This window comes from Pseudomonas sp. ICMP 10191, assembly GCF_001467335.1.
GTDB lineage: Bacteria > Pseudomonadota > Gammaproteobacteria > Pseudomonadales > Pseudomonadaceae > Aquipseudomonas > Aquipseudomonas cerasi.
In genome coordinates this window covers 1-57671 of record NZ_LKGW01000115.1, presented here as the reverse complement: position 1 = coordinate 57671, position 57671 = coordinate 1, and the positions used below count along the sequence as shown (strand labels likewise).

52 protein-coding genes and 4 pseudogenes (1 of these 56 running past the window's edge) are annotated in these 57671 nt (G+C 60.5%); 26 read left to right on the top strand and 30 right to left on the bottom strand.

What is annotated here, in order from left to right:
• The 4 genes from AO388_RS16580 to AO388_RS16565 form a co-directional block, all read left to right on the top strand.
• On the top strand, positions 1-704 hold the 3' portion of the coding sequence (locus tag AO388_RS16580; RefSeq protein WP_003367197.1) for an ABC transporter ATP-binding protein. The gene continues 319 nt to the left of window position 1, outside the view; 704 of the gene's 1023 nt are visible here — the last part of the coding sequence; the start codon falls outside the window, past its left edge; its stop codon occupies positions 702-704.
• The gene (locus tag AO388_RS16575; protein ID WP_058416770.1) at positions 701-2128 is read left to right on the top strand and encodes a M20 family metallopeptidase; all 1428 of its coding nucleotides are present in this window, start codon (positions 701-703) and stop codon (positions 2126-2128) included. Before AO388_RS16580 ends, AO388_RS16575 begins: the two co-directional genes overlap by 4 nt.
• Positions 2125-3276: a M20 family metallopeptidase gene (locus tag AO388_RS16570; RefSeq protein ID WP_058416769.1), complete on the top strand. Its 1152-nt coding sequence runs from the start codon at positions 2125-2127 to the stop codon at positions 3274-3276. The genes AO388_RS16575 and AO388_RS16570 overlap by 4 nt, the downstream gene beginning before the upstream one ends.
• Before the next feature lie 122 nt (positions 3277-3398).
• On the top strand, positions 3399-4922 hold the full coding sequence (locus AO388_RS16565) for an amidase (protein ID WP_054081824.1): 1524 nt from the start codon (positions 3399-3401) through the stop codon (positions 4920-4922).
• Between the two features lie 62 nt (positions 4923-4984).
• On the opposite strand, the gene AO388_RS16560 is transcribed toward AO388_RS16565, so the two are convergent.
• From AO388_RS16560 to AO388_RS30350, 16 genes and pseudogenes are all read right to left on the bottom strand, one after another.
• Positions 4985-7360: a glucose/quinate/shikimate family membrane-bound PQQ-dependent dehydrogenase gene (locus AO388_RS16560; protein WP_058416768.1), complete on the bottom strand. Its 2376-nt coding sequence runs from the start codon at positions 7358-7360 to the stop codon at positions 4985-4987.
• Positions 7361-7567: 207 nt separating this feature from the next.
• On the bottom strand, positions 7568-8317 hold the full coding sequence (gene phnP / locus AO388_RS16555; RefSeq protein ID WP_058416767.1) for a phosphonate metabolism protein PhnP: 750 nt from the start codon (positions 8315-8317) through the stop codon (positions 7568-7570).
• Positions 8308-8874, bottom strand: a complete 567-nt coding sequence (gene phnN, locus AO388_RS16550; RefSeq protein WP_058416766.1) for a phosphonate metabolism protein/1,5-bisphosphokinase (PRPP-forming) PhnN — start codon at positions 8872-8874, stop codon at positions 8308-8310. The genes phnP and phnN overlap by 10 nt, the downstream gene beginning before the upstream one ends.
• The gene (locus AO388_RS16545) at positions 8874-10019 is read right to left on the bottom strand and encodes an alpha-D-ribose 1-methylphosphonate 5-triphosphate diphosphatase (protein ID WP_003432916.1); all 1146 of its coding nucleotides are present in this window, start codon (positions 10017-10019) and stop codon (positions 8874-8876) included. The genes phnN and AO388_RS16545 overlap by 1 nt, the downstream gene beginning before the upstream one ends.
• Complete coding sequence (phnL, locus tag AO388_RS16540) at positions 10013-10729, bottom strand: phosphonate C-P lyase system protein PhnL (protein ID WP_003367180.1); 717 nt, start codon at positions 10727-10729, stop codon at positions 10013-10015. Before phnL ends, AO388_RS16545 begins: the two co-directional genes overlap by 7 nt.
• 41 nt (positions 10730-10770) lie before the next feature.
• Positions 10771-11592, bottom strand: coding sequence for a phosphonate C-P lyase system protein PhnK (gene phnK / locus AO388_RS16535; RefSeq protein ID WP_058416765.1), 822 nt, complete (start codon positions 11590-11592; stop codon positions 10771-10773).
• A complete protein-coding gene (locus tag AO388_RS16530) occupies positions 11589-12461 on the bottom strand; it encodes an alpha-D-ribose 1-methylphosphonate 5-phosphate C-P-lyase PhnJ (protein ID WP_442963823.1) in 873 nt (290 codons plus the stop codon). Before AO388_RS16530 ends, phnK begins: the two co-directional genes overlap by 4 nt.
• An 11-nt stretch (positions 12462-12472) precedes the next feature.
• Positions 12473-13552 (bottom strand): carbon-phosphorus lyase complex subunit PhnI, encoded by a 1080-nt coding sequence (locus AO388_RS16525; RefSeq protein ID WP_058416763.1) that lies wholly within the window; start codon positions 13550-13552, stop codon positions 12473-12475.
• Entirely contained in the window at positions 13552-14148 is a 597-nt protein-coding gene (gene phnH, locus AO388_RS16520; protein ID WP_058416762.1) for a phosphonate C-P lyase system protein PhnH, read from the bottom strand. Before phnH ends, AO388_RS16525 begins: the two co-directional genes overlap by 1 nt.
• The gene (gene phnG / locus AO388_RS16515) at positions 14148-14612 is read right to left on the bottom strand and encodes a phosphonate C-P lyase system protein PhnG (RefSeq protein WP_003367168.1); all 465 of its coding nucleotides are present in this window, start codon (positions 14610-14612) and stop codon (positions 14148-14150) included. Before phnG ends, phnH begins: the two co-directional genes overlap by 1 nt.
• A gap of 14 nt (positions 14613-14626) precedes the next feature.
• Positions 14627-15376, bottom strand: coding sequence for a phosphonate metabolism transcriptional regulator PhnF (gene phnF, locus AO388_RS16510; RefSeq protein WP_032609385.1), 750 nt, complete (start codon positions 15374-15376; stop codon positions 14627-14629).
• Positions 15377-15412: 36 nt separating this feature from the next.
• Entirely contained in the window at positions 15413-16201 is a 789-nt protein-coding gene (phnE, locus tag AO388_RS16505; RefSeq protein WP_058416761.1) for a phosphonate ABC transporter, permease protein PhnE, read from the bottom strand.
• Between the two features lie 28 nt (positions 16202-16229).
• Positions 16230-17240 carry a phosphonate ABC transporter substrate-binding protein gene (gene phnD / locus AO388_RS16500; RefSeq protein ID WP_058416760.1) on the bottom strand — a complete coding sequence of 337 codons (1011 nt, stop codon included), beginning with the start codon at positions 17238-17240 and terminating at the stop codon, positions 16230-16232.
• A gap of 44 nt (positions 17241-17284) precedes the next feature.
• Positions 17285-18118, bottom strand: a complete 834-nt coding sequence (gene phnC, locus AO388_RS16495; RefSeq protein ID WP_044308342.1) for a phosphonate ABC transporter ATP-binding protein — start codon at positions 18116-18118, stop codon at positions 17285-17287.
• Between the two features lie 241 nt (positions 18119-18359).
• Positions 18360-19124 (bottom strand): methyl-accepting chemotaxis protein, encoded by a 765-nt coding sequence (locus AO388_RS30355; protein ID WP_371124460.1) that lies wholly within the window; start codon positions 19122-19124, stop codon positions 18360-18362.
• A 93-nt stretch (positions 19125-19217) separates the two neighbouring features.
• Positions 19218-20249, bottom strand: a pseudogene (locus tag AO388_RS30350) (HAMP domain-containing protein); the annotation flags it as partial.
• Between the two features lie 333 nt (positions 20250-20582).
• Here AO388_RS30350 and AO388_RS16485 point away from each other — a divergent pair.
• The 3 genes from AO388_RS16485 to AO388_RS16475 all read left to right on the top strand — a co-directional run bounded on the left by AO388_RS16485 (position 20583) and on the right by AO388_RS16475 (position 24022).
• Positions 20583-21410 carry an HDOD domain-containing protein gene (locus AO388_RS16485; protein ID WP_058416773.1) on the top strand — a complete coding sequence of 276 codons (828 nt, stop codon included), beginning with the start codon at positions 20583-20585 and terminating at the stop codon, positions 21408-21410.
• Between the two features lie 170 nt (positions 21411-21580).
• Entirely contained in the window at positions 21581-23557 is a 1977-nt protein-coding gene (locus AO388_RS16480; RefSeq protein WP_058416759.1) for a DNA topoisomerase III, read from the top strand.
• A 63-nt stretch (positions 23558-23620) separates the two neighbouring features.
• Positions 23621-24022 (top strand): RidA family protein, encoded by a 402-nt coding sequence (locus AO388_RS16475; protein WP_003367150.1) that lies wholly within the window; start codon positions 23621-23623, stop codon positions 24020-24022.
• Positions 24023-24028: 6 nt separating this feature from the next.
• Here the strand turns inward: AO388_RS16475 and AO388_RS16470 are convergent, their stop codons facing one another.
• On the bottom strand, positions 24029-24340 hold the full coding sequence (locus tag AO388_RS16470) for a DUF6482 family protein (RefSeq protein ID WP_032609388.1): 312 nt from the start codon (positions 24338-24340) through the stop codon (positions 24029-24031).
• Positions 24341-24545: 205 nt separating this feature from the next.
• On the opposite strand from AO388_RS16470, the gene AO388_RS16465 reads away from it, so the two are divergent.
• A complete protein-coding gene (locus AO388_RS16465) occupies positions 24546-24917 on the top strand; it encodes a PH domain-containing protein (protein ID WP_003367147.1) in 372 nt (123 codons plus the stop codon).
• A 45-nt stretch (positions 24918-24962) separates the two neighbouring features.
• On the opposite strand, the gene AO388_RS16460 is transcribed toward AO388_RS16465, so the two are convergent.
• From AO388_RS16460 to AO388_RS30340, 3 genes and pseudogenes are all read right to left on the bottom strand, one after another.
• Entirely contained in the window at positions 24963-26759 is a 1797-nt protein-coding gene (locus tag AO388_RS16460) for a methyl-accepting chemotaxis protein (RefSeq protein ID WP_054081831.1), read from the bottom strand.
• Between the two features lie 161 nt (positions 26760-26920).
• Entirely contained in the window at positions 26921-27646 is a 726-nt protein-coding gene (locus tag AO388_RS30345) for a methyl-accepting chemotaxis protein (protein WP_371857161.1), read from the bottom strand.
• A 132-nt stretch (positions 27647-27778) separates the two neighbouring features.
• Positions 27779-28534, bottom strand: a pseudogene (locus tag AO388_RS30340) (MCP four helix bundle domain-containing protein); the annotation flags it as partial.
• A 208-nt stretch (positions 28535-28742) separates the two neighbouring features.
• Between AO388_RS30340 and AO388_RS16450 the strand changes: the two are divergent.
• A complete protein-coding gene (locus AO388_RS16450) occupies positions 28743-29687 on the top strand; it encodes a DNA/RNA non-specific endonuclease (RefSeq protein WP_003432935.1) in 945 nt (314 codons plus the stop codon).
• A gap of 97 nt (positions 29688-29784) precedes the next feature.
• Here the strand turns inward: AO388_RS16450 and AO388_RS16445 are convergent, their stop codons facing one another.
• The 5 genes and pseudogenes from AO388_RS16445 to AO388_RS16430 form a co-directional block, all read right to left on the bottom strand.
• Positions 29785-30705 carry a substrate-binding domain-containing protein gene (locus tag AO388_RS16445; protein WP_058396782.1) on the bottom strand — a complete coding sequence of 307 codons (921 nt, stop codon included), beginning with the start codon at positions 30703-30705 and terminating at the stop codon, positions 29785-29787.
• A gap of 18 nt (positions 30706-30723) precedes the next feature.
• Positions 30724-31482: a methyl-accepting chemotaxis protein gene (locus AO388_RS30335; protein ID WP_371857160.1), complete on the bottom strand. Its 759-nt coding sequence runs from the start codon at positions 31480-31482 to the stop codon at positions 30724-30726.
• Between the two features lie 96 nt (positions 31483-31578).
• A pseudogene (locus AO388_RS30330) lies at positions 31579-31749 on the bottom strand (HAMP domain-containing protein); the annotation flags it as partial.
• Between the two features lie 1165 nt (positions 31750-32914).
• Entirely contained in the window at positions 32915-33751 is an 837-nt protein-coding gene (locus AO388_RS16435) for a DUF1206 domain-containing protein (RefSeq protein WP_058416757.1), read from the bottom strand.
• Positions 33752-33841: 90 nt separating this feature from the next.
• Positions 33842-34933, bottom strand: coding sequence for an SMP-30/gluconolactonase/LRE family protein (locus AO388_RS16430; protein WP_003367125.1), 1092 nt, complete (start codon positions 34931-34933; stop codon positions 33842-33844).
• Between the two features lie 195 nt (positions 34934-35128).
• On the opposite strand from AO388_RS16430, the gene AO388_RS16425 reads away from it, so the two are divergent.
• The 3 genes from AO388_RS16425 (at position 35129) to AO388_RS16415 (ending at position 37044) form a co-directional block, all read left to right on the top strand.
• Positions 35129-35500, top strand: coding sequence for a hypothetical protein (locus AO388_RS16425; RefSeq protein WP_003432947.1), 372 nt, complete (start codon positions 35129-35131; stop codon positions 35498-35500).
• A 2-nt stretch (positions 35501-35502) separates the two neighbouring features.
• Entirely contained in the window at positions 35503-35685 is a 183-nt protein-coding gene (locus AO388_RS16420) for a DUF1289 domain-containing protein (protein ID WP_003315517.1), read from the top strand.
• Between the two features lie 105 nt (positions 35686-35790).
• Entirely contained in the window at positions 35791-37044 is a 1254-nt protein-coding gene (locus AO388_RS16415; protein ID WP_054081836.1) for an MFS transporter, read from the top strand.
• A 6-nt stretch (positions 37045-37050) separates the two neighbouring features.
• Here AO388_RS16415 and AO388_RS16410 read toward each other — a convergent pair whose 3' ends face one another.
• Positions 37051-37800: a carbon-nitrogen hydrolase family protein gene (locus AO388_RS16410; protein WP_054081837.1), complete on the bottom strand. Its 750-nt coding sequence runs from the start codon at positions 37798-37800 to the stop codon at positions 37051-37053.
• Positions 37801-38039: 239 nt separating this feature from the next.
• Here AO388_RS16410 and AO388_RS16405 point away from each other — a divergent pair, with 239 nt between their 5' ends.
• The 11 genes and pseudogenes from AO388_RS16405 (at position 38040) to AO388_RS30320 (ending at position 50992) form a co-directional block, all read left to right on the top strand.
• Positions 38040-40151, top strand: coding sequence for a TonB-dependent siderophore receptor (locus AO388_RS16405; protein WP_058416756.1), 2112 nt, complete (start codon positions 38040-38042; stop codon positions 40149-40151).
• A gap of 53 nt (positions 40152-40204) precedes the next feature.
• Positions 40205-40933 (top strand): DUF4198 domain-containing protein, encoded by a 729-nt coding sequence (locus tag AO388_RS16400; protein WP_003367111.1) that lies wholly within the window; start codon positions 40205-40207, stop codon positions 40931-40933.
• 361 nt (positions 40934-41294) lie between these two features.
• Positions 41295-41750, top strand: a complete 456-nt coding sequence (locus AO388_RS16390) for a hypothetical protein (RefSeq protein WP_024663487.1) — start codon at positions 41295-41297, stop codon at positions 41748-41750.
• A gap of 300 nt (positions 41751-42050) precedes the next feature.
• Positions 42051-42917, top strand: coding sequence for a formyltetrahydrofolate deformylase (gene purU / locus AO388_RS16385; protein WP_003346974.1), 867 nt, complete (start codon positions 42051-42053; stop codon positions 42915-42917).
• Positions 42914-43816 (top strand): bifunctional methylenetetrahydrofolate dehydrogenase/methenyltetrahydrofolate cyclohydrolase FolD, encoded by a 903-nt coding sequence (gene folD, locus AO388_RS16380; protein ID WP_058396788.1) that lies wholly within the window; start codon positions 42914-42916, stop codon positions 43814-43816. Before purU ends, folD begins: the two co-directional genes overlap by 4 nt.
• Entirely contained in the window at positions 43798-45039 is a 1242-nt protein-coding gene (locus AO388_RS16375; protein ID WP_054081840.1) for an FAD-dependent oxidoreductase, read from the top strand. Before folD ends, AO388_RS16375 begins: the two co-directional genes overlap by 19 nt.
• Before the next feature lie 13 nt (positions 45040-45052).
• Positions 45053-45358, top strand: a complete 306-nt coding sequence (locus AO388_RS16370) for a sarcosine oxidase subunit delta (RefSeq protein WP_003367099.1) — start codon at positions 45053-45055, stop codon at positions 45356-45358.
• Positions 45355-48261 (top strand): 2Fe-2S iron-sulfur cluster-binding protein, encoded by a 2907-nt coding sequence (locus tag AO388_RS16365; RefSeq protein ID WP_058416755.1) that lies wholly within the window; start codon positions 45355-45357, stop codon positions 48259-48261. Before AO388_RS16370 ends, AO388_RS16365 begins: the two co-directional genes overlap by 4 nt.
• A gap of 3 nt (positions 48262-48264) precedes the next feature.
• Entirely contained in the window at positions 48265-48837 is a 573-nt protein-coding gene (locus AO388_RS16360; protein WP_058416754.1) for a sarcosine oxidase subunit gamma, read from the top strand.
• Between the two features lie 142 nt (positions 48838-48979).
• Positions 48980-50134 (top strand): annotated as a pseudogene (locus AO388_RS30325) (HAMP domain-containing protein); the annotation flags it as partial.
• 90 nt (positions 50135-50224) lie between these two features.
• Positions 50225-50992: a methyl-accepting chemotaxis protein gene (locus tag AO388_RS30320; protein WP_371857159.1), complete on the top strand. Its 768-nt coding sequence runs from the start codon at positions 50225-50227 to the stop codon at positions 50990-50992.
• Positions 50993-51096: 104 nt separating this feature from the next.
• Here the strand turns inward: AO388_RS30320 and AO388_RS16350 are convergent, their stop codons facing one another.
• Positions 51097-51987, bottom strand: a complete 891-nt coding sequence (locus tag AO388_RS16350; RefSeq protein WP_063613809.1) for a LysR family transcriptional regulator — start codon at positions 51985-51987, stop codon at positions 51097-51099.
• A gap of 108 nt (positions 51988-52095) precedes the next feature.
• Here AO388_RS16350 and AO388_RS16345 point away from each other — a divergent pair, with 108 nt between their 5' ends.
• The 3 genes from AO388_RS16345 (at position 52096) to AO388_RS16335 (ending at position 54026) form a co-directional block, all read left to right on the top strand.
• The gene (locus AO388_RS16345; RefSeq protein WP_058416751.1) at positions 52096-52971 is read left to right on the top strand and encodes an MBL fold metallo-hydrolase; all 876 of its coding nucleotides are present in this window, start codon (positions 52096-52098) and stop codon (positions 52969-52971) included.
• Positions 52972-53092: 121 nt separating this feature from the next.
• Positions 53093-53479 carry a hypothetical protein gene (locus AO388_RS16340; protein ID WP_058416750.1) on the top strand — a complete coding sequence of 129 codons (387 nt, stop codon included), beginning with the start codon at positions 53093-53095 and terminating at the stop codon, positions 53477-53479.
• A gap of 61 nt (positions 53480-53540) precedes the next feature.
• Positions 53541-54026: a GNAT family N-acetyltransferase gene (locus AO388_RS16335; RefSeq protein WP_003367094.1), complete on the top strand. Its 486-nt coding sequence runs from the start codon at positions 53541-53543 to the stop codon at positions 54024-54026.
• 71 nt (positions 54027-54097) lie between these two features.
• Here AO388_RS16335 and AO388_RS29930 read toward each other — a convergent pair whose 3' ends face one another.
• From AO388_RS29930 to AO388_RS16325, 3 genes are read right to left on the bottom strand one after another with little or no spacing between them, the layout of a single operon-like run.
• Complete coding sequence (locus tag AO388_RS29930; RefSeq protein WP_003315538.1) at positions 54098-54223, bottom strand: hypothetical protein; 126 nt, start codon at positions 54221-54223, stop codon at positions 54098-54100.
• 55 nt (positions 54224-54278) lie between these two features.
• On the bottom strand, positions 54279-55766 hold the full coding sequence (locus tag AO388_RS16330) for a chemotaxis protein CheW (protein WP_054081842.1): 1488 nt from the start codon (positions 55764-55766) through the stop codon (positions 54279-54281).
• Complete coding sequence (locus tag AO388_RS16325; RefSeq protein WP_442963822.1) at positions 55763-57583, bottom strand: methyl-accepting chemotaxis protein; 1821 nt, start codon at positions 57581-57583, stop codon at positions 55763-55765. The genes AO388_RS16330 and AO388_RS16325 overlap by 4 nt, the downstream gene beginning before the upstream one ends.
• Positions 57584-57671: the final 88 nt, after the last annotated feature.

The following is a 57671-nucleotide window of genomic DNA, read 5'->3' as shown; positions in this document are numbered from 1 at the left end:
TCTTTCAGGACCCCTACTCGTCACTCAACCCGCGCAAGACCCTGCGCGAGATCGTCACGCTGCCGCTGATCGTGCATGGCATCGGCACCCCGGCCGAACGTCGCCAGCGCGCCGAAGCGATGATGGACGTGGTCGGCTTGCCCAAGCGCGTGATCGACAGTTACCCGAGCCAGCTTTCCGGTGGCCAGCGCCAGCGTGTGGCGATTGCCCGGGCGCTGGTGATGCGCCCGGATGTATTGATCTGCGACGAGCCGACTTCGGCGCTGGACGTTTCAGTGCAGGCACAGATTCTCAATCTGTTGCAGGACCTCAAACAGGAATTCGGCCTGACTTACCTGCTGATCAGCCATAACCTGGCCGTCATCGAACATCTGGCCGACCGCGTGGCGGTCATGTACCTGGGGCGGATCGTCGAAGAGCGCAGCCGCGAATCATTGTTCGCCCGGCCTGGCCATCCCTACACCCAGGCGTTGCTGGACTCGGTGCTGACCCCGGACCCGCACTTGGGCATTCCCGATCTGGGTTTGCACGGGGCCTTTCCCAATCCCATGTCGCCGCCGTCCGGCTGCGCCTTTCATCCGCGCTGCCCGGCCTGCATGCCCCAGTGCAAGGAAAAAGCCCCGGCCATTGGCCGCATCGAAGGCGGAACCGTTCGCTGCCACCTGCACGACACCTCAAAACCTCTGGAGCAGATGCCCTCATGAGTAGCCGTTCGCACGCCATCGAAAACGTCACTGAACAGTTCGACAACGGCGCGTTTTTCGCCCTGCTCGGCAAAAGCGTCGCCTACCCGACCCAGAGCCAGGAGGCCGAAAGCCTGCCCGAGCTGTATCGTTATCTTCATGAGTTCATCACCCCGCATGTCGAGCGTCTGGGTTTCAGCGTTGCCGTGCATGACAACCCGGTCGCCGGACGCGGCCCGCTGATGATCGCCACGCGCATCGAAGCCCCTGAACTGCCAACGCTGCTCAGTTACGGCCACGGTGACGTGGTTCGCGGCTATGACGCGCAGTGGCAGACAGGCCTGTCGCCGTGGCAGGTGATCGAACGTGGCGAGCGCTGGTACGGACGTGGCACCGCCGACAACAAGGGCCAGCACCTGATCAACCTCACGGCACTGGAGCAGACCCTCAAGGCGCGCGACGGCAAGCTGGGTTTCAACGTCAAACTGCTTCTGGAAATGGGCGAGGAAGATGGCTCCCCCGGCCTGAGCGCGTTCTGCCAGGCGCACGCAGAAGAACTCGCCGCCGACATCTTCATCGCCTCCGATGGCCCGCGCCTCGCAGCGGCACGCCCTACCCTGTTTCTCGGCTCGCGCGGGGTGTTCAACTTCGAGCTGACGGTAAACCTGCGCGAAGGCGCGCACCATTCCGGCAATTGGGGCGGTCTGCTGGCCAACCCGGGGATCATTCTGGCCAATGCCATCGCCAGCATGGTCGATGAGCATGGCCGGGTGAAAGTCGCGGGGCTCATGCCCAAGGCCATCCCCGACGCGGTGAAGGCCGCATTGGCGGATATCGAGGTCGGCGGCGGCCCTGGCGATCCGGACATCGACGCCGACTGGGGCAACCCGGCACTGTCGCTCAGCGAAAAAGTCTTCGGCTGGAACACCCTCGACGTGCTCGCCTTCAAGACCGGCAACCCGGACGCCCCGGTACACGCCATTCCCGGCAAGGCTCACGCGTTGTGTCACATTCGCTTTGTGGTCGACAGCGATTACAACGCGTTCATCCCCGCGGTGCGCGCGCACTTGGATGCCCATGGCTTCGATCGTGTCGAGGTCAGACAGACGCGCATGGACGTGATGCACGCCACGCGCCTGTCACCGGACAGCCCGTGGGTCGGCTGGGCGCTGGATTCGCTGGCCGCCACCACGGGCAAGAAACCCGCGCTGCTGCCCAATCTGGGCGGTTCGCTGCCCAATGACGTATTCGCTGAAGTGCTGGGCCTGCCGACGGTCTGGGTGCCACACTCATACCCGGCGTGCTCGCAGCATGCACCTGACGAGCACTTGCTGGCTCCGGTGGTCAAGGAGAGCCTGCAAATCATGGCCGGACTGTTCTGGGACCTGGGCACGGACGGCGCACGACTGACCCGGGAGCAGCGGGCACAGGAGCTGAGTGAATGAATGAGGCACAACTGCACGCCACCGCGTGGCTGGCCGAGCAATATGAGGCGATGGAAGCGCTGCTGCAGCGCCTGGTCGATACCGATTCCAACAGTTACGACAAGGCCGGCGTCGACGCAGTCGGTGACCTGCTCTGCGCACAATTGCAGGCCGACGGGATCAGCGTCGAACGTATCCCGGTTGAGGGTTTCGGCGATGTGCTGCTGGCTGAATTGCCCGGTGGCCCCGGCAAACCAGTGTTGTTGCTGGGTCATCGCGACACGGTATTTCCCAAAGGCACCACGTCCGCTCGCGGTTATACCAAAGATGCTGAACTGGCTTATGGCCCTGGCGTGGCGGATATGAAAGGCGGACTGGTGCTCAACTGCTTTGCGCTGAAGGCCTTGAAGCGCGCAGGCCCGCTGCCGTTCCCGGTGCAGATTCTGTATACCGGCGACGAGGAAATCGGCTCCGCCAGCGCTCGCACTCACATCGAACACTACGCCCGCCAGGCGCGCGCGGTGCTCAACCCCGAACCGGGACGCGCCAGTGGCAATGTGGTCAGCGCGCGCAAAGGCGGTGCCACGCTGATTATCGAAGTCAGCGGCCGCGCGGCGCATTCCGGGGTCAATCACGCCGACGGTGCAAGCGCCATTCAGGCGCTGGCGCACAAGGTGATCAAGTTGCATGCGTTGACTGATTACGCAGCGGGCATCACAACCAATGTCGGGCTGATCTCCGGCGGTACCTCCAGCAACACGGTAGCGCCCAGCGCCACGGCGAAGCTCGATGTACGTTTTGTCGAGCTTCGGCAATGGGAGGAAATACTTGCAGCCGTGCAAGCGATCGTCGCCGAAGAGGAACTGCCCGGCACGTCAGCCAGACTGCTGGAAGCCACCACCTTCCTGCCGATGGAAGCCCGGCACAGCACTGAACTGCTGAGTATTTATCAAGGTCTTGCGCAGGAACTGGGGTTCAGCGTGGAAGGCGAATTCACCGGGGGCTGCGCCGACTCGGGTTTTACCGCCAGCCTGGGGATCCCGACCCTGTGCGGCCTCGGTCCGGTGGGCGGCAAGGTTCACACCGACCGCGAGTACCTGGAACTGAACACCCTGGTGCCCAGAGGCCAGGCGCTGGTCGGGACGATACTGGCGTTGGGGGATGTTTGAAGAGACTGCCCACGTGTGCCCAATCTGGAAAAAGAGGCGCGACGCAGATGTGTGACGCAGAGCGTCACGAAATGCATTCCCACGCGGAGCGTGCGGAACGATGACATTCGGGAGAACACTCCATGCAAAATTCGTCCGAGCTGCTCGGTAAATCCGCCACCGAACTGCGTGCGCTGATCGGCAACAAACAGCTCTCTCCGGTGGAATTGCTGGACGCCTGTATCGAGCGGATTGAAAGTCTGAACCCGAAGCTCAATGCCTTCGCCGCGACCTGTTTCGAGCGCGCCCGCGACGAGGCACTGCTGGCCGAACATGCCGTCCTGCAGGGCAAGCCACTGGGGCTGCTGCATGGCCTGCCAATCGGCATCAAGGACCTGGAAGAAACCGCCGGGGTACTCACCACCTACGGCTCGCAACTGTTTCGCGACAACATTCCCGCGCAGGATAACCTGTTCGTCGCACGCCTGCGTGCTGCCGGGGCAATCGTGGTCGGCAAGACCAATGTTCCGGAACTGGGCGCAGGCGCCAATACCCGCAATGTGGTGTGGGGCGCGACCGGTAACCCGTTCAATCCTGAACTGAATGCCGGCGGTTCCTCGGGTGGATCCGCCGCCGCACTGGCCGTCGACATGGTGCCGTTGTGCAGCGGCTCGGACACCGGCGGTTCGCTGCGCATTCCCGCCGCGCTGTGCGGTATCGTCGGCCTGCGTCCCTCACCAGGGCTGGTGCCGAGCGAACGCAAGAAGCTCGGCTGGACACCGATTTCAGTGGTAGGCCCGATGGGTCGCAATGTTGCCGATACCCTGCTGCAACTGCGCGCCAGCGCCGGGTTGGGGCAGTCCGACCCGTTGAGTTATGCCATCGCCGCCGACGAGTTCGCACCGCGCCCGATCGACCTCAGCCAGCTGCGCGTCGGCTACAGCGAAGACTTCGGCACGTGTGCTGTGGATGACAAAATCCGTGCCGTCTTTCGGGAAAAGATCAGCGCCCTGAAATCGCTGTTCAAGTCCTGCGAAGCCATCGACCTGAACCTGACCAGCGCCCATCGCACCTTCGACGTACTGCGCGCCGAAGCGTTCGTCGCCGGGCTGCAGGACGCTCACGACCGCGATCCTGATGCACTGGGGCCCAACACCCGCGCCAATTTCGACATGGGTGCCGCGATGTCACTGCAGGACTGCGTCAAGGCGCATGGCGAGCAAAGCCGGATCTTTCGCGGCTTCCAGAAACAATTCGAGCACTACGACCTGATCCTCGCGCCCACCACGCCAGTCTCGCCCTTCCCCTGGAGCGAGCTGTACCTGCGCGAAGTCAACGGCGTGCCTCTGGACAATTACTATCGCTGGCTGGCGCTGTGCTACACCATCACCCTGACCACCAACCCCGCGCTGTCCCTGCCCTGCGGCACCGACCACAACGGCATGCCGTTCGGGCTGCAGGTGATCGGCGGGTTCCGCGGCGACGCAAAACTGCTCGCCTGCGCCGAAGCGCTTGAACAGGCGACGGCGAATGACCCACGTTTGTCTCGCCCACGCCCGGACCTACAGAAACTGCTGGCCTCGGCGGTCGACCTGACTCACATCGTCACGCATCCGCCGGTTTACGGCGGATCGAGAACGGGCAAGCCGGAGATTGGTGCGATGTGAAAGCGGCGCAGCACGATAAACAAGGCTGAGGGGCAGCATCTGCCCCTCAGAGGTGACATGCGTTACTTGGGTAACGCGTAGGCAATCACGTAATCGCCACGATCCGGCGATTGGCGGGCGCCGCCGGCGGTGAGCAGGATGTACTGCTTGCCGGTTTTGGGCGACACGTAGGTCATCGGGCCGGACTGGCTGCCGACTGGCAGACGGGCCTTCCAGATTTCATTGCCGTTGCCGCTGTCGAAGGCACGCAGGTAGAAGTCCTGAGTACCGGCGAAGAACAGCAAGCCCGACTGGGTGGACAACGAAGCGCCCAGCGTCGGCATGCCAATCGGAATCGGCAGGCCCATGCGGATGCCCATCGGGCCTGTGTCTTTCACGGTGCCGACCGGAACCTGCCACATCAATTTTTTGGTTTTCAGGTCAATTGCCGACATGGTGCCGAACGGCGGTGCCTGGCAAGGGATGCCGACGGCAGACAGGAAACGCTGACGCATGGCCCCGAAAGGAGTGCCGGTCTGTGGCACGACGCCCATTTCGATACCGCTGGCACCGGCGGCGATCTTGTCGCGCGGGATCATGTAGTTGGCCAGGCCCAGGCGCATGTCATTGACGAACATGTAGCTGTTGGTCGGGTCAACCGAGACACTGCCCCAGTTCATGCCACCCAGCGAACCGGGGAACTGCAACGCCGGGTCGAGCCCCGGTGGCGTGTAGACACCCTCGTGACGCATGCCTTTGAAGGCGATCCGGCACATCAACTGGTCGAATGCCGTGGCGCCCCACATGTCCGACTCTTTCAAGGTCTGGTTGCCGATCGACGGCATGTCCACCGAGAACGGCTGGGTAGGCGAATAGCGTTCGCCCGGCACGTTACCTTGCGGCACAGCGCGTTCCTCGACCCGCGAGATCGGCACGCCGGTTTCGCGGTTGAGCAGGAAGATCTCGCCCTGCTTGGTGACTTGTGCCAGTGCCGGCTGGGCACCGCCCTTGCCGTCCGGGATGTCATACAGCAACGGCTGCGCCGGAATGTCGAAGTCCCACAGATCGTGGTGAGTCATCTGGAAGCTCCAGCGCACCTGACCGGTCTTGACGTCCACCGCCACGACTGACGAGGACCACTTGTCATCCTGCTCGGTACGCGTCCCGCCGAAGAAGTCGGGTGTTGCGTTACCGGTCGGCAGGTAGATCAGGCCAAGCTTGTCATCGTAGGACATGGCCGACCAGACGTTAGGCGTGCCACGGGTATAGGTTTCGCCTGCGGGCGGACGTTTGGTGGTATTCGGATTACCCGGATCCCACGCCCAGACCAACTCACCCGTGTGCACGTCGTAGGCGCGTACTACCCCCGGTGGCTCACCGGTAGAAAAGTTGTCGGCAACACGACCACCGACAACCACTACATTGCCCGCCACCAATGGCGTCGAGGTTTGCTGGTAGTAGCCCTCCTTGACTTCGCCCATGTCGGTTTTCAGATCAACCACGCCTTGACTGCCGAAGTCCTTGCAGGTCTCGCCCGTCTTGGCGTCGAGTGCGATCAGACGCGCGTCGCCAGTCGGCAGGAACACGCGCGCGACGCATGCGCCTGATGGTGCTGGTGCATTGGCTGTCGCTGCTTCGGCTACAGGTGCCGCGAAGTAGCCCAAGCCTCGGCAACGTTGCCAGTTGGGCGCACTGCCCTGAGGATCGAATTTCCAGCGCTGTGTGCCGGTATCTGCATCAAGTGCGAAGACCTTGCCGTAAGCGGTGCAGGTGTAAACCGTGTCGCCGATTTGAAGCGGGGTGTTCTGGTCCTCTGCGCCGGCCCCGGTACTTTGCGGGATGTCGCCGGTATGAAAGGTCCAGGCAACCTGCAGCTTGTCGACGTTGCTTTTGTTGATCTGATCCAAAGCGGCAAAGCGATTGCCTGCCGGGGTATTGCCCCAGTGCGCCCAGTTCTTCTGCTCGGAGCCCGGAGCCACCGGAATCACATCAGGCATGCTGGCGGCGCTGACCACATGGCTCGGGACGAACATGTAACCGATGGTCGCTACAACACCAATGGCCAACAGACCGGCCAGGCCATAGGCACCGCGGCCTGCCTGAGCACCCGAGGCGCGAACCAGTGTCGGATAGATCAGTGCCACCACCAGGCCGATAACGGCGAAGGTCAATACTCGGGAAACCAGCGGCCAGTAATGCAGGCCTGCATCCCAGACAGCCCAGATGGCGGTCAGTATCAGGGCAATGCCATACAGTAACGCACCTTTGGGCTTGCGGGCGACGATCAGTGCACCACTGACCAGCATCGCCAGGCCCATCAGCAGGAAGAACCAACTGCCGCCAAGCGCTACCAGATAGCCACCGCCACCTGCCAGCCCGAGTCCGATCAAGGCGATCAACCCACCCAGTCCAGGCAGCAGAAACCTGCCGGCTGCCCCTGTATTTTGCGCATTTGTCATTTTTCAAACCTGTCGGATTTTCACAGGCGCGCAGAATGTACTAAACGGTTCATTAAGACAAATTGTCGCAGCCTGCCAGGCATGGATAAAGTCATGGCCGAGCGACATCAGGCAGACTCAGGTTACTGACAGGACCGGGCAAAGCCGCGGGGCGTCTGGCGCGATGGATTGCGGGCGATCAGCGAACAGAATTTTCGCGCCAGCGTCTTACAGGATCATCCTGTCCTGACCGACGAACACTTGATCAGGCAGTTGCCCCGCTCGCCCCATCAACCACGCATCCAGCGTATGGCCGACATGCGTCAGCACCGCTCTGCCCGGTCGCAGACACTCGATGGTTTGCAGCGCCAACGTCAAGTCGTTGTGATTACGTGGCGGCTGAGGCTGTGGAGGCATCGAGCAGTCGAGCACCAGCAGGTCCAGCGGTGCACGTTGCAGGTACTCGCGGGTGTCGTCGGGCAGGCCGACGGTGTCGGTCAGGTAGGCAAAACATTGCCCGTCGCCTTCGAACAGGTAACCGAACGTAGGTTTTGAGTGCGCCAGTGGCAGCGCTGTGACCTGCAACGCACCCAGTGCACGGCGTTCGAAGGCCGTGAATGGCTGGCTGAAATCCAGAATACCGGGGTGTTTGTAGAGGTCGGCCAAGCCTTCCGGATCCGCCGGGCCGTGGACCGGAATCACCAGCCCCTGGCCCCAGCGCAGGTGCAACAGCCCCTGCGCATGGTCGGCGTGATAGTGCGTCTGCAGAATCCCGCTCAGGCTGCGCGGTGGAAAACGCTCGGTGAGGTCGGTCAGGCCGCTGTCGATCAACCAGCGTTGGTCGGCGCACTCGATCAGCGCGCTGCACGGCAAGCGGCGCAGATCATGGTCGGCCCGCGCGGCAGCACACGCCACGCACTGACAACCGTAGACCGGCACCTGTCGGGCGTCACCGGTGCCCAACAGGGTCAGGCGCATGCGTGACGCTTGTCGAGCAAGCCAAGCAGCGTGGCAACGGTGTGTTGCAGATCAGCGGAATTATCCAGCGGGAAAACCTGCGGATTGCTCGCCAGCAAATCTCCGGCAAAGCGCGAGTTGCGCGCAAGGCGCTCCTCGATTTCCGCGAGGCTTTCCCGGTTGCGCGCCAGCAGGCGCTTGCGTAACATCTCCTGATTGACGGTCAGCAACACCGCCAGCAGCGTGGGATAGCGCGCCTGCGCCTTTTGCAGATGCGCCCTGGAGCCGTTGATAAGGACGTCATGGCCTTCCAGCAGCCACTGATCGATCTCGACGGGAATGCCGTAGTGAAGACCATTGGCCTGCCAGCTCAAGGCGAACGCGCCTCGCTCGCGCATCTGCTCGAACTGCTCGACGGTCACCGCCTGGGCTGCCTCGCCCACCGCTTCGGCGGAACGGGTGATCACCCGCCGAACGACCCGGCAATCACGTTGCGCCAGGGTATCCCGGGCCGCGTCCAGCAGGCTGTCCTTGCCTGATCCGGACGGCCCGATGAGATAGATCAACCTGCCAACCATCAAAACACCCTCTTGCCTTGTCGCCAGACCCTGTCGATAACCGGCAGGCCGGCATGATCACGCGCCTGGATCAGATCAGCGCGCAGCCCCACACGTATTTCACCACGATCCGCCAACCCGGCAGCCACGGCCGGCGTACGGCTGACCATGTTGATCGCCTGCGGCAGGTCACATGCGTTGTCCTGAGCGGCGAGCATGAATGCAGACTGCAACAGGCTGGCCGGGTAGTAATCGCTGGACAGAATATCCAGCAACCCGTCACGGGCCAGCGATGCTGCCGCCACGTTACCGGAGTGCGAGCCGCCGCGCACGATGTTCGGTGCGCCCATCAACACGCTCATGCCCAGTTGCCGACAGCCACGGGCCGCTTCGAGCGTGGTCGGAAACTCGGCGATGTTCATGCCGAAACCTGCCGACTCCTCGACATGCGCCATGGTTGCATCGTCGTGACTGGCAATCGACAGGCCGCGCGCCAGGCACAGTTCGACAATCGCACGCCGGTAACGGTCGGCGTACTCGTTGGAGTTGGCCACCTGTTCAACGATGAAACGGTCCATTTCCTCATTGTTCATGTGGTACTTGCCCATGTAGTACTCACGGTACTTGGACTCCAGGGCAAACTGACGCTGGCCGGGCGCGTGGTCCATCACCGAGACCAGTTGCACCAGTGGCTGGTCCACCAGATCGCGAAACACGCTCAAGGTGTCCGGGTGACTGACCTCGCAGCGCAGGTGCAACACGTGCTCGGCGCGAGTCAGGCCTGCCGCATTGGCGTCGGCAATCGCCTGTAGCATGGCGGGCAATTGCTGCATGCGCTTGCCTTTGGGGTTGATGTCGCCGATCGACAGCGCGTCGAACACCGTGGTGATGCCCGCCGCGACGATTTGCGCATCGTGGCTGATCACCGCCGACATCGACGGCCAGTCGACACCCGGACGCGGCGACAGGTGCTTTTCCAGGTTGTCGGTGTGCAATTCCACCAGCCCCGGCAGGAGGTAATCGCCCTGCATGTCCTGGGCCTGACTCAACTGGCTGCATCCACTCTCGACCTCGGCAATCAGGCCGTCACGGACCACCACAGTGCCGGTGAATACCTGCTCGGCCGTCACCACGCGGGCGTTACTGAAAACCTGTTCATTCAGCATTGCAGCAACTCCTTGGCGGTAAGGTCCACCGGGGTCATGTCGAGTTGACGATTGGCGACAGCGTCACGAGCGTCGCGGTCATGGAAGATACCGATCAGGGCGGCACCGGCCTGTTTGGCCTCGTCGACCAGTTCCAGCACCACCCGGCGATTGGCGTCGTCCAATGACGCAGTCGGTTCGTCGAGGAGCAGCACCGGCCACGGCACCATGAACGCGCGCGCAATGTTGATGCGCTGCTGTTCGCCACCGGAAAACGTGCTGGGCGCCAACGGCCACAGGCGCTGCGGAATATTCAGCCGCCCCAGCAGCAGTTGCGCGCGCTCCTGCGCCTGCTCACGGGACCAGCCGCGCGCCAGAGCCGGTTCCATGACCACGTCCAGGCTGGACACACGCGGAATCACGCGCAGGAACTGGCTGACGTAGCCGAGCGTTTTGCGCCGCACCTCAAGCACCTGGCGCGGGGTTGCGCCGACCAGCTCGGTCCACTCGCCTTCATGCTGCACGCGAATGCTGCCGGCGGCAGGCAGGTAGTTGCCATACAGGGTGCGCAGCAGCGTGCTCTTGCCCGCGCCGGATTGCCCGCTGAGCACCAGGCATTCGCCGGCGCGCACCGAGAAATTCAGGCCGCGCAGCACATTGAGGACCACGCCGTTGTGCTGATGCAGGGTGAAGGTTTTCGACAGGTCACGGACCTCGATCAAGGTTGTCATCGGGCTCACCTCATCTGTACAGGCTGTTCGGACGGTGCGACTCATGGCTGCAATACCGAGGACACCAACAGTTGCGAATACGGGTGTTGCGGGTCATCGAGAATCTGGTCAGTCAGGCCGCTTTCGACCACTTCCGAGCGACGCATGACCATCAACCGGTCGGCGAGCAGCCGCGCGACCGCCAGATCGTGGGTGACGATGACCACGGCCAGATCCAGCTCCCGCACCAGGCCGCGCAACAAGTCGAGCAAGCGGGCCTGCACCGACACGTCGAGCCCGCCGGTGGGTTCGTCCATGAACACCAGTCTGGGGCTGGAGACCAGATTGCGGGCGATTTGCAGGCGCTGCTGCATGCCGCCGGAAAAGGTCCGCGGCAGGTCGTCAATGCGCTGCGGATCGATCTCCACCTGGGTCAGCCAGTCCAGCGCGGCACCCCGCAACTGCTGATAATTACGTACCCCCTGCGCCATCAGACGCTCGCCGATATTGGCGCCGGCCGACACGCCCATGCGCAGGCCATCGCGCGGGTTCTGTTCGACAAAACCCCACTCGGTGCGCAGCAAGGTGCGCCGCTGCGCCTCACTGGCGCTGTACAGGTCGAACCAGTCGCCCGCCTTGCTGCGATAGTCGATGCTGCCGCGGTCCGGCGGGCAACGTCCGCTCAACAGCGAGAGCAGCGTGGATTTCCCCGAGCCGGACTCGCCAACGATGCCAAGCACTTCGCCGGGGTACAGATCGAAACTGACGTCCTGACAGCCCTTCTGCACACCGTACAGGCGAGTCAGGCCGCGTACCTTGAGCAGCGGCTGCACCGCCTCAGGAAGGCGCCCGCCCGCCGCGTCCAATGAACGTGCACTGATCATCGGTCGTTCTCCTGCTGTTTGACGCGCTGGGCGCAGTAATCGGTGTCGGAGCAGACAAAGCTCTGTGTCCCGGCATCGTCGAGAATCAGCTCGTCGAGAAAGGAATCATGACTGCCGCAGATCGCACAGCACTGCTCCCAGCGCTGCACCTCGAACGGGTGATCTTCAAAGTCCAGGCTTACTACCTGCGTATACGGCGGCACGGCGTACAGACGCTTTTCGCGCCCCGCACCGAAGAGCATCAATGCCGGGCTCATGTGCAGCTTGGGGTTATCGAATTTGGGAATCGGCGACGGGTCCATCACGTAGCGTTCATCGACCATCACCGGGTAGGCGTAACTGGTGGCGATATGGCCGAAGGTGGCGATGTCCTCGTAGAGTTTGACGTGCATAACGCCATAATCATCCAGCGCGTGCATGGTCCGGGTCTCGGTTTCCGAGGGCTCGATGAAACGCAGCGGCTCGGGAATCGGCACCTGATAGACCATGATCTGATCGGCCTGCAGCGACGTTTCCGGGATCCGGTGACGGGTCTGGATGACGGTCGCCTCAGGCGTGCGCTCGGTGGTGGCAATGCCGGCAGTGCGGGCAAAGAAACGCCTGATCGAGACAGCGTTGGTGGTGTCGTCAGCGCCCTGATCGATGACCTTGAGCACATCATCAGCGCCCAGGATCGCAGCGGTCAGCTGCATCCCGCCAGTGCCCCAGCCATACGGCAGCGGCATTTCGCGCCCGCCAAACGGCACCTGATAACCGGGGATCGCCACCGCCTTGAGCAAGGCGCGACGAATCATGCGTTTGGTCTGCTCGTCCAGATAAGCGAAGTTGTAGGCCTCATCCCGTGCAGGCCTTTGCTGTGCGGTGTTCATCGGTGCATTACTCATTGGTCGCTCCCCGGTTTCGGTGCAGACTTGCGCAGCTTGCGGATCAACTCCAGTTCGGACTGGAAATCGACGTAATGCGGCAGCTTGAGGTGCGAGACGAAACCCGCCGCTTCGACGTTGTCGCAATGCGCCAGGACGAACTCTTCCTGCTGGGCCGGTGAGCGGACTTCTTCGTTGAATTCCTCGGCGCGCAGCGAGCGGTCCACCAGCGCCATGCCCATCGCCTTGCGCTCCGCGTTGCCGAAGGCAAGGCCGTAACCCCGGGTAAACTGCGCGGGTTCGCTGGCCGAGCCGACGAACTGATTGACCATCTCGCATTCGGTGACTTCGATGTCGCCAATCGCAATCGGGAAGCCCAGTTCTTCAGGTTCGATCCAGACTTCCACCTCGCCGATGCGGATTTCCCCGGCGAACGGGTGATTGCGGCCATAACCGCGCTGGGTCGAATAACCCAGCGCCAGCAGGAACCCCTCATCGCCACGCGCCAGCGCCTGCAGGCGCTGGGCACGATTGGACGGATACTCCAGCGGTTCACGGGTGATGTCCGCCACGCGCTCACCGTCGTCGACTTCGGGCTTCATAAGCCCTTCCTTGGCCAGCAACCCGAGCACTCGCGGACAGGGCTCAAGGGTGGCGTGCGGGGTAACTTCCGGGCCCGGGTGCTCGCCTTCGGCCAGCAAGGTGAAATCCAGCAGGCGGTGGGTATAGTCGAAGGTCGGCCCCAGCAATTGACCGCCGGGGACGTCCTTGAACGTGGCCGACAGGCGACGGTTGAGCTGCATGTTCGAGGTGTCGATGGGCAGGCTGGCGCAGAAGCGCGTCAGCGTGGTGCGATAGGCGCGCAGCAGGAAGATCGCTTCGATCAGATCGCCCGCCGCTTGCTTGATCGCCAGCGCAGCCAGTTGCGGGTCGTACAGCGAACCCTCGCTCATGACCCGCGCGACCGCCAGCGGCAGTTGCTGGCGGACCTGCTCGACGTCGAGTTCGGCAATGCCGGTGTCGCCACGACGCCTGCTGGCCAGCAGACGGTGAGCGTTATCAATGGCCTGTTCGCCACCCTTGACCGCGACGTACATCAGGCACACTCCTGCACGCGGGTGCTGCGTGGCAAGCCGAGCAGTCGATTGCCAGAGACAAAGAACACATCCAGCCCGCAAGGGAAGACATTACGTGCTTCACGTGCAGCCCAGAAACCTTCATCCAGCGGCAACGCCACCGAATGGTGTCGCTCGATGCCGGGACCGCTCCAGGCAAGCATCCGCCCGCCTTCCAGGTCAGGCAGCTGGATCAGCAAGGTGCAGGATTGATCCGGGTAGCGATCATTGCCGGTATCAAAATCGTGCAGCTGCAGAGCAGTCGATGCATCGAGCAACGCGAAGCGGGCCGCGTGCCGGTCAGTGACAATCGGGCTGCCGCAATGAAAGGCAATGTTTGCGCGAATCGCCGGGGTATCGAATGCCGGCGCCAGCCACACTGGCGTGTCCAGGTCCAGCAACGCCAGGCACAGGGCATGGGTTACACTGTCCAGGCCCTGCAAGGCCGGCGGTTGGTGCGCGGTGGGCAGGGTCTGAATCACGCCCGGCCCGGACAACACCTTGAGGGCGACGCGAAAACTGCGCTGGGCGTCCAGTACCGGATCGGTGAAGGCAGGTTGCAAAAGGACGGCATTCATCAGTCTTCTCCTCGGACCAGGGTAAAGAATTCGACTTTGGTGGCAGCGGCCTCCGCGTCCTTGCGCGCCCGACGCTCGGCTTGCGCACGCGCCAGCGGCTCGATCAGTTCGGACAGCCACCAGGCCTGCTGCGCGCCCTGCAAATGCGCGTCGGCCAGAGCCGCCAGTTCGGCGTGGCGCTTGTCGCGTCCGGCCAGATAGCTGTAGCCGGTGCGACCATCGGCCAGACGCACCACACAGCGCGTCACACTCATTTCGCCGAGGTTGAAAGCTGAACCGGTGCCGCCCATACGGCCCCGCACCAGGGTCATGCCGATTTCCGGAGCGCGGATCATCTGGTAATCGGTGTCGCGCAACGCCGCTTCGTGACGCTGCAATCGCTCGCGACTCGGCTCATCGACATGGGCACGTGCCAAGACGCCCATCCAGTGCTGACGTGCGGCTGTTTCAGGGGATGCTTGCATGGAACACCTCGGGGTCAGTCCGTCGTTGGGTGGCCAGCCATCTGGCTGTCGGCAATCGGGTTGAATGCCACTTGGTACTGGAAGCGGTCTGAACGGCTGACCGAGCGTGAAAGCTCTACGGGCCGCCCCGACCGGTCACACGAAACCGTCAACACCGTCAGCGCAGGCATGTGTCGGGGCATCAGCAGCAACCCGGCCTCTCCGCGGGACGGCAAGCGGGCACCGATCAGGCTCTGTGCACGGCTCAACGGCAACTCGCGCTCGGCCAGGTACTGGCGCACCGAGCCGCCCTGATACTCAGCCAGCAACTCGCTGTAACGGGCGCTATAGCGATGGCAGATCAGACTCACGGCCTGCCCGTCCAGCTTGCGCAAGGTCTGCAGTTCAATCAGTGGCGCATGCTCAGCCAGCCCCAGATGCAGCGCATCTTCCTGGCTGGCGAGGCATTCGCGGCGCACCAGCAGCACCGCCTCGACCCCAATGCCCTGCGCCGACAGCGACTTGCTATAGGCGCTTTCGGCCTGCATCGGGTAGATCAACGGGCGTTCCAGTACCTGAGTGCCCTTGCCCTGGCGGCGCAGCACACTGCCCTCGCGGACCAGTTCGTCGACAGCACGGCGAATCGTGTGGCGGTTGACGCTGAAGCGTTCGGCCAGCTGAAACTCGGCGGGCAGGTAATCGCCAGGCAGGTACGTGGCCAGCTCGTCACGCAGCGTCTCGGCCAGTTCCAGGTACATCGGCTCAGCTTGTCTAGACAACTGCATGGTTAAAAAAAGTGTTCATTGAACACCCCTCTTCTGTCAGATGAATTGCTTGCGCAGGCGCTGCGACATGATGTCGATGACGCTTACCACAACGATGATCACCAGCAGCACGGCGCTGGTCTGGACGAACGCAAAGGCGCGAATGTTTTCCCAGAGGATAACCCCGATGCCCCCTGCGCCGACCATCCCGACCACGGTTGCCGAGCGCACATTGGATTCGAACCGGTATAGAGCATAGGAGATCCACAGCGGCATGACCTGCGGAATGACCCCGTAGATGACTTCCTGCAAGGCGCTGGCACCGGTGGCGCGCACCCCTTCGACCGGTCCGGGCTCTATGGCTTCGACAGCTTCGGCGAACAGTTTGGCGAGGACCCCGGTGGTGCTGATCCACAGTGCCAGCACCCCGGCGAACGGCCCCAGCCCGACGGCGACCACAAACAGCATCGCGAACACCATCTCGTTGATCGAACGAAAAGCGTCCATGCAGCGCCGCAGCGGCAGATGAATCCACCACGGCGTGATGTTCTCGGCGCACAGGATGCCCAACGGTATCGAGCAGACAATCGCCAGCGTCGTACCCCAAAGGGCGATCTGGATAGTCACCAGCATTTCCTTGAGGTAACTGCGCCACTCACGGAAGTCCGGAGGGAAGAAATCGGCGGCGAATGTGGCCATGTTCGACGAGTCGCGAACCAGTGCCATCGGGTTCATTTCTGCGCCCTGCCAGGCCCAGGCCAGTGCAGCGAGCAACAGGCCCCAGCCCAGATAACGGGACCAGTTGGCTTTGCCTGCAACCTGGGCGTAGGCAACGTGAGTGGTCATGACGAACTCCTGATCGTGAACGGCTGGCTCAACCTGCGGAGCTGCCTGCGGTTTTCTGGTTCAGCTCAGTGATACGCTCCTGCAACTTGCTCAGGCTGGCATCGATATCCTTGAGACGGGCAGTTTTCTCCTGGGCGTCCAGCGTGGTGCTGGCAGCCACTTCGGTGCGCTGCTTGAACAGTTCGAGCTGGCGGATGGGCAGCAATTGGTCATCGCTGGACTTGAGAAACTTGCCCATCTGCATGTTCTTCAGGACGGTTTTCTCTTCATCGGTATTGCCATAACTGGTGAAGAACTCACGAATCTTTGCCTTGTCCTTGTCCGACAGCGCCTTGCTCCAGACAATCGGGTCGGCCGGGATCAGCGGCGATTTCCAGATCACCTTGAGTTGCTCGACCTTGTCGGGTTGGGTCACAGCCAGGCGATCCCAGCTTTCGGTATTGAAGGTCGCAACGTCCAGCTGCCCCTTGGCAACACTCAGGGCGTTGACTTCATGACTGGAGTTCAAGGTGCGCTTGAAGGCAGTGGACGCATCGACGTGGTTTTTCGCAAACACGTAATAACCTGGCACCAGATAGCCCGAGGTGGAGTTCGGGTCGCCGTTGCCGAAGGTCAGGCTCTTGGCATTCTTGAGCATGTCTTCGACGCTATTGATCGGGCTGTCCTTGCGCACGATCAGCAGGCTCCAGTAACCCGCGTCACCGTTGGCGGCGGAGGTCTGGGCAAAGATCTCGCCGTTGGAGCGGTCCACCGCTTCCATCGCCGCCTTGTTGCCCAGCCAGGCCACGTCCACCTTGTTGAAGCGCATGCCCTGAATAAGGCCGGCGTAGTCCGAAGCGAAGGTGGCATTGACCTTGAGACCGGTCTTGCGGCTCATGTCATCGAGAAACGGCTGCCAGATACTTTTCAGGTTTTGCGAAGACTCGGTGGACATGATGCCGAAATTGATGGCTTTTTCTTCTGCGGCCTGGACGGTGCCCAACGCGCAGGCAGTCAGCAAGGCGGCAGAGGCGAGAAGACGACCGATACGCTTGAACATGCAGGCTCTCCGGAAAATGTCAGGTGGGGGATGTTGAAAGGACGTCAGACCTTGGCCAGCGTCAGGCTGGCTTTTTGCCGCACGCGCCGGCTTCGTTCGGTGATCATCAGACTCGCGTCCGCGTCTGCACCGTAGAGGTCGTTGAGGAACTGTTTGCTGAGCTCCTGCGCCAGGCCATCAAAATGAATACGCCCGGATTTGAGCGCCACCGCACGCGGGCAATAGCGCACGGCATAATCGACCTGATGCAGGGTCACCACGACCGTCTTGCCGTCGCGGCGGTTGATGTCGGCGAGGATTTCCATGACGCGGCGGGCCGATTCCGGGTCCAGTGAGGCAATCGGTTCATCGGCGAGGATCACTTCGGCGCGCTGGGTCAAGGCGCGGGCAATCGCTACCCGCTGCTGCTGCCCGCCGGACAGGGTCGAAGCCCGTTGCGCGGCAAGGTCCGCCAGCCCGACCCTTTCCAGCGCGGCCATTGCACGCTGTTTTTCCTCGTTGTTGAACAGCGCCAGACTGCCGCGCCAGCGTGGCATGCGCCCCAGACAACCGAGCAGGACGTTGTCCAGCACGCTGAGGCGATTGACCAGATTGAATTGCTGGAAGATATAACCGATATCGGCGCGCAGACGTCGCACCTGGCTGTTGAGGCGGCCGGAGGACTGAACCTCGCGGCCCAATACCTGAACCTGACCGCCATTGCTGCGATCACAGCACGCCAGACCGGCGAGATGCCGAAGCAGCGTTGACTTGCCCGAACCGGAAGCGCCAATCAGCGCGACCATTTCACCAGGTTGTATAGACAACGCGAGATCAATGAGAGCGCTTTTGTGGGAAAAGGTCTTGTTCAGGCCTTGTACATGAATGGCTTCGTTCATGAGGCTTCTCGGTCTGTGCACGACCCGGGACAGGTCGCATTTGGTTGTCAACCAAACTGAACCTGTGTTGTTGCAGCCTCATGAACCGCGAGTGACCAAGTGATAACAGTTTGTCACCCATCGTGTGGCAACGGACAGCGGTGGGACCCTCATCCGCTGCATTGCCACGCTGAAGCATTGGGACTGAAAGAAGCCCAGGCAGCCGCTCCCGGTACTGCGGAGCGGCGCAAACGCAGCCGGATCAGATCCTGAAGCTGCCCACCAGCTGCTGCAGACGCGCAGCCTGCTCTTCCAGCGAGTTGCAGGCATCCAGGGTCTGGCGCAGGTTGTCGACGCCCAGCTGGTTGAGGGTGTTGATGTGAGTGATGTCGACATTGATCGACTCGACCACCGAGGTCTGCTCTTCAGTTGCCGCCGCGACCGACTGGTTCATGCCGTTGATCTCTTCGATGCGGCGGGTCACGCTGCTCAGACGCTCGCCGGCCAGGTTGGCGATGCCGACGCTGTCCTCGCTCTGACGCTGGCTCTCGGTCATGTTGGTCACTGCTTCGCGAGCGCCGACCTGCAGCTCTTCGATCATGGTCTGTACTTGCTGGGCAGAATCCTGAGTGCGGTGCGCCAGGTTGCGCACCTCGTCGGCCACTACCGCAAACCCGCGCCCTGCTTCACCGGCACGCGCCGCTTCGATGGCGGCGTTGAGCGCCAGCAGGTTGGTCTGCTGGGAAATGCTGGTGATCACTTCAAGAATCTGCCCGATGTTGGCGGTCTTGCCATTCAGGCTTTCGATGTTCACGCACGACTCGCTGATCTTGCCGGACAGCTCGTTCATCGCCTTGATAGTCTGCTGCACAACGTTCTGACCGTCGCTGGCCAGGCCGCTCGCATCGCTCGACTGCTGCGAGGTGCGCGCCGCATTCTGGGCGATTTCCTGGGCAGCGGCACCCAATTCGTTGATCGCCGCTGCCACGCTTTCAGTGCGATTGGCCTGCTGGTCGGAGTTGCCCATCGACGCGTTGGAGACCTTGACCACCCGGGTGGCAACCTCGCCCAATTGCGCGGCAGTCGAAGCCACTTCGCGGATCGAGGTATGGATACGTTCAACAAAATGGTTGAACGACTCGGCCAGTGCGCCGAATTCATCCTGCGAAGTGATGGCCAGACGCTTGGTCAGATCGCCCTCGCCATCGGCGATATCACGCATCGCGCGGCCCATCTGATGCAGGGGTTGCATCAACACCCGGATCAACAGGCCCAGCAACAGGATGATCACCATCACCACAACCACCATCGCAGTGATGGCCGAGGTACGGAACTCGGTCAACATGGCGTAGGCGGAATCCTGCTCCAGTACCAGTGCCACGTACCAGTTGGCCGTCGAGACACCTTGAACGGGCGTGAAGGAAATGATCTCGGGCTTTTTACCGGAGTCGATTTCACTCACCCCGGCAGCAATTTTCGGCGTATTGGTCGGGTAGGCTTCACTGATGTTCTTGAGCACCAGCTTGCTGTCCGGGTGCACCAGAATCTTGCCGTCGGCGCTGACCAGAAACGCATAACCATGGCCATCGAAGTTCAGCGAGTTGATGATCTTGGTGACGTTGTCCAGAGCGATATCGGCACCGGCCACGCCCACGAACTGATTCTGGAACTTGACCGGTGTGGCCATGGTCATGACCAGCTTGCCGGAAGATGCCGCGATGTAGGGTTCGGTCACAATGGTGCCGGGGGCATTCTGTGCCGCCTTGTACCAGCCACGCGCACGCGGATCGTAGTCAGATGGGCGATTGGCCGACGGCACCGAGAACATCACGCCATCGGTGCTGCCAAAGTAGCTCAGCTGAAAACTGTCACTGTAGGCAGGCAGGCCGATGGCGCGTTGCAACTGGGGCAGTTCCTTGCCATCCGCGGCGATTTGCTGCGACATCGATTGCAGCAATTGCATGCGGCTTTCCAGCCAGGTTTGAATGTTCTGCGTGGTGAGCGTACCCAGTTGTTGCAACTCGGACTTGACGCTGGATTTGAGCGACTGACGCTGTCGATAGTCATTGACGACAATGAATACACTGAACGCCACGACCACAATCAATGCAGCGGCGAGAAGAATCTTTTTGCTGAAACCCAGACTTTTCATAGCGGTTACTTCCACGGCAAAAAACCAATAAGGACGATCTCTGGATCGCCAATCAAACTTCACAACAGTGCCGTCTATTTCACATTACAACCCACAGGCCGTTCAGCAACCGGAGCCGATACGTCTGCCACGGCGTCAATCACCAGGCAGGTCCGAGTATCGAAACCTTACAGAGACGCTTGTATCGCCATATCGGCGCGATCCACGAGTCCTTGATTATTTTTTTCGTCGCAGGTCGAGACGCCCTTCCCACAATCGACACTCAAGCGTGCGGAACAGGAAAAACTGGCTATGGTTGAAATCATCCCCCGCCCTGCACAGGATGGTCTCGCCATGCCAAGTATCGAGCAACTTTTTGACGGTTTGCATAGCCTCCCGAGTATTCCCAAAGTGGCTCAGGATCTGATGCTGCAATTTGACAATCCTTCTTCGAACCTGGAAAGCATTGCGCGCAATATAGAGAAAGACCCGGTGATTGCGGCCAAGGTATTGCGTCTGGCCAACTCGGCGCGCTTTCGCGGCTCAAGGGAATCCTCGAGTATCGAAGACGCGGCCATGCGCCTGGGTTTCAATACGCTGCGTACGCTGGTGATGGCCTCGGCAGTGACCGGTGCATTCAAGGCCGGGCCGAGTTTTGATCTCAAGGGGTTCTGGCTGAAAAGCTTTCAGGTAGCAGGAATCTGCCGGATGCTGGCGAAACAGACGGGCACCGATCCTGAAATCGCCTTTACCTGCGGGGTGATGCATAACATCGGTGAGTTGCTGATCCAGACCGGCGCGCCCGATGTTGCCGAACGCCTGAACAACGCCGCCAAAGCCGGGACGCCAGGACGTGCGGCCAGCGAAACCCTGCAACTGGGTTTCAGCTACCCGGAAGTCGGTGCAGAGCTGGCCAGTCGCTGGCATTTGCCCAAGGTTATTCAACAGGCTATCGCCTATCAGGCAACGCCGATGAGGGCACCGGCTGACGCATCGCTGCCGAGGATCGTCGCCCAGGCCATTACCATTTCGGATGCGCTGGAGGCCCACGGCGGCGCGACACCTCAGGCGCAGCAGGCGTCAGGCGGTCCGCTGATGGAAGGCATCGATCTGGACGCGCTGTTTGCCGGGTTGCCGGCGGTGCTGGAAGCAGACAAGGCGTTCTCCGAATTACTGAACTGAACCAAAAGCAATTCTCCAGGCTGACCAGCGTATGCGGGCATGGCGTCAGGCGGTCCATTTTTGAGGCCGTATAGCGCGTTTATCTGTATATCCATACAGATAAACCTTGCCCGCTACGCATTCAACGTTCATCCTTGCAGCCCTTGCACCGGTAATCGACGACGGTAGTCATGCGGCTGTTTCTCTGCGAAAAACCTTCCCAGGCCAAAGACATTGCGGCTGCGCTCGGCGCAACCCGGCGTGGCGACGGCTGCTGGGTGGGTGCCAATGCGACGGTCACCTGGTGCATCGGCCACCTGCTGGAAACCGCCCCGCCCGACGCCTACGATGCACGTTACAAACGCTGGGTACTGGAAGACCTGCCCATCGTGCCGGAAAAATGGAAAATGCTGGTCAAGCCCAGAACCGCCAGCCAGTTCAAGGCAGTCAAGCGGCTGCTGGGTGAAGCCCGGGAACTGGTGATAGCCACCGACGCCGACCGTGAGGGCGAAATGATCGCCCGCGAACTGATCGAGCACTGTCGCTATCGCGGGCCGATTCAGCGTTTGTGGCTGTCGGCACTGGATGACGCCTCGATCCGCAAGGCGCTGGCGGCGCTCAAGCCCGGTGCCGATACGTTCAGCCTGTATCACTCGGCGCTGGGTCGATCACGCGCCGACTGGCTGATCGGCATGAACATGAGTCGCCTGTTTACACTGCTGGGTCGACAATCCGGTTATCAGGGCGTGTTGCCAGTAGGTCGGGTACAAACCCCGACCCTGCGACTGGTGGTAGACCGTGATCGCAGCATCGCCAACTTCGTCCCGGCGCCCTACTGGGCTATCGACGTCAGGCTGCTGCATGACAATCAGGCGTTCATCGCCCAGTGGCGCGCACCATCGGATGCCTGCGACGACCAGGACCGTTGCCTGAACCAGGCGCTTGCGCAAAAGGCTGCGCACGACATGCGCGGCGCGGCCAGCGCACGACTGGTCAAGCTGCGCACCGAGCGCATTCGCGAAGCGGCGCCTTTGCCGTTTGACCTGGGCACCCTGCAGGAAATCTGTTCGAAGAAGCTCGGGCTCGGCGCGCAGGAAACCCTCGACATCGCCCAGTCCCTGTATGAAACCCACAAGGTCATCACCTATCCGCGCAGCGATTGCGGGTACCTGCCGAACAGTCAGCATGGTGAGGCCGCAGGCATTATCGCGGCGCTGTGCAAGGCCGACCCTGCGCTGGCAGGCCTGTCGCCGCACCTCGACCCACAACGTCGATCACGGGCCTGGAATGACAGCAAAGTGACAGCCCACCACGGCATCATTCCCACCGCGGCGGTGCGCGGCGTAGAACGTCTGACCGGCAAACCGCGAGCGGTGTATACCCTGATCAGGGCGCGTTACCTCGCGCAGTTTCTGCCCAACCACGAATTCGATCGCACCCAGGCTGACTTCGACTGTGCAGGCCACGCGCTGCGTGCGGTGGGCAAACAGATTGTCGAGCCAGGCTGGAAGCGTGCGATGCCCGAAGCGCTGGCCCCGGTCAAGGGTCGCGAAGCGCCTGCCCCGCAGCCGTTGCCGGCATTGTTTCAGGGCTGCGAGTGTGCGGTCGCCGAGGTCATCCTCAAGGACCTCTGGACCCAGCCGCCCAAGCCGTTCACCGAGGGAGACCTGATCAAGGCAATGAAGAACGTCGCCAGACTGGTGGAAGACCCGCTGCTCAAACAGAAGCTCAAGGACACCACCGGCATTGGCACCGAAGCCACCCGCGCCGGGATCATTCAAGGCCTGCTGGACCGTGGCTACCTGACCAAGCAAGGCAAGTCGCTGTGCGCAGCACCGGCAGCCTTCAGCCTGATCGACGCCGTGCCCCGTGCCATCGCCGATCCGGGCACCACCGCCATCTGGGAACAGGCGCTGGACATGGTCCAGAGCGGCGAAATGAGCCTTGAAGAGTTCGTCGCCAAACAGGCGGCGTGGATGAGCAAACAGGTCAGCCGTTGCGTCGGCATGCGTATGAGTATCAGCGGACCAGCCAGCCCGGCAGGCGTTACACCGCCCTGGAAGAAAAAACGCAAGACCACTAAACGGCCCGCCAAGACCTCCACCGCCACGACGGATACTGCGGCGAAAAAGCCGCGGCGCGCTGCCAGACCGGCCGCCAAGGCGTAGGCCGGAACAGCGATAACCAGATCAGCCATTGCACATTCAAGCGTTACGAACAGGTGTTACAACATGTCAGACCGAGAGCTCATCATTCCGTCCACCATGCAGTCGATCATGGACCGTGCAGGCTATGCACCTGCGGTCAGGGTTGGGGATACCCTGTACTGCGCGGGCCAGGTGGGGCGTACGCGGGATATGGAAGTCATCCTCAACCCGGAGGCTCAGTTCATCGCCTGCTGGGAGAATCTGCGCACGGTGCTCGCCGAGGGCGGTTGCACCTTCGAGGATATAGTCGACATGACGACTTACCATGTCGCCATGAGCGAACACATGGCGGTCTTTCGTGAAGTAAAAAACCGCATATTCCCGCGTGGCCAGTGCGCCTGGACCTGCATCGGCGTTGCCGAACTGGCGCACCCCGGGTTGCTGCTCGAAATCAAGTGCGTTGCGATCAGGCGCAACAACGCCTGATCGACATCACAGACTCGAGCGCAGGGGTATCTCGTGCCGCGAAGTTTGTGCCTGAACATCGTCCAGACCGACCATTTCGTCATGCGCCACGGCCTGGGTCATGAACAGTTTTACGTCAGAGACCGAAGACAGCACCTTGCGCGCCTCTTCCACCGAAGCAACGTGCAGGGTTTTTCCGCTCGAATCTTCCACTGGCACAGACTTGCCCTCGAGCTTTGCGTGCAGCACGTAGGAACCGCCTTCCATGGAGATCAGATCGAGTTCACGAACCGTTTGATCCTTTACATGTTTGGTCAGGTCTTGAATGTTCAAAGTCACACCTCCGGTGGCGTTCTGGAAATCAGCGCCGCTTGAAAATGGAGCTTTTATTGGCGCAAACGTTCAGTCGTTTGGGGGACGGCCAGCCTGAATATCCATGTCGCAAATACATGAGACAGGTTGAGCGATGTTATTCTGCGGCGGCTTCGGACACCTGGCTGCGCACGTCGCGTCCCCCCCCGAACAGATATTCAAGGATAGACAGATGATCGACTTCAACAACAAGGGCTTCTTCAAACTCAAACAGAATGACGAATACGCGGACCGGGTCAAGGACCTGCTGCTCGACGGCGAAGAGGTTATCGATGCCTACAAGTCCATGCGTGATGGCGTAGTGTTCACGAGCAAACGCATCATTGCGGTCAACGTCCAGGGGCTGACAGGCAGCAAGAAGGACTTCACCTCCTTGCCGTACAAGAACATCGTGGCGTGGTCGGTCGAGACGTCGGGTACGTTCGACCTGGACTCTGAACTGGAAATCTACTTCTCGGCGGTCGGCAAGGTAAAATTCGAATTCACCGGCAAGACCTCAATCGTTCAGATATCCAGGTACATCTCCCAACACCTTCTGGGCTGAAAAACGCCATCAGCCTGCGCATGGCGCAGGCCCTGGCATCTTGGGTCACTTGCCCAACAGCAGCGCTGCGTCGAAGCCCATCCGCAAGTTGCCCCAGTGGCGCCCCTCGAAAAAGAACGGCACATCGATTTCGGTCATGATCTCCCCGGTATCGCGCAAATAAGTCTGCAACAGAAAACGCTGCTTGTTGCCTGCGGCGCGCAGACCAATCGGGTCGGAGAACATGCGTTTGTTGCGGCACACCGGCAGATCGACTTCGCGGTTGCCGGTAGGCTTTTGCGATACCCAACTGTTGTTGACCGGGCAATAGCCTTTGCTGTCGACGATGAAGGTGACCTTGCCGCCGCGTGTGCCCTTGGTCAGCTTGTCGCATTCTTCCTGGCAGACTTGCGCAAAACGCTCGGTGTAACCGGTGGTGTATTGTTTGGGGTCTGTGCCCGGAATCAGCTTGTAACTCTGATCGAACAGATTGACGCCCTGTTTGTGCAGCTCGGCCAGGCGTACTTGCAGAATGTCACGGCACTGACTGGCGCGAGTGATCGCCGCATCCAGTTCGCCATGCCCAAGCACGAAACGCCCCAGCAGCGCCTGCACCTGCTCAGCCACACTGGAAAGATCCCGAGTGGCCGTTGCGGAGTGCTGCATGCGCTGATCGATGGCCTGGCTATCGGAATAGATCCGCGTTACCCGTTCATTGATCCCCGTGTTGGTAGAGGCGAACTGCTGAATGTGTGCAGCGATGTCGGCGAGCTTGTCGTTGGTCGACTCGAAATCGCCGATCATGCTCTCGAAATGGCCGGATGCGCGCTCCACCACCAGTTGGGTTTCACGGGCGCTGTGGCTGATCTGGATGGTCTGTTCGTGTGTGGAACTGACTTCCTGAAGCATCGCATCGATGTTGCGCGAGATGTCGTCAGTGGCTTTGCTGACGTTTTGCGCCAGCGTGCGCACCTCGTCGGCCACCACCGCAAAACCTCGACCACTCTCCCCCGCCCGCGCCGCTTCGATGGCCGCATTGAGCGCCAGCAGGTTGGTTTGCGAAGAAATCTGCTGAATCAGCCCGACAATCGACTTGATGCTTGATGAACGCTCATTCAGGCCGGAGACCAGCCCACCGAACTCGTTGAGACTGGTGGATATCTGGCTGATATTGCCGGTCACCTCAAGCAGTTCGGCGTAAGAGTCGCGTGCCATGCTCAGATTCTGCGCAGTGGTGCTGGAAATACCCTGGGTCTGCTGCGAAACATCCTCGATGCTGCCCACTGCCATATTGCTCTGGTCCATCACTTCTCTGGCGAAGCGTGCCTGATCGGTCGCGCTGTCGCTGGAGTCACTGATGTTCTTCAGCGAACGCGCCGACTCGACGGCGATCTGCACAGTCAGCCCCTGAATGCTGCTGATGATCTCGCGCTGTTTGGCCAGAAAGAGATTGCAGGTACTGGCCAGCCCGCGAATTTCATCATGGGTGAGCAGCGGCAGATCCCTTGATAGATCACCTTCGCCACTGGCGACCTCTTCGAGCGCGCGAGTCATGGACATCACCGGACGCACGATCAGGTGGCGGAAATACCACACCATGAAGCTGACCATGACCAGCGTGAACAGGGTGCTCAGCAGAATTGCGTTGCTCAGCAGATCGAGCTGACTCTGGATCACGCCCAGCGCGGCAGGGTCCGTTTGCGTGCCGCGCAATTGCAGCATGATATCGGAACGAATGTTCAGCGCCACCCAATACAGAAAGGCGCTGACCAGGACCAGCAGGAAAAGGCTTGATAGCTTCTTGGTCAGCGTGTTGAAAAACTGCTTTTCAACTGACTCGTACAAAGCCTTTAACGTCTGCATTTTCCTGCTCCTGGGTACAAGGGTGATTCTCATGCGATGGTTAACGTCTGTCGCGACCAAAGCTTTAATGCGTTCGCCTTCAGCGGAGGCGGAAAACTTCGACCACACAGCTCGCGGCGCTTTTCGCGCCGCAGAGTACTGCAGAGCTGGGCAATTTGATATCACAGTTGAAAGCGATCAACCGATTGTGAAAGCTGCCCGGCCATCAACGACAGTTCATCAGTGGTACTGGCTGTCTGGCCGATGACACGGCTATTGCCCTCGGACATGCTGGCAATCATTTCTACCTGATGGGCGATTTCGTTGCTGGCCAGGCTCTGCTCGCCAATGGTACGGGTGATGTCATTGACCAACTGCGTGGTGCTCAATGTGGCATCCAGGATATCGCTGATCGCACGCTCCACTTCAGCGGTGACCGCCATGCCCTTGTCGACCTGGGCCACGCCGGCTTCCATGCTGGTAACCGCCTCGCGGGTGCTCTGCTGAATGCGCGCGACCATGGTGGTTATTTCCTGAGTGGAAGCACTGGTGCGCCCTGCCAGGCTGCGCACCTCGTCGGCCACCACGGCAAAACCACGGCCCTGCTCGCCAGCGCGGGCAGCTTCGATGGCCGCGTTGAGCGCCAACAGGTTGGTCTGGTCGGCAATGCCCTTGATGACCTGAATAATATTGAAGATGCCTTCCGAATCCTTGTCCAGCGTGCGGATCACCTGAGCCGACTGCTGTGCCGAACGGGCAATGCTGTCCATGTCACTGACCACCTGATGGATCACCTTACCGCCGTTCTTGGCCAAGGATTCTGCCTGACTGGCCATATCCAGTGCCTGCCCCGCATGTCGGGTGATTTCTTCAATGCTTGCGGTCATCTCGCTGGTCGCCGCCGACATGGTGCCGGCTGCTGAACTCTGTTGCCGGCTGCTGTCGGCCACCTCATGGCAACCACTGCTGAGCTGACGGCTCATGCCACTGACGTCATTGGCATTGCTGCGCACCACTTCGATCATGCTGCGCAGGTCACGCTGCATGATCGCCAGGCTGCGAATCAGCATGCTGGCTTCGTCACGGCCACTTGACTCGGCGATGGGTTCGCGCAGGTTGCCATGGGCAATACTGTCGGCAATACGGCTGGCGGACGCGAGCGGGATCATGATGCTGCGCGTCACCCAATGCCCCTGCACCAGCAGCAGCAAAATACTGATCGAAAGCACGACTAACAAGGTGACATTGGCACTAAGAGTGGTCTGACGGGTGCGTTCGCCGCTGGCTTTGGCGTTGTCCTCGATCAGGTCACTCAAGCTCGACATCTGCCCCTCCAACTGCGTGAAGGCACTGGAAAAAGTACCCAGCTCTTGCTGCGCGCGGTCCGGGCTGTCGATGGCCAGCCCGACAATTCGCTCGCCTGCGCTGATATAAGCGTCGAGGCTTGGCTTTATCCTGCTCAGCTCTGCCTTGATGGCATCAGTGAGCGGCAATTGCAGGTTATCGCCCACGACCTTGCGAAACAGCGCGGCATGCTCTTTGAGGGATGCCTGCACTTCGTCACGCGTACTGTTGCTCTTGCCCAGGCCGAACAGCATCGCTGACAGCACATCGGCGCGCAGCGCATCGTGCATCATGTCGGCTTCGAGGTGATTGCCCAGTGCAGCCATGCTGACTTCACTGTCGAGCATCGCCGCCTCCATGCGCGTATTACCCAGGTAGTTGACCAGGCTGATGATCATGACGGTCAGCACACTGGTGCCTATCAGCAAGAACAGACGTAGTTTTATCGACATCCTGTAGCCCCTCCGGTCAATGAAATAACGCGAGCTGCGGATTGCTCTTATTCAAGAGCTTATCGACGCACGTTGCCAGATACTTAAGCTTATTTAACGGATATTGCCGAATCCGCAGACGATCACGTTGAACGTCAGGCCTGACGCCGCTCTGTAACGCGTCTATGGTGAACTGAGGACATTCAATCCACACACAGGAGCCAGCACCGTGCCTGACAAGAAGTTCGCCATCGATCTCGCCTACCGGCCCCGCCTTGCCGACCTCAAACCGCTGACGTCGACTACCACGCTGCTGGAACCTCAGGCGTTGGCCGCACCACGCACTACACCGGCAAGCGACTTGAAAAAACGCACCGGCTACGCCGAGAACTTCCTTGGTGATTTCATCGTGCCCTGGCCGACCACCGACGAAGAACTTGCGCCTGATGTCTACCCGTTAAAGAACACCGGTAATCGCCTCGATTACACGCACTTTTCCATCACCATGTCGCGCAGTCGGCGTCTGGCGCTGTATGTCGGCGTCAACATTGATGGTGCCAACAGCGTAGAGGTCAAACGCAGCAAGGATTCCTGGGCATTTGACGGTCGCCTGCCCGCCGAGGCGCAGATTGGCGAAAGTGTGTACGCCGACAACCTGCTGGATCGCGGCCATCTGGTTCGGCGTCAGGACCCTAACTGGGGCAAGGAAGCCGAAGTTGCCAACAGCGATACCTTCCACTTCACCAACTGCTCGCCGCAGATGGGTGCGTTCAATCAGAAGACCTGGCTGGAGCTGGAGGACTACATTCTCGACAACACACGACGCTGGAAGTCACGGGTAACGGTGTTTACCGGCCCCGTGCTGCGCGACGACGACCGCAGCTACCGCAATGTCAAAATCCCTTCGGCATTCTGGAAAGTCGTGGCGTTTCTCGGCGATGACGGCAAGCCTTCGGCCAGCGCCTATATGATCGACCAGACCCGCGAGCTGGGTAAGCTGGACATCATGTTCGGCCCGCTCAAAACCTGGCAACGCAGCGTGGCGCAGATCGAGCAACTCACCGGTATCCGTTTTGGCGATCTGTCCAGCTACGACGGCTTCTCCAACGAAGAGCGCCTGACCGGCACACGCATCGAAGCCCAGATCCGCGGACCACAGGATATTCGGGTCTGACTTGCCGGTAAGCGCGGCCTACTCCACGTTCGATCCCGAGTGTGCAGCAAGGACACAAACGTGTGACGCACAGCGCCACACGTTTGTAACCTGCACACTACTCGAACTGCTGACGGTTTTCCGGAGTAATAAGCTTGAACGGCACCCAGATGACCGGGGACGCCAGGGTTTCGCCGCGCGCCATGCGCATCGCGGCATCCACTGCGCCGTTGGCCTGCCCGAGCGCATCCTGGAACACGCTCACCGCCATCTTGCCTTCGGCCATCAGCTTCAAACCGTCCGGGGTGCCATCGATCCCGCCCACCAGATAATCACCCGCCTTTTTGCCGGTTTTTTCCAGCCCCATGATTGCCCCAATGGCCATTTCGTCATTGTTGGCGGCGACGATGGAGAAGTCCACGCCCTGCTTGACCCATTCAATCACGATGGTCGCAGCCTGACTGCGCTCCCAGTTGCCGATTTTCTTCTGCACGACCCTCATGTCCGGGTACTTGGCGACCACCTTCTCCACGTCCTCGGTGCGCATGACCGATGATTTGTTGCTCGGGTCGCCGACCAGAATCACCACATTGCCCTTGTAATTGGCGCGGCGGGCCAGCTCTTCCATCTGCAGGGTGCCGGACTCCAGTTCGTCAGAGCCGACGAACGCCGTCAGCGCAGGCCATTTGGCAGGTTCCGGATTACGGTTGACGAATACTAGAGGAACCTTGGCTTCATTGGCCAGACGCATCATTTCCGGCGCACTTTTGCCACTCACCATCGCGACCACGATGGCATCGACTTTCGAGTTCACCAGATTGCGAAACTGCCGCATCTGCAGCTCCACGTCGTCCTGGCCGTTTTCCATGAAAATGTCGGCGTCCAGCAGGGCTACCTGTTTCTCCACGCCGTGGCGCAGGATGGTCTGGAAATTGTCGTTGTATTTGGCCATGCCTACACCGATCAGCGGCGTTGCTGCCTGCGCCAGGCCAGCGAACAGCAGGCTCGCACTCAGGGAAATCGATAACCACTGTTTCATGTTCTGACTCCCGGGGCGTTAAACGCTGAAATGATGGAGCAGCTCGCGCTGATCCCTGGCCATTTTCGACAGATCCTGACTGCTGATTGCCGATTGCTCAGCACCGTCGGCGGCCTGCTGGGCAGAATCGTTGATGTGCGTGACCATGCGACTGGTCTCCTGCACCGTTGCGCTTTGCTGCTCGGTGGCCGCAGCGATCTGAATGTTCATGTCGCGAATCGTATCCACCGCCTCGCCCATTTCCACCAGCAATTGATCAGCGCCGGAGGCCAGTGTTACGCAATGGTCGGACTGGATCTGGCTTTCGTTCATCACCTCTACCGCCGAATGGATCTTGCTCTGCATCTGGCCGATCATTTCCTGGATCTCGCTGGTGGAGGTCTGTGTGCGACTGGCCAGCGAGCGCACCTCATCGGCCACCACCGCAAAGCCCCTGCCCTGCTCGCCAGCCCGCGCCGCTTCGATGGCTGCGTTGAGCGCCAGCAGGTTGGTCTGTTCGGCAATGGTGCGAATGGCGTCGACGATACCGTCGATGTTCTGCCCGTATTTCTGCAATTCGTCGGTCACCGCAGACGCCTTGTTGACCTGTTCAGCCTGCTGGCGAATGTTGACGATGGTTTCAGCCACACGCTTTTGCACCTTTCCGGTCAGCTCACTGGTGCTGTCCACCGCGCCGCGTGTGTCCTGAGCCCGACGGGCCACTTCCTCGACCGTGCTTTCCATTTCATTCATGGCTGACGCGGCAGAGTTGAGCCGATCCTTTTGCTGGTCGACCACGCGGGTCGTCTGCTCACTGATCTGCGCGTTCTGGCTGGCGGTCAGCGCCAGGGTATCGGCCGACCCGATCAACTGACGAAACGTCTGTTGCAACGACTGGGTGAATTCATTGAGATAACCACCCAACTCACCAAACTCATCGCGACGGCTAACGTCGAAACGTACCCGCATGTCGCCACCGGTGAGAGTCTTCAAAACCTCGCGAAACGCCGCCAGAGGGCGACGCAGGCTGAAGGCGACCCATGTGCCGATGATCGCTGCCGCCATGACGGCCAGCAGGCAGGCGATCAGCAACAGGCTAAGGCTGGTGGCAATGGTCGAATCCGCCCCGGCCTTGGCCTCATTGGCCACCGCCAGTGACTGATTGCCGAACTCGCCAATCTTGTCCAGCGTTGCCTGAAGACGGGTTTCCGCTGCCTGGCGCTGTTTGTCGACCTGCTCGGCGAGCGCCGCTTCCTGCCTGTAGGCCTGATAAACGCCGTCGCTGCCGGTCAGATCATTAAGCAGGCGGTTGACCATCACGCCGGCAATCCGGCCAGCACGCGGGTCGGCTGCGATGAGCTCCCGTGTGCGGGTGCTTATCACCTCATCCTGCAGGTTGAGCACGCGCTGCAAGGCCTGAATATTCGGTGTGGCGGCATGGGCAGCCAGACCTTCGTAGGATTTGCCGACTTCCAGTAAAAGCTTTTCCCCCGCTGCCACAGTTTCGGCGGAACCGGCGTTGCGCTCGCGGGCAATGTAGTCACGAAGATAACCGGTCAGTTGCGCGCCCTGACTGTTGCTGTAGCCCTGCAACACTCGGCTCTGAATTGTCTGCAGAACGTGCTGTCGATGGCTGGCAATCAGCGTCTGCGCCTGCTCGGCATAGGCAGCACTCAGTTGGCGCTGCTGGTTCAGGTTGTCGCGCAGTTCGGAACGATCGCCAATATAGGCAGGCGTGCTGTCCAGCAGCTGATTGAACCGAGCCATGCTGTCGTTGAAGGGCTGTTTGCCATCGTCGATCTGTCTGGGATCATTGCTGACCAGGATCCCGAGCAGTGCCTGATTGGCGCGCAGCACATGCACGTAAAGCTCGCTCGCCGCCCTGCTCAAGGGTGCGGACTGCCCTGTGATGACGCTTATCCGATCGCTTATGGAATGGGTGCTTTGATAGCTGATACCTGCCATGGCAAGCAGCAGTACTACCAGCACAGCAAATCCACCGATCACTCGCTGAAGAATGGTCATGGCTATCCTCTTTATTTTTATTGCGCTGAATCTGATCCGGGCCCGCGTCGAGAACGTCAGTCCGGAAAATGATCGGAGCGCTAAAGAGAATGTCGGCTGCGCCAAGGGCGACTTGAGAAGTAGGTCACGTTTTTTTACTGGCAGGAGCCACTAAAAAGGACTGCCTGACCTGAGACGTCAAGCAGTCCTCTATCAAATATGGTGATCAGCGGAAATGACGCGCCACGGCTTCCGGCGCATCAGGCACGTCCATATTGATCCGGCGCCAGGCCGCCTGCGCGAAGCTGTATACCGAAAACGCAATCAGCCCGAGCGCCACAATCAGCAATACCAGGCCACCTGCGGGCAAATCCTGCAAACCGTTGAGCGCGTCCTTCATGCCCGGCGGGTGCATGGCCTGATAACTGGAACCGCTTACCGCCAGTAACACGGCAATTTCAATGAATGCCACGCCCCGGGCGATCAAGCCGAAGCGCGATACCGGACGCACGTACTTCATGACGTCCTCGTCGGCCTCGAAATACTTCTCGAAGGAAGCCTTGCAGCCCTTGATGATGTGCACAATGCCCAACCCCAAGGGCACCAGGGCGACCACGTAGACCAGCAGATTGGAGTGATCCCAGGACAGAATGGCTGCCAGCAGGTCCTTGGCCTGACCACCGTCCGATGAGCCACCGGAGCTCTTCAGCCCACTGACCAGCAGGCCAAGGGCGAAGAACGCCAGTGCGCCGTACGTAAAGCCGCCCACCAACAGACCACCGCGAATCACCAGCCCTTTGAATTCGCGGCCATGATGATCAACGTCCCGGGTAGCCTGCAAGACACGCCATGCCGCAAACGCCAGCAGGCCGACGATCACCACCCCGACCAGAACACCGCCGAATGGCTGGCTCAACAGCGCTTCAAGACTGCTGTGGCTGTCGGCAGGCTGCGATGAGCCTTGCGCCGCCAGTACCGCGAACAGACCGATAATCAGATAAACAACACCACGGGCGGCATAACCGCCCCGTGCAAGTAGAACAAGGCCGCGTTGCGCCGACATAATTAACTATCCCTGAAAGTGATTACAGGNGGGGGGTTCGACCCGATTGACGACGCGTCATGCCAGGCGCCGTCATCGGGTCACACACCGTCAGGCAAACGTGGCACCGCGCGCGTTGACGAACACCGAATAAAGCGAATGGCTGCTGGCCATGAACAGCCGATTACCCTCTCGCCCGCCGAAGCAGATGTTGGCGCAGCGTTCGGGCAGGCTGATGTGGCCGATGGCCTTGCCTTGAGGGTTGAACACGCGCACGCCGTCGAGTTTCTCCATATCCGCCTTGGGGTCACCATTGCCGCCCCAGCCGCACCACAGATTGCCGCTTTCGTCGCACTTGATGCCGTCGATGGCCGCGTAGTCCAGACCTTCGATGTGCTTGCGCCGTTCGCCCAGCGTGCCATCTTCCTTGACCGCTATAGCCCAGATAAGGCCATTGGGTTTGGCCCGCCCTTCGACCACATACAAGGTTTTCTCGTCCGGCGAAAAGCACAGACCATTCGGACCGGCCAGATCATCGATAACCCTGGAGACCTTGCCGTTCGAGGGGTCTATGCGATAGACGCCGAAGGGTTGCTCCTGCTTGACCTTTTGACCTTCATAGTTGCTTTCGGCCTGAAAGGTAGGGTCGGTGAACCAGATAGAACCATCACGTTTGCAGGCGATGTCGTTGGGCGAATTGAAAGGTTTGCCCTCGAAGCTGTCGGCCAGCACGGTGATACGCCCGTTGTACTCGGTACGCGTCACCCGCCGCCCTTCGGTGGTGGTGCTCGACCCCTCACAAACCAGCAACCGACCCTGACGGTCGCGGCACATGCCATTGGAAAAGTTCGAGTGCTCGCGGTACACCGACAGCTCACCCGTTACCTCGTCCCAGCGCATGATGCGATTGTTGGCGATATCGCTGACCAGCAAGTAGCGACCGTCTCCGATCCACACTGGCCCTTCGGCCCAGCGCATGCCGCTGGCCAGCTTCTCGACGCTGGCATTGAATATTCGTATGTCAGTAAAGCTGTCATCCAGCACACGGACCAACGGGTCGGGATAGCGCTGGGTCAGCGGCTGAGCGCTGGAAAGACGCGGCAATGCGCCGATGGCGGCAACGGTTGCTGAAACGGCCAGCGATTTTTTCAGAAAGCTCCGACGGCTTGGCTCTAGAGCGGGGCTTGAGGTTGAGAAATCCATCATGCGTCTCCTTGTTATTTTTGGAATGGCGCCGGCCTTGCGGCCGAACGTCATCCTACAAGATAACGCTGCATAGCTTGAATGATGGCCGTGTGAGATCAGACTTCGCCTGAAGATATACCGCCTCCCACGCTTCGGCACACGCCTGCAATAAGGTATCTTGCGCCACTCCTTTTCCACGGCCCAGGGTCCCCCATGCCATCCAGCAAACGCGAACAGGCCCAGACAGATCGGCGTCTGGTGAGCGCACTGACGCACGCCTGCGAGACCGCCAAGGCCGAGATGCCCGGTTTTTGCTGGCTGACTCATGAAGTCGATTACGCGGCGTTCCCGGCCAGCCTGCAGGTGGTATGGGTGTTTGACACGCTGGCTGACAAGAACGCTGCACTGGAGCGCGGGTTGGGCGAGCGGATGATCGGTCTTACGGTAGAGGCACTTGACGATGCACAGGTCAGCCTGTCGAATCCAGCGGCTCATGTGCATGTCGACTGCGAAGAGCAGTGCCTGCGCGAGAACGCGGGCGACTGGCAGCAGCGCATCAAACGCAAATACGCCAGACGAGGTTGAGCATGGCCAAGGACATCGAAAACCCGTGCATTTCCGTATGCCAGCTCAGCGGCGATCTGTGTGTGAGCTGCGGGCGTACCAAGGACGATATCCGCAAGTGGAAGCGCATGAAGCGGCCAGAAAAAATGGCTGCCGTGCAACGCGCGACCCAGCGACTGAAAAGCCTGCAGAAAAAGAGCATTTGAAGCCTAAATTTCATCTTCGGTGCGGAAACTTCTTCAAAACGGCCCGGGTCAGTATTACCCGTGACTCGGTTGCCTGGAGTCGGACGAATTACAGGAACTTCACTCTTGGTCAGTCATGCAGATCGCCGCAACACCCTTTCACTGGACAGCCTGAATTTCTTCCTTGCCGATGTGCGCGATGGCCTGGGCCCGTATCTGGCGATCTACCTGCTGGCGGTGCACAAATGGGACCCGGCCAGCATCGGTGTGGTGATGACCATCGCCGGCATTGCCGGGCTGCTGACCCAGACACCTGCCGGGGCGCTGATCGACCGTACGCCCTACAAGCGCGCCATGATTGGTGTGGCGGCCTTGTTGGTGACGCTGAGTTGCGTGATTCTGCCGTTTACCTCGTCCTTTTCCATTGTCGCCCTGACCCAGGCGTTGAGCAGCATTGCGGCCTCGGTATTTGCACCGGCCATCGCGGCCATTTCGCTGGGCATCACCGGGCCAAAAGCGTTTACCCGCCGTACCGGACGCAACGAAACGTTCAACCACGCTGGTAACGCCTGCGCAGCCCTTCTGGCTGGCGGCTTCGCCTATCTATTCGGCCCTATTGCGGTGTTTTACCTGATGGCCGCAATGGCGCTGGCGAGTATTGTCGCGGTCAGCTTCGTTTCCGCAGACGCCATCGATCACGACGTGGCTCGGGGCTTCGACGCCAGTCACGACGTCAGTGGTCATCAGCCGTCGGGGCTTTCTGCACTGTTGAGCAACAAGCCGCTGCTGATGTTTGGTATCTGCTGCGCCCTGTTTCATCTGGCCAACGCAGCGATGCTGCCGCTGGTGAGTCAGAAGCTGTCACAGATCAACATGCAAATGGCGACACCGCTCACTTCAGCGTGCATCGTCGCGGCCCAACTGGTGATGGTGCCAGCCGCGCTGCTGGTAGGTATGAAAGCGGATGTCTGGGGGCGCAAGCCGCTGCTGCTGGCCGGTTTTCTGTTCTTGCCGATTCGCGGTGTGCTTTACACCCTCTCCGATGATCCCTATTGGCTGGTAGCGGTGCAGATGCTCGACGGCATCGGTGCGGGCCTGTTCGGTGCCCTGTTCCCATTGATGGTCAAGGACCTCACTCAAGGCAGCGGGCGTTTCAACGTGAGTCTGGGTGCGCTGTCCACGCTGTTCGGGCTGGGTGCAGCGCTGAGCAATAGCCTGGCGGGTTTTGTCGTGCATGCGGCAGGTTACAGCGCGGCATTTCTGACCCTTGCCGGTGTGGCAGCGGTAGCGTTCTGCCTGTTGTGGCTGGCCGTGCCAGAGACCCTTTCGCGCTCGCATAACGAACCCGGGCTCAAGCCGGACACTGCCATGGGCGCGTGAAACGTCTTACTCCAGCGTAACCGCCCTGACCTGCCAGCCCTCGTGCTGGCGGGTCGCGACTACCAGACCACCTCCTTCACCTTCCATCCCGCCGACCCAACGCCCTTCCTCGTCCCACAGACCACTGCGCCCCGCCGACTGCCAGCCGCCAGTCGGCCCTCCATGATTGGCCATCAACACCGGCAGCGAGTGGCGGCGGGCATGCCCCGAAAGCAGTCCGGCGTCGTAGTCATAGCCTCCCGGCGAGATCAGCACACTGGCTGCGTACACCCAGGCTCCGCCTTGCGCCAGGCGGCGCGCATGCTCGGCGTGGGCAAAGTCTGCACACACGCACAGACCGATCCGCTGCTGACCAAGTGGCAGATAGCAGTCCGCATTGCCTGCGCTAAACACCACGTCTTCACCGGGATGCAAGTATTGCTTGGCATAGGCGATGACATCGCCCGCAGCGGTGAAGGTCAATGCGCCAATCAGGACGCTATCGTCCGGCCCCTTGAGCGGCACGCCAAGGGTGGTCGTCAATCGCAACTTCACCGCCAGTGCCGCGAGCGGCGCCAGACGCACATCGTCGGCAAGCAGGGCGAGTTCGCGAGCCAGATCCGGTTCGTAGCCTGTGAGTGACAACTCTGGAAACAGCAGGTAAGTGGCGCCCTGTTCAGCTGCCCGTTGCATGAACGCCAGGTGCCCGGAGAGGTTGTGCTCGATAGCTCCCCGTGCAGAGCAGAATTGGGCAGCGGCGAGTATTGGAAACGTCATTGGCTCTCCAGAGCACACAGGAATCACAGGCGAGAGGTTCGCCGACCTCAATAGCCGGGTTGACGCATATTGCATTTTCAAGGCCCAGCGAAGTTGTACGACGTAGTCCCCCACCTGAGCGCTGAGTTGCAAGGATCGCCCCCCCTACTGATCAGCCCGATGTTACATCCCCAGCAACAAACAACAATAATTCTCAACGGAGATGTTATATTGTATCTATTATCATCAGGAAGTCTCACATGTCGTCTCGTAGAATCGCGTCTCTGGCAGGCTTGGCAATCGGCGTTTTGGGCAATACGGGTTACGCGGAGGAAAGCCCGCAGACCATAGAACTGGAAAGCGTCAACGTCACGTCCGACTATCAGTACGAGACGGCGACCAGCCCGGTCCAGGGCTATCGCGCTACCCGCTCGGCCACGGCCACCAAAACCGATACCGCCATCGCGGATATCCCGCAGTCGATCAGCGTGGTGCCTGCCTCGGTGCTCAAGGACCTTGGCAGCAACAGCGTCGAGCGTGCGCTGGATTTCGCCGGCGGCGTGTCGAAGCAGAACAACTTCGGCGGTCTGACGCTTTACGAGTACAGCATCCGGGGCTTTACCACTTCCGAATTTTACAAGGACGGCTTCAGCGCCAACCGCGGCTACCCTGCCACGCCGGATGCCGCAAATATCGAGCGTATCGAAGTGCTGAAAGGCCCCGCCGCCAGCCTGTACGGGCGTGGCGATCCGGGCGGCACGGTCAATATCGTCACCAAGAAACCCCAGCGTGAAGCCTTTACCACCTTGCAGACCAGCGCAGGCAGTTGGGATCGCTATCGCACCGCGCTGGACGTCAACACCCCGCTGGATGAAGAAGGCAATCTGCTCTCGCGGGTCAATCTGGCCGTGGAAGACAACAACAGCTTTCGTGACCATGTAGAAAGCAAACGGGTGTTTGTCGCCCCGTCCTTCAGTTGGCAACTGAACCCAGACACCCGTCTGCTGGTGGAAACCGAATTCGTGCGCCACACATCGACTTTCGACCGGGGCGTGGTCGCCCCCAACAACACCTGGAGCGGCGTGTCTCGCTCGACCTTCCTCGGTGAGCCGGACGATGACATCGATAACGACAACAACATGGTCCAGTTCGCGTTGGACCACCAGCTCAACGATATCTGGTCACTGCGTCTGGCCAGCCATTACAAACAGGGCGAGATGTCGGGTTTTGCCAGCGAGGCGCGCCCGTTGAATGCCGACGGGCACACGGTCAATCGGCGTTATCGGGAGCGCGACAACAACTGGCATGACAGCATCACCCAGTTGGAATTACGCGGTCGTCTCGATGGTATGGGGGTCGAGCACGAAGTGCTGATCGGCACCGAGTACGAGAACTATCGCAAGAACGAGCGCGTCACGACCATCGCCGGCAGCCCCTACGCCATCGACATCTACAACCCGGTCTACGGCCAACCGAAACCCGCCGGCGCACGCTCCGGTACTGATTTTTACGAGCATGTCGAAAGCCGCGCGCTGAACCTGCAGGACCAGATTGTCTTTACCGACAAGCTGCGCGGCATGATCGGGGCACGCTACGAGCACTTCGATCAGCAGGTCGATGATTTCACCACCAACGCCACCTCCGGGCAGCGCCAGGACGCTTTCACTCACCGCGCCGGGTTGCTTTATCAACTCACACCGCAGGTCGGCCTGTTCGCCAACGCCTCCACCTCGTTCAAGCCCAACAATGGACTGGATGCCGCCGGCAAAACCTTCGACCCGGAAGAAGGCGTCGGCTATGAAGTCGGGATCAAGAGCGAACTGTTCGACGATCGCCTGAGCACGACCCTCGCCGCCTTTCATATCGAAAAAGAAAACGTTCTCGCGCTGGATCCGGGCACCGACACCAATCGTGCGGTGGGCAAGGCTCGCAGCCAGGGCTTGGATCTGCAATTGACCGGGCAGGTCAGTGAGGCCATTCGGGTCATCGGTGCCTTCGCCTACATTGACGCCGAAGTGACCAAGGGCGACCAGACCATCCCCTCCGGCAGTCGGATCCTCGGTGTCGCCAAACACAGCGGCAGCCTGCTGGGCGTCTATGAGTTCCAGGAAGGCGCGTTGCGCGGCTCGGACGTGGGCGCGGCGTATACCTACGTCGGCGACCGCTCGGGGCAGTCGGGCGCTGACTTCGAGTTGCCGGCCTACCAGACCGTAGACCTGCTGGCGCATTACAAAGCCAGCGAGAACGTCACGGTGGGTCTGAACCTGAACAACATTTTCGATGAAAAATACTACGAGCGCTCCTACAGCAATTACTGGGTCGCGCCTGGCGAACCGCGCAACGTTACGGTGAGCCTGACCCTCAGCCTCTGACGCCCATGACAACCCGACTCAATACACCCCGCTCCCAACAACAAGGACGCATCATGCTTTCAAACAAACCTTTCCTGGCCCTGGGCCTGCTCGGCGCTTTGTTCGCCAGCCACGTCAATGCGCACGGTCTGTGGACCGAACAGCGTCGCGGCAATATCGAAGTGGTCTACGGTCATGGCGCCGAAGACAACGCTTTCAAGGCGCAGAAAGTCAGCGGCGCGTGGGCCTACGACCTGCAGGGCAAAATGATCCCGGTGACGGTACAACGCCTTGAAGACCACGCGCGTCTGGTGCCGCTCAAGCCGCCTGCGGTCATGAGCGTTGCGCTGGATAACGGCATGTGGACGCGCGACGCCGAGAAGCGATGGGTCAATGAAGGTCGCAGCAAAGTACCCAATGGCACCGACTCCATCCACACCTTCAAATACAGCGTGGCCATTTACGCCGAAGGCGCGCACCTGCCAGCGTTCAACAAGTTGAATTTCGTGATCGTGCCGCAGACCGACCCTTTGAAAGTCGGCGCAGGCAAACCACTGCCGGTGCGCGTACTGATCGACGGCAAACCCGCCGCCGGCATCAAACTGATCGGCGATTACCGCAGTGCACCGGATGTCGTCAGCGCCGAAACCGATGCACAAGGTCTGGCCAGCGTCATCGTGCGTAACGAGGGGCTGAATATCATCGCCGCCGAAGTCACGCTGCCGGTCAAGGACAACGCCGACATCGCTGAACGCGGCTTGTTTACCTCGCTGACGTTTGTTGGTGAAGCGCATCACGACTGATGACGCGCAGTAGCAAATAACTTCTACTCAGCCACGCAAGGTATCTTCGGCCGACGTTGCCGGAGAACCTTGCTGATCGCACTTTGCGCGTGCCTGCTCGATTGCCTGCCTGTTGATGCTTACCCATGCGGACAGCATTTCCAGCTGCGGCTTCAATGAGTGGCCGAGTTCGGTCAAGTCACAGCAAACATCGTCGAAGCCTTGGTCAGGCAGTCAGGTTCAACCCAAGAGCCTGACCATGGAATGCGTGCGCGAATATACAATTTTGTACAAAATAGATACATCAATCTAAAGGCCCGCTGTTGCGGGCCGATAGGCGTACTAAACAAGACTCCACAAATCCTCCGGGACCGGAACCTCAATGAAAATCGCACCTTTCGACACCCCTCCGATCATGAATATTCAAGTCGTGAGCTCAACGCCAGCTTCGGTGACAGAAAGCTCCGCAGTATCCAGTGTTACACCTGCCGCTGTTAAGGTTCAGATCTCGAAGGAAGGTCAGGAAAAACTCGAAAGTGAAAGGAACGCGGACATTGATCGGTCCGGCCTGCCTGAGGACGTCAAGGAAGTCTTGAAAAACATCCGCAAGCTTCAGGATAAGATCGCTGAAAAGAACCAGGAATTGATGGAACTGCTGAACGACAAGACCCTGTCGGAAGATGAGAAGAAACGGCAGAGAGAGCTTTTGACGTCCACCATCAGGAGCATGCAATCAGCGTTGTCCCAAGCCATGAGCGCGCTGAATAACGCGATGTCGTCCAATAATATGGACTCCGATAGCCGTAGCCAGGCCAAGGGCCTGATCGGGATGAAATAGGCATCACGCATTGACCGGGCCGTGAATATTTCCAGCGGGCGCAACGCTCCGCCGGAATAGCAGCTTGCCACTACAGTGAAATCCGGCGATCCCGCCCCCCCCCCCCGCAAGAAACCTGCAATATTCCCTTTAGTAAACAAAGTTTCCAGAAACCTCTGGACGCTGGATTTCCTTTCGCCTATAAAACAGTCTTCGAGAATATTAAATTCCTGTAGAGAATTTTATTCATCGACGAAAAACCTCTGCACCTGACCTTTTTCGCCCTGCGCCAAACTGCCGCTACCCTTCAGAGGACACGCCATGCAACACGAGAAGAACCATTTCATCCTGAAGATCAGCTGCCCGGCGACCTCCGGGATTGTCGCGGCGGTGACTTCCTACCTGGCTGGCAACAGCTGCTACATCGGTGAAATGGCCCAGTTCGACGATGAGTACAGCGGCACTTTTTTCATGCGTGCAGTGTTTCGCTTCAACGATGGTCATGAGGGCGACATCCAGCAGTTGAAAGCCGGCTTCGACGCCGTTGCCAACGACTTTGCCATGCAGTGGGAGCTACACGACACGCGCCGGCCGATGCGTGTGCTGCTGATGGTCAGCAAGTTCGATCACTGCCTGACCGACCTGCTGTACCGCTACCACAAGGGCGAAATGGACATGACCATCACGGCCATCGTGTCCAATCATCTTGACCTGCGACCGATGGCCGAACGTGAGGGGATTCGCTTCATCTACCTGCCCGTGACCCGAGAAACCAAGGCCGCGCAGGAAGCCGCACTGATGAAGGTGGTCGATGAAACCGGCACCGAGCTAGTAGTACTGGCGCGCTACATGCAGATTCTCTCCGACGACCTGTGCCAGCAACTGGCTGGCCGGGCGATCAATATCCATCACTCGTTTCTGCCGGGTTTCAAAGGCGCCAAGCCCTACCATCAGGCTTACGAGCGCGGTGTGAAGCTGATCGGTGCCACCGCGCACTACGTCACCAGTGACCTGGACGAAGGTCCGATCATCGAGCAGGAAGTGCAGCGCGTCGATCACGTCTACCTGCCTGCCGACCTGGTCGCGGCGGGACGCAATAACGAAACCATCGCGCTGTCGCGGGCCGTCAAATATCACCTGGAGCACCGCGTGTTTCTCAACACGGATCGAACGGTGGTGTTCCGATGAGCGCACACATCATCGACGGCAAGGCCGCCGCCGCTCGCGTTCTGCAACAGGTCAGACACGATGTGAACACCTTGAAGGTCGAAGGCATCGAACCGGCACTGGCGGTCATTCTGGTCGGTAATGACGCGGCCAGTGAGGTTTACGTACGCAACAAGATCCTGCGTGCCGAGGAAGCCGGCATTCGCTCGCTGGAACACCGCCTGCCGGCCGACAGCAGCCAGGCCCGCTTACTGGCGCTGATTGCCGAATTGAATGCCGACAACACGGTACACGGCATTCTCCTGCAACTGCCCTTACCCGCTCACATAGAAGAAAACCGCGTCCTGCAGGCTATCGATCCGGGCAAGGACGTAGACGGCTTTCACAGTGAAAACGTCGGTGGTCTGAGCCAGGGGCGCAACGTATTGACGCCCTGCACCCCCAGCGGCTGCCTGCACTTGCTCGAAGAAACCTGCGGCGATCTGAGCGGCAAGCATGCGGTGGTAATCGGTCGTTCCAACATCGTCGGCAAACCCATGGCCGCCCTGCTGCTGCAAGCGCACTGCTCGGTGACGGTGGTGCATTCGCGCAGTAATGATGCCAGGGCCTTGTGTCAGTTGGCCGACATCGTCGTGGCAGCGGTTGGCCGCCCGCGCCTGATAGATGCCAGCTGGCTCAAGCGCGGCGCGGTGGTGATCGATGTCGGTATCAACCGCATCGACGACCACGGCCGTAGCCGCCTGGTGGGCGATGTGGACTTCGACAGCGCCATCGAAGTCGCCTCTGCGATCACGCCCGTTCCCGGCGGGGTCGGACCGATGACCATCGCTTTTCTGATGAAAAACACCGTGACTGCTGCCCGGCAGCAGGCCCACGCGCAACGCAGCCAATCGGAGGCCGTATGCCTTTCAACCTGTTGAAATACGGGCTCAGTTCGGAGTACCCGGTCGAGGTAGATCTGCCTGCGCCGAAGGAACTGAAGTCCTCCTACGACGTGGTGATCATCGGCGGCGGCGGGCATGGCCTGGCCACCGCCTACTACCTGTCGAAATACCATGGCATCACCAATATCGCCGTGCTGGAAAAAGGTTACCTGGGCGGCGGCAACACGGCGCGCAACACGGCGGTGATCCGCTCCAATTACCTGACCAGCGAAGGTGTGAAGTTCTATGCCGAGTCGGTGAAGATGTTTCAGGGCCTGTCCAACGAGTTCGACTTCAACATTATGTACTCCGAGCGCGGCCAACTGACCCTCGCGCATACCGATGCCACGGTCCGTTCGTTCCGCCAGCGCGCCGAGGTCAACAAGCATTTCGGCGGCCGCACCGAGATGATCGACCGCCAGCAGATCCGCGAACTGGTGCCGAGCCTCAATCTGGACCCCGGTCATCTGCCGGTGCTCGCCGGCCTGTGGCACATCGACGGCGGCACCGCCCGGCATGACGCGGTTGCCTGGGGCTACGCCAAGCAGGCGGCCAAGCGCGGTGTGGAGATTCATCAACTGACCGAAGTGCAGGAACTGGTGATCGAGAACGGCACCATCACTGCGGTGAAGACCAATCGCGGCACCATCCAGTGCGGCTGCGCCGTACAGGCGGTGGCGGGCATGAGTTCGCAGATGATGAAGAAGGCCGGGATTCGCTCGCCGATCCAGACCTTCCCGCTGCAGGCGATGGTCACTCAACCTTTCAAACCCTTTCTCGATCCGCTGGTGAGTTCGTCCGCCCTGCACTGCTATGTGCAGCAGACCAGCCGTGGCGAAGTGGTGTTTGGCGGCGGTTCTGATCCGTACCCGTTGTTCAACAGCCGCTCGACGCTGGACCTCAAGGAAAGCCTGCTGGCCCACGCCATCGAGATGTTTCCGTTTCTGGCCAACGCCAAACTGATGCGCCAATGGGCCGGGATCACCGACATGACCCCGGACTACAGCCCGATCATGGGCCTTTCCCCCGTCAGGAACTACTACCTCGATGCGGGCTGGGGCACGTGGGGCTTCAAGGCCACGCCGATCTGCGGCAAGACCATGGCAGAACTGGTTGCCAGCGGCGGCAAGGTGCCCGAGTTGATCAGGCCATTCGCGCTCGAACGCTTCTCAACCTTCCAGCAAGTCAACGAAATGGGCGCAACAGCGGCCAGCCACTGACGGAGAGCGACACATGAAAATCATGACCTGCCCGCTCAACGGGCCGCGCAACATCAGCGAGTTCACCTACGGCGGGGAATTCAAACATATGCCCGACCCGCAAACCTGCAGCGACAGCGAGTGGGCCGATTACGTGTTCAACAGTGAAGACACACTGGGCGTGGTGTGCGAGTGGTGGATGCACAACCCCTCCAGCTACTGGTTCCTGGCCGAGCGCCACACCGGCAGCGACGAGATCATCCGCACCTTCGACCCACGCGACCTGTTTACCGCACGTATCGACTTCGCCCCCCTCGCCTCCAAGGAGATCGCAGGATGACCACCCCCGCCCGCCTGCCCGCGCCCATGGGCCTGCTGATCGATCGCACCCGGCCGCTCACGTTCAGCTTCGATGGCAAAACCTATCAGGGCCTGCAGGGCGACAGTATCGCCAGTGCTCTGCTGGCCAACGGTCGCTTCCTGCTTTCGCGGTCGTTCAAGTACCATCGCCCGCGCGGCCCCCTGACCATGGCCGGGCAGGACGCCAACAGCCTGATCCAGTTGCCTCACGAGCCCAACGTGATGGCCGACACCGTTGCCCTGCAGGAAGGCTTGCAGGCCACCGGCCAGAACTTCAACGGCTCGCTGGACAACGACCGGGACGCGTACCTGGGCAAGTTCTCGAAGTTCATGCCGGTGGGTTTCTATTACCGCTCGTTCTACAAGCCCAAGGGCATGTGGAAAGTCTGGGAGCCAATCATTCGCAAGAAGGCCGGCCTTGGCGTGCTGGACCTGGCGTTTCAGCCCGAGTACTACGACAAGGCCTACCTGTTCACGGATCTGGCGGTGATCGGCGCGGGACCTGCCGGCTTGCAGGCAGCACTGAGCGCCGCCAATGCAGGCGCCAAGGTGTTGCTGATCGAACAGCAGCCCATTCTCGGCGGTTCGCTGGCCTATGCCCGCTTCGATGTCGACGGCCTGCGTGCCGAACAGCTGCGGCGTGAACTGGTCGCTGCGGTAGAAGCACATGACAGTATCCAGGTGCTCAAGCAAGCGACCTGCAACGCATGGTTCACCGACAATTACCTGCCGGTGATTCAGGGCAAGCGTTTGTACAAGGTGCGCGCCACACACTGTCTGGTATGCAGCGGCTCGTTCGATCAGCCGGTGATTTTCCGTAACAACGATCTCCCCGGCGTCATGCTGACCAGCGCCGTACAGCGCCTGATCAAGTTGTACGCCGTCAAGCCCGGCAAACGCGCGGTGGTGCTGACCGGCAACGATGACGGTTACCTCGCCGCACTGGACTTGCACGATCAGGGCGTCGATGTGGTCGCAGTGGCCGACATGCGCAGCAGCCCGTCGGACCGGACGCTGCGGCTTGCGCTGGAGAAGCGCGGCATCGTCTGCCACGTGAACACAACGGTCTATGAAGCGCTGCATGAGAAAGGCATGCGCCATGTGAGCGGTGCCGAGCTGCGCAAAATCACTGGCCAGGGTCAGGTGGCGAACAGCGGCTCGCGCGTCGACTGCGACCTGCTGTGCATGTCCGGCGGCTACATGCCGGTCTACCAGTTGTTGTGTCAGGCCGGCGGCAAGCTGGCCTATGACGATCAGCAGGCCGAATTCGCCATCAGCAGCCTGCCGAAGAATCTTGGCATTGCAGGCTCGGTCAACGGTTACCACGCGCTGGACAACGTGCTGGCCGATGCTGCGCATGCTGCCGCCGGCGTGGTCACGGCACTGGGCCTGACATCGGCTGAAAGCCCTGCTCCGCTGCGCAGCGAAGCGCAGGTCAACTTCGCCTGGCCGATCTTCCCGCACCCTGACGGCAAGGATTTTGTCGATTTCGACGAAGACCTTCAGGTACGCGATATCGTCAATGCCACGCGCATCGGCTATCGCGACATCCAGTTGGTAAAACGCTATTCCACGGTAGGCATGGGCCCGTCACAGGGTCGTCATTCGGCACTGCCGACCGCGCGACTGGTGGCCGCTTCGACACAGCGCAGTATCAGTGAAACCGGCGTAACCACAGCCCGACCGCCCTTCGAGGCAGAGAAACTGGCACACGTTGCGGGCCGTGCCTTCGATCCGTATCGGCAGACGCCCATGCACCAGCGTCATGTGCAGGCCGGTGCGAAGATGATGCCGGCCGGGATCTGGCAGCGTCCGGCGTTCTATGGCAAAGCCTCGCAACGCGATGCCTGCATGCAGCAGGAAGCGCTGCACGTGCGTAACAAGGTCGGCATCATCGACGTGTCGACACTCGGCGGCCTGGACGTGCGCGGCCCCGATGCCGCCGAGCTGCTCAACCGCATGTATACCTTCGCCTTTCTGAAACAGCCGGTCGGGCGTTCGCGTTATGCGCTGATGACCAACGAACAAGGTGTGGTCATCGACGACGGCGTTTGCGCGCGCTTTGCCGAACAGCATTTCTACGTTACCGCCACCACCAGCGGCGTGGATCGCATTTATCAGCAGATGCTCAAGTGGAATGCCCAGTGGCGTCTGAACGTGGACATCACCAACGTCACGGCGGCCATTGCCGCGGTCAACGTGGCGGGGCCGGATTCACGCAAGGTGCTGGAGCAGGTCTGTACCGACCTTGATCTGTCTGCCGAAGGTTTCCCTTATCTTGGCGTGCGCCTGGGCACTGTTGCCGGTATCAAGGCGCGGCTGCTACGGGTCGGTTTCGTCGGCGAACTGGGCTACGAGATCCACGTCCCCGCTCGTCACGCGCTCAGGCTCTGGGATGCACTTGTCGAGGCTGGCAAGGTCTTCGACATGCGTCCGTTCGGCGTCGAGACGCAACGTCTGTTACGTCTGGAAAAAGGCCACGTCATCATCAGCCAGGACACCGACGGCATGACCCATCCGGCCGAAATCGACATGGGTTGGGCGGTCAGCCGGAGCAAACCTTTCTTCGTCGGCCGCCGCTCGGTGGACATCCTCGAAGCCCAGCCGCCAAAGCGCAAACTGGTTGGCTTCACCCTGCCCAAGGCCAGCCCGCTGCCGCTCGAGGGGCATCTGGTGCTCAAGGGCCCGGACATCAGTGGCAACGTGACGTCCTGCGAGTACTCCTCGACCCTGGGCATGATCATCGGCATGGCCTATGCCGCGTTCGACCAGAGCACACCCGGCCAGCAGATTCCGATCCGCGTCGAAGATGGCGTGGTGGTTCAGGCAACCGTCGTGAAACTGCCCTTCTTCGACCCTGAAAACCAGCGCCAGGAGCTCTGACCCATGACCAGCCTTCTCCAGAACAGTCCTCTCGGCGCCAACGCGCGCGCCTTGTGCACGCTGCAAGACCTGACCGATCGGCCACGCGTGGGATTTCGCGGTACGCAAAGCGCTGACTACCTGACGGCAAGCGGCTTCAACCTGCCCGAGGCACCGAACCGCGCCGTCACACAGGCGGACGGCAGCCACGTCGCGCGCCTTTCACAGACCGAATACCTGCTGCTGGGCAGCCCGCACGATGACGGGCAGCGCATCGCCGATGAAGAAGCTCGCTGGGAGCTCGACCACAGCGCCAATTACCTGCTGCCTCGCGAAGACAGCCATGCCTGGCTGCAACTGAGTGGCGCGTGCATCGCCGAGGTGATGGCCAAACTGTGTGGGGTGGATCTGCGCCCCGAAGCGTTTGCGACAGGTTCGGTGGCGCAGACCTCGGCAGCGCGCATCAATGTGATCGTCATCAACCTCGGCGCGCAGGCTGAACCCTGTTTCCAGATCCTCTTCGATCGGGCTTCACTGGCTTACTTCAAGGACGCGATGCTGGATGCCATGACCGAGTTTGGGGGGCGCCTCTCATGAACAACGGGTTACTGCTTCGGTGAATAAAGGCCGTTTCGTACTCATGAACGACAACAAGTGTTTGTTACCGCCAAGCCGCCTAAAGAATACTGGCAAAAAGTCGTTGACCTCTTGGTAGACCATAAGAGCGACCCTCAGCTCAATGCCTCGGGTCGCAGACTGCATCCATGCAGCACCCGACACTTGCGGCAGTAACACGCCCCCCGGAGCTCAAATGAATATCAAACAGAAATTGACGTGGGCGTTCGCAGTCATTGCGTGCTTGCCCATATTAGTCGTCGCCGCCATCGTGGTCGTGAACCTGCGCGACAAGGCGACCAGTGATTTCGTGGACGGTAGCGCACGTGAGATTCGCCAGGTCGACAATGCCATGCAGCTGTTTTTCGACGGCATTACGCAGAACGTCAATTACATCGCGGCGCACCCGCTGATCGCCGGGGCGAGCGATGATTTCCGCAACTACATGGGCGCCACGCCTCCCCCGCAGTCCGAGAATGACAGGCAGGCGACCGAGCTGTTCGCCAATATCGCCAAGGCTCACCCGGCCTACTCCTACGTTTCTTATGGTCTGATCAACGGCAGCTACATCATGACGCCGGAAGACCCGAAAATGAGCAACTACGACCCGCGTGTGCGGCCGTGGTACAAGACGGCGATGGCCAATGCCGGCAAAACCGTGCGCAGCGACGCCTATTACTGGGCCAACGACGACGCGGTACTGGTCAGTACCATCCGGGCGATTCCCAATAAACTGGGCAACCCTGGTGGCGTGGTCAATATCGACGTATCGCTCAAGCAACTGACGAACATCGTCAAGCAGATCAAGCTCGGCGAAAGCGGCTATCTGATGCTGATGGAAAAGAACGGCACCGTGCTGGTCGATCCCAAACAGCTCGAGCATAACTTCAAGAAACTGGGAGAACTGGGCGACGGCTTCAGCGATTTGGCGAAAACCGCCAGTGGTCTGGTCGAGGTGACACTCAACGGCGAGCGTTACATGGCCAATGTGTACTCGTCCGAGCAACTGGGCTGGAACTTCATCGGCCTGATCAAACAGGACGAAGTGATGGCCTCGGCCACCCGCCTGACCTGGTTGATCGGCATCATCGCGGTGGTGCTGGCGGTGGTCTTTGCGATTGTCGGGGCCAGTTTTGCCCGGGTCATCGTGCGCCCGATTCACAGCGTGTCCAGCGGCCTGGAAGGTATTGCAGGCGGTGAAGGCGACCTGACCCAGAACCTCGCCGTGCGCGGCAAGGATGAAACTGCGCAGTTGGCGGGCTGGTTCAACAAGTTCCTGACCGCGATCCGCAGCCTGATTCAGCACATCGGTCAGGCGGCCGGGAAGATTCTCGAAGCCTCACACAGCTCGACGCGTGTCTCCAACGACATGGCCGAAGCTGCTGGCCGGCAGCGCGAAGCGGTGGATATGGTCTCCACGGCGTTTCATGAAATGGTCGCCACCTCCAATGAAGTCGCCCGTTCCTGCAGCCAGGCCGCAGACTCGGCCGACAGCGGCCAGCAACAGGCGCGTGAAGGTCAGCGGCAGATCGATGATGCGGTGCGCAGCGTCGACCAGCTCAGCGAAGAACTCACCCGCTCGGCCAAGGACATGACGCAACTGGAAAAGGACAGCGCAGGCATTCAGTCGATCCTCAATACCATCCGTTCGATTGCCGAGCAGACCAACCTGCTGGCCCTCAACGCGGCCATCGAAGCAGCACGTGCAGGCGAACAGGGGCGCGGCTTCGCCGTCGTAGCCGACGAAGTCCGCGCACTGGCCAAACGCACCTCGGACTCGACCGCAGAAATCGACAGCCTGCTGGGCAACCTGGCCAAACGCACTGCCTCGGTGGCGCAACAGATGCATGCCAGCCTCGACGTATCGCAGCAATCGGTGACCAAGATCGGGCAGGCACGCAGCAGCTTCGGGCAGATTCGTGAGTCAGTGGATGTGATTCGCGACATGAACACCCAGATCGCAACCGCTGCCGAGGAGCAGCATCAGGTGGCCGAAGACATCAACCGGCACATCAGCCAGATCCATGGCGACGCCCAGTTGATCGCCGAACTCTCGGACTCGGCCCGCGCGGATTCCAGAAGCCTGGAGATCCTGTCAAGCGAGCTGGACGGCCTGGTGCGCAAGTTCAAGACCTGATCCTGCCTATGCGGAGCGTGAGGAACGATGGGCGTCTGTGTCTCCCTATCGTGCCCATGCTCCGCGTGTTCTGGACGCTCTGAGTCCTGTCCACAGCAGGAGATCTAATCTCTACCCCTTTCAAACCATTCAGTCAGAAAATCCAGAAAAGTGCGCAGCGTTGCCGACTGATGGTGCCTTGAGGTGTAGATCGCGTGTATCCCCAAAGCCCGTGGCTGGTACTCCGGCATCAGGGCGATCAGCTTGCCGCTCGCCATCAGCGGCGCCGCCGAATGCACCGGTTGCAGGCTGACACCGGCGCCAGCCACTGCGGCCTCCAGCAGCACCACTGAATCGTTGGCACTGAGGTTGCCGCCGACCGGCACACTGAGCGGCATCTGCTGGCGGGTAAACTCCCACAGGCTTTTACCGAAGTACGAATAGGTCAGGCAGTTGTGAGCAGACAGTTCCTGCGGCCTGGACGGTGTGCCGTGCACGGCGAGATAGGCCGGAGAAGCACACACCACCGAAGCGCACTGCCCCAGCGGACGGGCAATGACATTGGGGTCCAACTGATTGGTGATGCGGATCGCCAGATCGATTCGCTCGCTGACCAGATCCACGGCCTCGTTACCGATAAGCAGGTCTGCCGAGGTGTCGGGATAGCGTTGCAGGTAAGCCGTCACCGCGGGTGCCAGAACGGCCTGGGCCAGTGACTGCGAACAGGCGATACGCAGCATGCCGCGTGGCTCGTCGACTTGCGTATCGGCTGCCAGTGGCACCGCGTCGGCCAGCTCGACCAGTTGCTGACACCGCAACAAGGTCACTTGCCCTGGGGCGGTCAAGCCGAGCTTGCGCGTGGTCCGGTGCAGCAGTCGCGCTCCGGCCCAGCGCTCCATCTGCGCCAGATAACGCGTGACCATGGCCCTAGACATATCCAGCGCCTCGGCGGCGGCGATGAGGCTGCCCCTCTCGTTGATGGCGATGAATACCCGTGCAGCTATGATCCGATCCACAATTCGTCCGATATAAGCAATCAATAGTTGCCAATACTGAGGCTTTTGTTTCACTTGAGGCAACCTAAGATAACGACCTCTGCCCTGTCCAAACAAAGGTCGTATCCCATGCCGCGCAAATCCCTGCTTGCCCTGTCCTTCGCCGCTCTGTTCCCTCTCGCAGCCCAGGCCGCCGCTCCCTTGGCGATCGAGGTATACAACCCGGCTGAAAAAGCCGTCTTCCCGGTTTCATCCGAACTGATCACCGGCAAGCATGACGCGGTGCTCATCGATGCGCAGTTCCAGCGCAACGACGCCGAGGCACTGGTGCAAAAGATCAAGGACAGCGGCAAGCAACTCACCACCGTCTACATCAGCCACAGCGACCCGGACTACTACTTCGGTCTGGACGTCATCAAAGCCGCGTTCCCCGAAGCGAAGATCGTCGCCAGCGCGCCTACCGTGAAGGCGATCAAGGCTTCGATGCAGGGCAAACTCGCCTATTGGGGCCCGATTCTCAAGGACAATGCGCCAACCAGCCTGGTTGTGCCGGAAGAGCTCAAGGACGACCACCTGACGCTTGAAGGCCAACCATTGCAGATCAAAGGCCTTAACGGCCCGGCACCCGAGCGCAGTTACGTATGGATTCCCTCCCTCAAGGCAGTGGTTGGCGGTGTCGTGGTCTCCAGCGGCATCCATGTCTGGGTCGCTGACACGCAAAGCCCGAAATCGCGTCAGGACTGGCTCGCGACACTCAAAGGCATCGAGGCGCTGAAACCGGCCACCGTAATTCCGGGTCATTACCTGGGCAAGATTCCGTCAGGCACCCAGGCTGTGACATTCACCGCCGACTACCTGAAGTCCTTCGAAGAACAGGCCGCCAAAGCCAAGGATTCCACCACCCTGATCGACGCCATGCACAAAGCCTGGCCGCAACTGGCCGAACCGGCTTCGCTGGAAATGAGTGCAAAAGTTATCAAGGGCGAGATGAAATGGCCGAATTGATCCGGCACCTGTAAGGCCTCGGCGAGGCGGCGCGAATATCGCAGTGGACGGACTTTTACGTGCGCTGCGGACACGCACGGAGGTATGGTCAGACGCCCTTGTCAGTCGTTATGCTGAGCCCATGAACGCCCCTCTGAAAATCCGTAANGGCGCTTGCGACTGCAAGCGCGAGCTGCTGGATGCGGAAGGTGCAGATCTGCGGATTCTGCTGCTGTCCCGCGACGCAGAAAAAACCCTGCTGGATCGCCTGGAGCGTATCGAAAGTCTGGAAGATCTGGAGCACATGCAGCGCAAGATTTTCCAGCAACTGGGCGTGCGTGTCGACGTCGCTCCGGGCTTCAATGAAGTGCGCACCATGCGCGGCATCAGCATTGTCGTCGAGGAAAAGGTCGGGCTGTGTCGCAAGACGCGTCAATCGATACCTGCCGCCATCCGCCGCGCCCTGGAAGCACGTCCACAGATCGCCTATCAGTTGCTCAACGCCAACGACCTGCTGCGTGACGCCTGACTATCGAGCGCCTGGCGAGTGCGGCTATCATGCTGCGCCCATTAGCCAAGGATTGCCCTCCGTGTCCCTCGAAATCCGTCCAGCCACTGCCTCTGATGCCAGTCAGATTCTGACGTTCATTACCGAACTTGCCATCTATGAACGCGCAGGGCATGAGGTCAAGGCCAGTACCAACGACATTCAACGCAGCCTGTTCGCCGACAACGCACCGGCCAGGGCGCTGATGTGCCTGCATGACGGCCAGCCCATTGGCTATGCCGTTTATTTCTACAGTTACTCGACCTGGCTGGGACGCAACGGCGTGTATCTGGAAGACCTGTACATCACTCCTGAGAAGCGCAGCATCGGCGCCGGACGCGCACTGCTTCGACATATCGCTCGCGAAGCGGTAGCCAACGATTGTGGTCGCCTGGAGTGGAGCGTGCTGGACTGGAACGAGCCAGCCATCAAGTTCTACGAAGCGATCGGCGCTGCGCCGCAAAGTGAATGGGTTCGCTACCGAATGGAGGGTGCCGGGCTGCTGGACTTCGCCAAAGGCGGCGATTGAAGCACAAAGGCCTGACACGAAAACGCCCGGCCTGTGTGGGCCGGGCGTTTAAGAAAAGCATTCAACAGCGGTCAGCAAACCCCAGGCGGGATACCGTCCTTGTTGAAGTCTTTCAGGCGTTCCTTTTCTTCGGGCGTCGAGTGCGCGGGCACGTCGCTTTGCGGTTCCGGTTTTTTCTCGTCTTTCTTGTCAGTCATGGTCGTTGACTCCGCTGGTGAACACTCAAATAAGGCCACGCGCGGAGCATTCGGTTCAGACTGATTGCACAGTGCGGCGCTGATCAACGTTGCATTCCAGCTGTCGGGCCAGGCCCTGCAGATCAAGCAGGGTCGCACGCCAACTGCGCTCCTGACTGCCGACGCTGACCAGCGAGCGGACCCGGTCATTGACCGAAATGCCCTTGCCAGTACTGGCTTGCCAGCCTTGTTCCAGCATGGCCGGATCGAACTGATTGAACGCGTCGATCGCATCGACGCGGTTCACTGCAAAACCGAAGCACAGCCGCTCGCCACGCACGATCAATACACGCGACGCTTCGCCCTGGACCTGTGCGCCTTCGCCCAGCAGACTGCTCAGGCAGATCAGCGGCACCTGTTCGCCGCGCAGATTGAACTGTCCCAGCAAATGCGTTTCCGGCTGCGACAGGCCGATCAATTGCTGCGGCATGCTCATGATCTCCACGATCTGGCTCAACGGTGCCACGAAGCGGGTCGGCGCATCGAACAGCAGGCAGGCGTGGCGCAGCATGGCCTTGGTCACATCGTGCGAGGCCTGGGCAGGTTTGACGTCGTGCTGGTAAACCTGGGTGTAGCTTTTGACTTCCGGGCGCTGCAACAGCATCGGATGATCGAGCAACAAGGCCTGCTGCCCCTCTTCCAGGTTCATGACCCCGGCCAGCAGCTCTGGGTGCGGCAGGCCATAATGCGGTGCCGCCAACAGGCTGTCCGGATCCTGACGCTGAATGGCGACCATGCGGTCGTAGCCAAACCCGCACACCCGCCCGTCCGGCGCAGTCAACAGCAGCAACTGCGGCTTGGACGTCTGACGCTGGTGGTCCAGGCCAAGCACTTCGGACAGGTTGAGCGCCGGGACCTTGGTGCCACGCACCGAGGTGACGCCGAAGCAGCAGTCACTGGCAAAATCCGACGCCGTGATCTCGGGATCGTCCACCAACTCGGTCACAACGCTCGCATCGATACAGAAGTTGCGGCCGTCGCACTCAAACACCAGGTAATGCAGCAAGCGGCCCTTGGCGGCCAGTGCCTCGTCCTTGAGCACTTGCGCGCTCGGATCGGCAGCGAACATCACGCCTGGCAAACCACTCATGAAGTCGAGGTCAAGCTTGTAGATCATCCGCGACTCTTCGGCGCCGAGCAGCAGAGAGGGCAGCAAGCCGACACCGCTGCCCGCTGGCCCCAGTGGACTGAACTGAGAATCACGGGCCTTGAGAATGTCGCACACAGCGTCAATCGCCAGCCCGAGGTAGCCACCGCCGTACTTGAGAATCGCCACCAGTGGCGTCGGCGAAGACATATCGCCGCCCTCCGCCAATTGAGCCCGCAGGTCGACCAATGGCACCGGTTTGCCACGCAAGGTAAACACCCCACGCAGCGCTCCCCGTGTCAATGGATGGGGATGCAGATCAGCGGGCCAGTGCACGGCCTCCATCAACGCATCGGCAACCACCGCCAGATACACACCGTTGATCTGCACGACGCCATAGGCATTCAGGCTGCTCATGCAGGTTGTCCGATGGATACCTTGTCCAGAGTCTGGGTGTAGCCGGTCAGGTTGGCTTTGTGCAGCTCGACGATCAGTGCCTCGACTTCCTGCGCCGACAGACGTTGCTTCTCTGTCGCCGTGTTGATCCCGTCAATCGCCTGAGTGGTCTGCATCACGCCTTCCACGATGTGTTCGAAAGCTTCGCCGGCACTGCGCGAAATCTCGTTGCCCGACTCGATCCGGCTGACCGTTTCCAGAATCAGCTTGTTGATTTCCTTGGTCGCACGCGAAGACTTCTCGGCCAGCTTGCGCACCTCGTCGGCGACTACCGAAAAGCCCAGGCCATGTTCACCGGCCCTGGCCGCTTCGATAGCCGCGTTGAAGGCCAGCATGTTGGTCTGACTGGCGATCTCGCTGATCACCTGAATAATGTCCTGAATACCCTCGGCGGACTTGGCAATCATGTCCATCGCGTCGGAGGCCTTGACCAGCGTCTGCGAACCGGTGCTGGCCTGCTCACGCGTCATTCTGGCCAGATCGGTGGCCGTCTCGGTACTCTGTGCCACATAGGAAATGGCATTCATCAGTGCTTTCACCGACTCGCCCATGGCGCGGGTCTTGGCCTCTATCGCCTGTTCCATCTCGACCTGACGGGTAATGTCAGTGGCGAATTTCACCACTTTGAACGGCAAGCCGTCGTGGTCGAAAATCGGGCTGTACGTCGCCTGAATCCAGATTTTCTGCCCATATTTGCTGACGCGCATGAAGCGCCCGGAGTAGAACTCGCCCTGCCCCAGCCCGTGCCAGAATTCACGGTACTCGGTGCCGCGCACGTATTCTTCCTCACAAAAGATACGGTGGTGCTTGCCTTTGATTTCCTGAAGGCCATAACCCAGCGCTTTGAGGAAGTTGGCATTGGCGGTGATGATGTTGCCGGCCATGTCGAATTCGATGACGGCCTGGGCGCGGTCGATGGCATTCACCTTGCCCTGGTCCTCGACGCTGGTTTCCTTGGCATCTGTCACGTCGAGCGCGAATTTGACGATCTTGTAGGGTTTGCCCTGCGCATCGAAAATCGGGTTGTAGGTGGCCTGAATCCAGATCTCCTTACCGTCCTTGCGCTTGCGCTTGTATTCGTTGGCGTCGTACTCGCCGCGCCCCAGCTTCTCCCAGAGCTCACGATACTGCAGGCTGCTGACAAATTCCTCGGAGCAGAACATGCGGTGGTGCTCGCCGACGATTTCATCGAGCTCGTAGCCAAATACCGCCAGAAAATTGCGGTTGGCATGCAGCACCTTGCCCGTCAGATCGAATTCGATCACCGCCTGAGAACGTTCGATGGCTGTCACCTTGCCCGCGGACTCAGCCTGACGAATGCGGCTCTCGGTCACATCGTTGGCGAACTTCACGACCTTGTAAGGACGACCATCCGGGTCGAATATCGGGTTGTAAGTGGCGCTGATCCACAACTCGCGACCGTTCTTGCCGATGCGCTTGTATTCGCCGGAGTCATACTCGCCACGTTCGAGCTTGGCCCAGAAGGCACGATAGGCCGGACTGTTCAGGTAGTCGTCTTCGCAGAACATGCGATGGTGCTGACCCTGAATCTCGTCCAGACGATAACCCAGGACCTTGAGAAAGTTTTCGTTGGCGGTGAGCACGCGACCGTTAAGGTCGAATTCGATGACACCCTGCGAGCGATCGATGGCCGCAACCTTGCCTTCGTACTCGGAATTGGACTTGCGCTGCGCAGTCACGTCCGTGGCGAACTTCACCACCTTGAACGGATTGCCTTGCTCGTCAAACACCGGGTTATAAGTGGCCTGCAACCAGATCTCGCGCCCGTTCTTGCCTAGGGAGACGCTGAAAAATTAACCCGTTCGCACCGTCTTCATTTCCAAGCCGGTTTTTTTCAACCTGCCG

Bases quoted from the DNA above. Each gene is read 5' to 3' on its own strand.
- AO388_RS16575 (WP_058416770.1), top strand. From the start codon at position 701: ATGAGTAGCCGTTCGCACGCCATCGAAAACGTCACTGAACAGTTCGAC.
- AO388_RS16570 (WP_058416769.1), top strand. From the start codon at position 2,125: ATGAATGAGGCACAACTGCACGCCACCGCGTGGCTGGCCGAGCAATAT.
- AO388_RS16565 (WP_054081824.1), top strand. From the start codon at position 3,399: ATGCAAAATTCGTCCGAGCTGCTCGGTAAATCCGCCACCGAACTGCGT.
- AO388_RS16560 (WP_058416768.1), bottom strand. From the start codon at position 7,360: ATGACAAATGCGCAAAATACAGGGGCAGCCGGCAGGTTTCTGCTGCCT.
- phnP (WP_058416767.1), bottom strand. From the start codon at position 8,317: ATGCGCCTGACCCTGTTGGGCACCGGTGACGCCCGACAGGTGCCGGTC.
- phnN (WP_058416766.1), bottom strand. From the start codon at position 8,874: ATGGTTGGCAGGTTGATCTATCTCATCGGGCCGTCCGGATCAGGCAAG.
- AO388_RS16545 (WP_003432916.1), bottom strand. From the start codon at position 10,019: ATGCTGAATGAACAGGTTTTCAGTAACGCCCGCGTGGTGACGGCCGAG.
- phnL (WP_003367180.1), bottom strand. From the start codon at position 10,729: ATGACAACCTTGATCGAGGTCCGTGACCTGTCGAAAACCTTCACCCTG.
- phnK (WP_058416765.1), bottom strand. From the start codon at position 11,592: ATGATCAGTGCACGTTCATTGGACGCGGCGGGCGGGCGCCTTCCTGAG.
- AO388_RS16530 (WP_442963823.1), bottom strand. From the start codon at position 12,461: ATGAACACCGCACAGCAAAGGCCTGCACGGGATGAGGCCTACAACTTC.
- AO388_RS16525 (WP_058416763.1), bottom strand. From the start codon at position 13,552: ATGTACGTCGCGGTCAAGGGTGGCGAACAGGCCATTGATAACGCTCAC.
- phnH (WP_058416762.1), bottom strand. From the start codon at position 14,148: ATGAATGCCGTCCTTTTGCAACCTGCCTTCACCGATCCGGTACTGGAC.
- phnG (WP_003367168.1), bottom strand. From the start codon at position 14,612: ATGCAAGCATCCCCTGAAACAGCCGCACGTCAGCACTGGATGGGCGTC.
- phnF (WP_032609385.1), bottom strand. From the start codon at position 15,376: ATGCAGTTGTCTAGACAAGCTGAGCCGATGTACCTGGAACTGGCCGAG.
- phnE (WP_058416761.1), bottom strand. From the start codon at position 16,201: ATGACCACTCACGTTGCCTACGCCCAGGTTGCAGGCAAAGCCAACTGG.
- phnD (WP_058416760.1), bottom strand. From the start codon at position 17,240: ATGTTCAAGCGTATCGGTCGTCTTCTCGCCTCTGCCGCCTTGCTGACT.
- phnC (WP_044308342.1), bottom strand. From the start codon at position 18,118: ATGAACGAAGCCATTCATGTACAAGGCCTGAACAAGACCTTTTCCCAC.
- AO388_RS30355 (WP_371124460.1), bottom strand. From the start codon at position 19,124: ATGGGCAACTCCGACCAGCAGGCCAATCGCACTGAAAGCGTGGCAGCG.
- AO388_RS16485 (WP_058416773.1), top strand. From the start codon at position 20,583: ATGCCAAGTATCGAGCAACTTTTTGACGGTTTGCATAGCCTCCCGAGT.
- AO388_RS16480 (WP_058416759.1), top strand. From the start codon at position 21,581: ATGCGGCTGTTTCTCTGCGAAAAACCTTCCCAGGCCAAAGACATTGCG.
- AO388_RS16475 (WP_003367150.1), top strand. From the start codon at position 23,621: ATGTCAGACCGAGAGCTCATCATTCCGTCCACCATGCAGTCGATCATG.
- AO388_RS16465 (WP_003367147.1), top strand. From the start codon at position 24,546: ATGATCGACTTCAACAACAAGGGCTTCTTCAAACTCAAACAGAATGAC.
- AO388_RS16460 (WP_054081831.1), bottom strand. From the start codon at position 26,759: ATGCAGACGTTAAAGGCTTTGTACGAGTCAGTTGAAAAGCAGTTTTTC.
- AO388_RS30345 (WP_371857161.1), bottom strand. From the start codon at position 27,646: ATGTCGGCGGCGACCAGCGAGATGACCGCAAGCATTGAAGAAATCACC.
- AO388_RS16445 (WP_058396782.1), bottom strand. From the start codon at position 30,705: ATGAAACAGTGGTTATCGATTTCCCTGAGTGCGAGCCTGCTGTTCGCT.
- AO388_RS16435 (WP_058416757.1), bottom strand. From the start codon at position 33,751: ATGTCGGCGCAACGCGGCCTTGTTCTACTTGCACGGGGCGGTTATGCC.
- AO388_RS16430 (WP_003367125.1), bottom strand. From the start codon at position 34,933: ATGGATTTCTCAACCTCAAGCCCCGCTCTAGAGCCAAGCCGTCGGAGC.
- AO388_RS16425 (WP_003432947.1), top strand. From the start codon at position 35,129: ATGCCATCCAGCAAACGCGAACAGGCCCAGACAGATCGGCGTCTGGTG.
- AO388_RS16420 (WP_003315517.1), top strand. From the start codon at position 35,503: ATGGCCAAGGACATCGAAAACCCGTGCATTTCCGTATGCCAGCTCAGC.
- AO388_RS16410 (WP_054081837.1), bottom strand. From the start codon at position 37,800: ATGACGTTTCCAATACTCGCCGCTGCCCAATTCTGCTCTGCACGGGGA.
- AO388_RS16405 (WP_058416756.1), top strand. From the start codon at position 38,040: ATGTCGTCTCGTAGAATCGCGTCTCTGGCAGGCTTGGCAATCGGCGTT.
- AO388_RS16400 (WP_003367111.1), top strand. From the start codon at position 40,205: ATGCTTTCAAACAAACCTTTCCTGGCCCTGGGCCTGCTCGGCGCTTTG.
- AO388_RS16390 (WP_024663487.1), top strand. From the start codon at position 41,295: ATGAAAATCGCACCTTTCGACACCCCTCCGATCATGAATATTCAAGTC.
- purU (WP_003346974.1), top strand. From the start codon at position 42,051: ATGCAACACGAGAAGAACCATTTCATCCTGAAGATCAGCTGCCCGGCG.
- folD (WP_058396788.1), top strand. From the start codon at position 42,914: ATGAGCGCACACATCATCGACGGCAAGGCCGCCGCCGCTCGCGTTCTG.
- AO388_RS16375 (WP_054081840.1), top strand. From the start codon at position 43,798: ATGCCTTTCAACCTGTTGAAATACGGGCTCAGTTCGGAGTACCCGGTC.
- AO388_RS16370 (WP_003367099.1), top strand. From the start codon at position 45,053: ATGAAAATCATGACCTGCCCGCTCAACGGGCCGCGCAACATCAGCGAG.
- AO388_RS16365 (WP_058416755.1), top strand. From the start codon at position 45,355: ATGACCACCCCCGCCCGCCTGCCCGCGCCCATGGGCCTGCTGATCGAT.
- AO388_RS16360 (WP_058416754.1), top strand. From the start codon at position 48,265: ATGACCAGCCTTCTCCAGAACAGTCCTCTCGGCGCCAACGCGCGCGCC.
- AO388_RS30320 (WP_371857159.1), top strand. From the start codon at position 50,225: ATGGCCGAAGCTGCTGGCCGGCAGCGCGAAGCGGTGGATATGGTCTCC.
- AO388_RS16345 (WP_058416751.1), top strand. From the start codon at position 52,096: ATGCCGCGCAAATCCCTGCTTGCCCTGTCCTTCGCCGCTCTGTTCCCT.
- AO388_RS29930 (WP_003315538.1), bottom strand. From the start codon at position 54,223: ATGACTGACAAGAAAGACGAGAAAAAACCGGAACCGCAAAGCGACGTG.
- AO388_RS16330 (WP_054081842.1), bottom strand. From the start codon at position 55,766: ATGAGCAGCCTGAATGCCTATGGCGTCGTGCAGATCAACGGTGTGTAT.